The organism is Amycolatopsis sp. VC5-11 (genome assembly GCF_037034185.1).
GTDB classification, from domain to species: Bacteria; Actinomycetota; Actinomycetes; order Mycobacteriales; family Pseudonocardiaceae; genus Amycolatopsis; species Amycolatopsis nivea.
Map to the genome: position 1 here is coordinate 1 of NZ_JBAGKF010000008.1, position 57,290 is coordinate 57,290.

Sequence of the window (57,290 nt, forward strand, 5' to 3'; positions counted from 1 at the left end):
CACGTAGGTCGCGTGGTGCTTGCTGTGGTGCAGCTCGTTGATCTCGCCGGAGATGTGCGGCGCGAGGGCACCGTAGTCGTAATCGAGTTCGGGCAGCTCGTACCGGGCCATGGGGCCCTCCTTCTGTCTTCGACATCAAGTCTTGCCCCCTCGAACCTAGTAGCACACCCGCACCCCGGGCGAGCGGGGGCGGCCTCGGCGCCACGGGCTGGAACCTGGTTGAGTGAATGTTCAACTTCCAGTACGGGGTGCCTCCGCCGACCACTGAGCGTGACCGTTTCGTCCGCCCCGCCGCGGTTCCCCCGGTGCCAGGTACGGTTGCTCCCATGGCGACGTCCCGGCTCGGCAGCGTGCAGCGGGTGTTGCTGCTGTTCGCGCTGGCACTGGGCGTCGCCGTGATGCACCACGTGCCTTCTCCCGGTGCCGGGCATGCCATGACCAGCCAGATGTCCGTCGAGGCGCACTCGGCCTTGCCTGCCCCGGCCGCGGAGTCCGGCATGCCCGCCGGCGAACACTCGATGCTGCACCTCTGCCTGGCAGTCCTGTACGCGGCGGGCGCGCTCGTCCTGGGCCTGCTGGCCTTCCGCCGCTACCCCGCGGTGAAGGCCGTTTTCGACGGCACCCGCGGCTCCCCCGCCGCCGACCGCCCACCCGACAGACGGGGCCGGACTGTCCTGACTTCTCTCTGCGTGTTGCGAACCTGATCGGTATTTCCTTTCCGGTCTTTCCTCGCAATTTCCCTTTTGAGAGAAGGTTTTTTCGTGCGCAAAATCTTTTTCAGCGGTGCCGTGCTGACCGCGTCGCTCCTGCTCGGCGCCTGCAGCGGCCCGGACTCGCCCGCTCCGGCACCCAGCTCGCAGGCGGGCCACAACGCCGCTGACGTCACGTTCGCTCAGCAGATGATCCCGCACCACCAGCAGGCGCTGGAAATGGCGAAAATGGTGCCGTCGCGCAGCAGCGACCCGAAGGTCGTCGACCTGGCGGGCCGGATCGACCGGGCGCAGGGCCCGGAAATCCGGCAGATGCAGGGCTGGCTGAAGACCTGGGGCACCGCCGCGACGAGCCACTCGATGCCGGGCGGCCACGAGATGTCCGGCGACCACGCGATGACCGGCATGATGTCCGACGCCGACATGAAAAGCCTGGACGCCGCCAAGGGCCCGGCCTTCGACCGATCGTGGCTGGACATGATGATCAAGCACCATCAGGGGGCGGTCGAGATGGCGAAGACGGAGCTCGCGCAGGGCTCGGATGCCGGGGCGAAGGCTCTGGCGCAGCGGATTATCGATGCGCAACAGGCGGAGATCGCCGAGATGCAGGGATTGTTGAAGGGCTGAGGCCCGGGGCACCGGGGTCGTTGGGCGGCTCCGGTGCCTCTGCTTCGCGGCGTTCCTCTGTGGACGATCCGCGCACAGCAGGCGGAGGCCGTTGAGATACCAGGGATTAATGCGGCGGGCACCAGGGCGTTGCGGTGGCTCCGCCACCGACGCACGGCGGGCTGAGCCGTTGAGATACCAGGTCGATGCCGCACGGCACCAGGCAGAAGTCCGTGAAGGGCTCCTTGAGGGAATCTGATTCCTTCAAGGAGCCCTTCACGGACGTTCACGTCGCCGGGGTGAAGTCAGGCGGAGGCGCGGTCCAGTGCCGCCGCCCCGACGTTCAGCCGTGCGGCTTGCGGCGGAGGCAGTCACTGCGCAAGAACGGCGACGCCACTGTGCCCGGGAGCGGGCATCTGGTCGAGATTGAGCACGAGACCACCGCATCCCTGTTGCCAACCCACCGGATAACCCGACTGCCGCCGGGAAAAGCGCACGCAGCAACCCGGCGGGTCCATCCCGGAGTCGACCACGGCCTCGCCTGCGACGGGGTGCACGGTGGTGCCGTGCACCAGGAGCAGCGTGCGCCGACGGTGGCTGGGCCTGCCCACCGCGACAGGCCCAGCCGTCCGTCCTCCGGTCAGGGCCGGGAGCGGCGGCGGCGCGAGAGCAGCAGCAGTGCTCCGCCTCCGGCGAGCAGGGCGAGCGCTGCGATGCCCACTGGGATCAGTACCACGCCGGTCGACGCCAGCGGTGGCGTCGGCGGTGGTGGCTGGACCGGCGGGGTCGGTGGCGTGGGCGGGGTCGGTGGCGTGGGCGGGATCGGTGGCGTGGGCGGCGTCTTCGTGAGCGGCGTGGTCGTCTTGCATCGCTCGTCGGTCGAGGGGTCGGGGCAGTTGGTGCCTGGCGTGGTTGAGGAAATGACGTTGCGCAGGCTCTGCCCGTCACCGACGGGGGTCTTGACCTTCACGCTGTAGGTGACCGTCGCGATCGCACCCAGCGGCAGGTCTCCGGTCCAGGTCAGGCGGGGTGCGGCGTAGGTCGTCGAGCCGGTCGAGGCGGTCGCGTCGTTGTTGTACGTCGCGTTGGTGAGGACGCTGGTCAGGTCGTCGGTGAAGGTGGCGTCCTTCAGGTCGGTCTGGCCGGTGTTCCGCGCGGTGACGGTGTAGGTGACCTGATCTCCCGCCTTCGCCTCGGTGACGCTCGCCTTCTTCTCCAGGATCAGTCCCGCGACCGACGTCGTGGTCCCGCAGCGCGGGTCCTTCGACTCCGGCGGGCAGTTCGTGCCCGGGGTGTCCGACGTGACCACGTTCGCCAACCGATGATCGCCCTTGACCGGGTTGTTCACGGTGACGCTGTAGGTGACCGTCGCCGAACCGCCCACCGGGAGGTCGCCGGTCCACGTCAACCGTGGCACCGTGTAGGTCACCGAGCCGATCGAAGCCGCGGCATCATTGCCGTAGGTCGCATCGTCGAGGACCTTCGACAAATCGTCCGTGAAAGTCGCGCTGGGCAAGGGCGTCTGGCCGGTGTTCTTCACCGTGACCGTATAGGTGACTTTGTCCCCTGGCTTGACATCCTTCTTGTCCGCGACCTTCGTGATGTCCAAGCCCGCGACGGGAGTCGTGGTGCCGCAACGCGGATCGGCCGATCCAGGCGGGCAGTTCCCGCCGGGAGTGTCCGACGTGACCACGTTCGCCAGCTTGAAATCACCCTTGACGGGATTGTTCACGGTGACGCTGTAGGTGACCGTCGCCGAACCGCCCACCGGGAGGTCGCCGGTCCACGTCAGCCGCGGTGCTGCATAACTCACCGAGCCGATCGAAGCCGCGGCATCATTGCCGTAGGTCGCATCGTCGAGGACCTTCGACAAATCGTCCGTGAAAGTCGCGCCGGGCAAGGGCGTCTGGCCGGTGTTCTTCACCGTGACCGTATAAGTGACCTTGTCCCCTGGCTTCGCCTCCTTCTTGTCCACAACCTTCGAAATGTCCAACCCAGACACCGGCGTCGTCGTCCCGCAGCGCGGGTCCGTGGAGCCCGGCAGGCAATTCGACCCCGGCGTGTCGGATGTGACGACGTTCGTCAACCGGTGGTCGCCCTTGACTGGCTTCGCCACAGTCACGCTGTAGGTCACCGTCGCCGAAGCGCCCACCGGAAGATCGCCAGTCCACGTCAATCGAGGAGCAGCATAAGTGACCACACCGACAGAAGCGGCCGCGTCGCCGTCATAGGCAGCGTCGTCGAGGACCTTCGACAGGTCGTCCGTGAAGGTCGCGCCGGACAACGGAGTCTGGCCGGTGTTCGTGACAGTCACGGTGTAGGTGACCTTGTCCCCGGGGTTCGCCGACGGCTTGTCCGCGACCTTGCTGATCGCGATGCCGGACACCGGCGTCTCGGTGCCGCAGCGCGGGTCCGTCGACCCCGGCGGGCAGTTCCCGCCCGGAGTGTCCGACGTGACCACGTTCGCCAGCTTGAAATCACCCTTGACGAGGTTGTTCACGGTGACGCTGTAGGTGACCGTCGCCGAGGCACCGATCGGCAGGTCGCCGGTCCAGATCAAGCGCGGCGCGGCATAGGACACGGAACCGGCGGACGAAGCGGCGTCACCGTTGTAGGCGGCGTCGTCGAGGACCTTCGACAGGTCGTCGGTGAAAGTCGCGCCGGGCAGCGGAGTCTTGCCGGTGTTCGTCACGGTGACCGTGTACGTGACCTTGTCCCCGGGGTTCGCGGACTGCTTGTCGACCTTCTTCTCGATCGTCATCCCCGGCAGCGGCGTCAGGGTCGAGCACTTCGGGTCCGTCGAACCGGGCTCGCAGTTGCCGGGCACGGGCGTGCTGACCGTGTTGCGCAGCTGGTGGTCGCCGGTAACAGGATTCTTCACGGTGACGCTGTAGGTCACTGTCGCGGAGGCACCGACCGGCAGGTTGCCCGTCCACGTCAGCCGCGGCGCCGTGTAGGCGGTCGAGCCCACCGAGGAAGACGCGTCCTCGTTGTAGGAGGCGTCGTCCAGCACCTGCGACAAGTCGTCGGTGAAGCTCGCGTCCGGCATCGGGACCTGGCCGGTGTTGGTCACCTTCACGGTGTAGGTGACCTTGTCGCCCGGGTTCGCGGTCTGCTTGTCGACAGTCTTGGCGACCGTCAGCTCCTTGCCCGGCGTCGTCGTCGAGCACGACGGGTCGGTGGAACCCGGCGGGCAGTTGGTGCCGGGGGTCGAGGACGTGACGACGTTGTGCAGCTTCTTGTCCCCCGGATCCGGGTTCTTGACCGTAACGCTGTACTTCACCGTCGCGGAACCGCCGATGGGCAGGTCGCCGGTCCACGTCAGTTTCGGTGCGGTGTAAGAGACCTGCGCGGCCGGAGCGGCATCGTTGTTGTAGTCGGCGTCGTCCAGCACCTGGGAAAGGTCGTCGGTGAAAGTCGCGCCGGGCAACGGGGTTTGGCCGGTGTTGGTGACGGTGATTGTGTAGGTCACCTTGTCGCCGGGCACGACCTGGTCGCGGTCTGCGGACTTGGCGATCCGCATTCCCGACACCGGTGTCGTGGTGCCGCACCGGGGATCGGCGGAACCGGCGGCGCAGTTGCTGCCCGGAGTGGCGGAGGTGATCGTGTTGATCAGTTTATGGTCGCCAGTAACAGGATTCTTCACGGTAACGCTGTAGGTCACCGTCGCCGAACCGCCTACCGGGAGGTCGCCGGTCCACGTCAGCCGGGGCGCGGTGTAGGAGGTTTGCGCAGCTGGGGTGGCGTCGTTGTTGTAGACGGCGTCGTCCAGCACCTGCGACAGGTCATCAGTGAAAGTCGCGCCGGACAACGGGGTTTGGCCGGTGTTCCGGACGGTCACCGTGTACGTGACCTTATCGCCGGGGTTCGCGCTGGTCTTGTCGACGGTCTTGGCGAACTCGATCCCGGACACCGGCGTCGTGGTCGAACACGCCGGGTCGGCCGAACCCGCGACACAATTGTTGCCTGGCGTCGTGGAGGTGATCGTGTTGATCAGTTTGTGGTCGCCTGCAACAGGATTCTTCACGGTGACGCGATAGGTGATCGTCGCCGAAGCGCCGACCGCGAGGTCTCCTGTCCAGGTCAGCTTAGGCGCGGCGTAAGACACCGAACCCACCGAAGCCGAGGCATCGCCGTCGTAAGAGGCGTCATCGAGCACTTTGGACAGATCGTCGGTGAAAGTCGCGCCTGGCAACGGAGTCTGGCCAGTGTTCGCGACGACGACGGTGTAGGTCACCTGGTCGCCGGGATTCGCGGACTGCTTGTCGGCCTTCTTCTCGATCCGCATTCCGGACACCGGAGTCGTCGTCGAGCACGCCGGATCGGTCGAACCCGCGACGCAGTTGCTGCCCGGCGTCGTGGACGTGACGGCGTTGACCAGCTTGTGATCGCCGCTGTCGGGGTTGTTGACCTTCACCGAGTACGTCACCGTCGCGGTCCCGCCGACCGGCAGATCGCCAGTCCACGTCAGCAACGGTGCCGCATAACTCACCGAACCGGAAGAAGCCGACGCATCACCGGCATACGAAGCGTCATCCAGCACTTCGGACAGATCGTCGGTGAAAGTCGCGCCGGACAACGGAGTCTGGCCGGTGTTCGCGACCGTCACGGTATACTTCACGGTGTCACCGGGCTTGGCGCTGGCGGGATCGGCGGTCTTGCTGATCCGGATTCCGGAGACCGGCGTCGTGGTGCCGCACCGAGGATCAGTGGACCCGACCGCGCAGTTGCTGCCTGGCGTGGTCGACGTGACCGTGTTGACCAGCTTGTGGTCGCCGGTCACGGGATTCTTCACGGTGACGCTGTAGGTGATCGTCGCCGAACCGCCTACTGGGAGGTCGCCAGTCCAGGCCAGTTTCGGTGCGGTGTAAGAGGTTTGCGCGGCGGGAGCGGCGTCGTTGTTGTAGACGGCGTCGTCGAGCACCTTCGACAGGTTGTCGGTGAACGTCGCGCCGCGCGCGGCGACCTGGCCAGTGTTGCGCACGACCACGGTGTAAGTCACGGTGTCGCCGGGGTTCGCCGACGCCTTGTCTGCGGTCTTGGCGATCTCGATTTTCGTGCCGGGCACCACCGTCTCCGCACAAGAAGCGGTGGCGTCGTCCTTGCACTGCCGGTCCGGCGGGACGGTCGGCGGCGGGCCGTCGGTCACCTTCGCGCGGTTGATCAGCGTGGCGCCGATGGTCGCGTCGTCGATCCGGACGTGCACGGTCAGCGTGACCTGGCCGCCCGGAGGGATCGCCGCGGCGTGCCATTGCAACGGGCCGGTCCCGGTGACGGTGCCGCTCGTGGTGTCCGCGCTGACGAAGGTCGTGCCGGGCGGGAGCGTGTCGGTGACGGTGGTGGGCGGCACCGCGATGGGGCCGGTGTTGGCCAGCGTGACGGTGTAGGTCAGCTGGTCGCCGGGCAGCGCGGTCGCCTTGTCCACGACCTTCGCCAGCGTGTACTCCGGCGCCGCGACCACGTTGCGGACGGTGTTGCTCGTCCGCGTCTGTTCGCGGCCGGTCTGCTTGCCCTGGAAGGCCACCGACGCGGTGTTGTCGAGGCGGGTGCCGGGAGCGACGGTCGGCGAAACGGTGACGCGGAACCCGAGGTGCGTGCTCTGTCCTGGAGCGAGGTCCGGCAGCTGGCAGGTGACGACCTGGCCGGACGCCGTGCATCGCGGGTCCGAACCGGCCACATAGGACACTCCGGCGGGCAGCGTGTCGGTGACGACCACGCCGGTCGCGGTGTCCAGGTTCGTGGTGCTGCCGTCCGGGTTGCGGTTGGCGACGTCGAGCCCGTAGGAGATCTCGCCGCCCTGCCCGACCCAGCCCGGCGGGCGTTCCTGGAGGTTGCCCTCGGGGTCGTTGGACTTGACGATCTGCAGGTTGGGCTCGTTGGCCTCGGTCATGAGCCAGACGGTCTGCGGGTACAGCGCGTCGCCGGTGGTCCCGACCTTCAGCTGGGCCCGGTCCGAGCCGGCGGGCAGTTTGCCGGTGACGTCGACCGTGCGCGCGTCGTAGCCGAAGTTGTTGGCCGGATTCGGCGTGCGGTCGGTGACATTGCTGCCGGTGCCGTTCGCGGCGACGCGGTCGATCCGGCTGCTGAACGCGTTGTTCGTGCTGGTGCCGCCGGGCGCGGGCAGCGTCAGCCGCTGCAGCGACGCGGCGTCGCGGCCGAATTCGAGGTAGTCGCCGGAGATGTTGGCGTCGCCGTCGCCGACGACCACGCCCATGGTGGCCGACGGGGCGTGGTCGCCCGGGCTCCGGATGCCGTTCAGGTCGATGGTGGTGGAGGTGGGGCTGGCGCCGCCCCGGACCACGTCGAAGCCGTCCCAGATCTGCAGGTAGCGCAGCGGATCGGTGTCCAGTTCGTACGCCACGACCAGCGACCAGCCGCCCCAGCAGCCGAGGTTGCTCGCGGAGTTGGCCGAGTTGCCGCGGCAGGCTTGGAGGTCGGCGACGGTGTAGGAGCCGCCGCCTGCCTGTTTGACCAGCCCGGTGACGTCCTTGACGCCCGCGTGCGCGGTGATCTGCGGGGATCCGCTGCCGAGCGCGTCGAACCAGTCGTAGGTGTCGGCGGTCAGCCGCTGGTAGGTCGCGGAACCCGGGGCTTTGAACGCGACCTGGTTCGCGCGGGAGGCATCGCCGGAGTCGGCGTTCGAGGAGATCGGGTTGACCTGCCAGTACAGCCGGGCGGAGAGGACGGTGGCACCGGGCGGGACGGTCAGGTTCGCGCTCGAGGCGGTGTTGCCCGGGGCGGCCGGGTCGCTTTTGACCCAGTAGCCGTAGGTGGAGTTGTTCGCGGTCTCCCCGCAGGACGTGGGCACGGTGCCACAGCTGACGACCGAGTTCGACGCCATGGTGATCGCGCCGTGGGCGACCGTCGAGAACGCCGGGTCGGGGCCGATTTTGCGCGGCGTGCCCAGGCCTCTCGGCTCGACCGCCCTCGGCTGCGGCGCGGCGGGCGGCGCCGAGGTGGTCGGGGTGGTGCTGGTCGGCGCGGGGGCAGCCGGGCTGGACGGCGCCGGGCTCTCCTGCGCCGAAGCCGGAGCCGCGGACGGGCTCGCCGGGCTGGTGCTGGGCGGCAGGGTGGCGCCCATCGCGGGCGCGGCGCTCGCGAGGCTCAGGGCGAAGACCACGGCGAGAGCCGCGGCGGCGCGCTTCCCGCGGGAGCGCATGAATCCGGAACGACGGGCCATCACGAAAGCTCCCACGGCAAAGGACGGAATTGTCGAGCTGCTTACCCGCGTTCATCGACACCTGGCAGGAGAATTCGTACCGCGCTCTCCCCCGCGACGGGGAGGCAGTAGGCCCAGAATCACCACATAGGGGGAACCCGGGCAGGTCAGCAGGGGTGCGAACGTGAAAAAGCCCCGGCTAGCCTCCGATTCCGCGCGCTATCCGCGACGCCCTGAGGGGGTGTTGCCATTCCGGTCCGGATTCGCGCCGGAACCGCGACGCGAAAATGTGTCGGATCCGGCAGCCGCGCCGGGCAGCCTTCAGGGATTGTTCGCGCGGAAATCCGGCGGAATCGGCCCGGCGTTCGAGACCGTGCTCCTAGCGACCCGGTTCCGCCGCGGTTCGCAGCGGGGCCCCGACCTGGTGCAGGTGCGCCAGGACGTCCGCGTAGGTGCGGAACAGGCCGCCTTGGCTGTAGCTGATCCCCCGGGCGGCGCAGAAGTCCTGCACGAGCGGCTGCGCCCGGTGCAGGGTCGCCATCGGGATGCTCGGGAAGAGATGGTGCTCGATCTGGTAGTTCAGCCCGCCCAGCGCGTAGGTCGCCCAGCGGCCGCCGCGGACGTTGTGCGACGTCAGCACCTGGCGGCGGAGGAAATCCAGCCGGTGCCCGGGTTCCAGGTGCGGCATCGCCTTGTGGTTGGGCGCGAACGAGCATCCCATGTAGACACCCCACGCGGCGTGGTGCACGACGACGAAGACCGCGGCGATTCCCGGCGGCAGCAAGAGAAACACGGCCGCGAGGTACGCGGCGAGGTGGACGGCGAGCAGTGTCGCGTCGAGCCGAGGGGACCGGGTTCCGCCGTGGCGCACCGCCTTGATCCCGGACCAGTGCAGGTCGATGCCTTCCAGCAGCAGCAACGGAAAGAAGAGGAAAGCCTGGTATTTCGCCATCCAGCGCAGGAAACCCGCCTTCGCGCGGCCCTGCCGGCGGGTGAACGCCAGTGCGGGAATGTCGATGTCCGGATCGGAGTCCTCAACGTTCGGGTTCGCGTGGTGCCGGGTGTGCTTGGCGACCCACCAGCCGTAGCTCAGCCCGACCAGCGCGGCCAGTGCCGTTCCGGCGGCGTCGTTCGCGCGGCGGGTCCGGAAAATCTGCTTGTGCCCGGCGTCGTGGCCGAGGAACGAGAGCTGGGTGTAGGCGACGGCCAGCAGTGCCGCCGTGCCGAGCTGCCACCAGCTCGCCGCGCCGAGCGCGAGCAGCGTCCACGCCCCGCCGAACGCCAGCAACGCCGCTGCGGCGCGGACGAGATAGTGCACCGGGCGGCGGCGGAACAAACCCGCCTCTTTCACCAGCGCCGAAAGCTCCGCGAACTCGCTGCCGTGTCCCGGGCCGTCTGCCGGTCTGTCCATTTTCCGCTCCGCATCGGGTGGCGTGCCGGACAACCGCAGTGGTTCGACAGAAGTGGAGGCCCGCGACCGGGGTCCTGCCGTCGAGCCTACACCCGGAGAAATCCCTTATCCGGATGGCAAGACCATTCCAAGACTCGTAATTCCTTGCCCACCAAGGGATTCTGACGTGCCAGCGAGACTCCGCCGACTGCCGAATCCCCCGTTCCGGGCACGCGGCGGCGCGCACCGGGCCGCCGAGGGTGTACCGTCAGCAGTGTCCGAGAACATCTTGTGCGCCGACAGTCCGGGCCGATCACGGCCAGGGCGAACGCACGTCATGTCGTCGGGCCCACGGCACACCACCGTCACCCTCGCGGCCTGTCAGCCGCCGAGCTGCCCTCGCTTCGGTCGCACCCGCGGCATCGGCCAGTGGCGCCCTTCCCGGACGGCGGTGGTGCGACGTGGCCCATCCGCCCGGTTCCTCTTGGTCCGTCGCGGTCCGTCTTGCCCGGAAAGGTAAACCCATCACCGCACCAGTCAGCTCTCCGCTCTTCAGCCATCCCGTGGCCGAAAGCCCGCGCCCCGGCGCCCTCGTCCGCCCGCAGGAGGACCGGTACGGCGGCCTGTTCCGCCAACCCGCCGTCTCGCCGGACGACCGGACCGAACCGGCCCGCCCGCGGAACCGTCGCCGCTGACCCTCTCGCCGCAAAAATTAGGTTCACTCTAAATCTAGAGAGTGTGTAACATTTGCTCTCGGGTGGACCAGGCGAAGGGGCATCGACCATGAGCGACGGACCGTCGCCGGCGGAACTGGCCGGATACGTGCGGGTGGCGCGCGACCACCGCGAACACGAGCGGTACCACTCGGTGCTCAAGCTCGAGGAGTCGGCGGCGTGGCGGCGCGATTCCAACGCCTTGAAACTGCTGGCCGCCCGGTGGTCGGACAGTCCGGCGCCCGACCGGCTAGACCCCGCGCACGGCGCCGTCGGCTGCGTCGATCTCAACGACCCGGCCGTGGTCGCGACGACCGGAATCCTCTTCATGGAAGGCGAGTCCGAACCGGCGGAAATCACCTCCCTGCGGTCCCGCTTCGAGCAGGCCGCCGTGCGCTATCAGCGGCTTTCCGGCTGGCTGGGCGAGCACATGGCGGCGGAATGGCCGCGGCTGCGCGCCCTGCTGGTCCCCGATCTCGTCGAAGCCGCCCGCCCGCGGTTCCGGGCGCTGACTCGCACCACCGAAGCGGCCAACGCGTACAGCCTCGTCGCCCGGCTGCTCGACTCCGCCGTCCACGCGCTCAAGGCGCAGGACCTCACTCCCGAGGGCGTCCGCCGCGATCCCGCCGCTGCGGCGAAGATGGTGCTGACCGCGTCGTGGTTCCTCGATTCCGCAGCTTCCGCCCTCGCCGAAGCCGGTGCGCAGCTCGGGTTGTCCGATCCGGATTGGACGAGCTTCATCGCGCTCGCCGAGGCCTGACTTGGTGCGGTTCAGCTGGTGTTGCCGTCAAGCTTGCCGCTTGACCATCTCCGCGATCCACACCGGCGCGTACGGCGAGGTGCAGTTCGGCGGGGTCGGATAGTCCTTGAGCACTCCCAGCCGCTCCCCGATGCCGATCGCGCGGGCGCGCAGGCCGGGGTTCTCGATGCCGATCTGGGCGAGGCAGTGGTTCATCGCCCACTGCAACCGCGCCGGGGCGGTTTTCATCTCGGCTTCGATGACGTCGAGGAGTCGGCCGAGGTCGAGCCCGTCGGGCTTCTTGGCGACGCGGTCCACGGTGAGCGCCCAGCCCGCGCTTGCGACCACCGGGTCGGGATCTTCGAGCCAGGCGGTGCGGAGGTCCTCGGCGTGGCGGCTCTTCTTGACGATGTTCGCGAGAAGCCAGTCGTGGACCTTGGGGGTGCCCGCCTCGCGCAGCATCGCGTCGAGGTCGTCGCGGTCGAACTGCTTCGGGCGGGCGACGAGGAGCGCGAGGAGACGGGCGTTGGTGCCGCCGGTCTGCCAGAGTTCGCGAGCCAGGTCGGGTTGGGCTTTGAGTTCCTTCGCGAGGGCGCGGAGTTTGGTGAGGTTGACGCTGTGGTCGTCGCCGTGGTTCTCGTTGACGGCCCGGATTTTGGGGTCGTGCAGCTCCGCGAGCCGGTCGAGGACCCCGGCGAGGGTTGCTTCGGCCACGGGAACCTCCCTGCTCAGACGTGGACAGGGCCGAGGCTACGCGAAGTGGGACGGGGTAACGCTCACGGACCGGGGTACGTCTTTCTGGCATGACCCGGACCTGCCTCGCCGTCGCCGCCATCGCGCTGGCCTTGGTGCTAGCCGGGTGCACTGAGAACCCGCCTGCCCAGCACGCCGTCGCAGGCCCACCGCTGGCGAGCCAGTCCGCTCCCGAACCAGCCCCGTCCACGACAACAGTCCCGGTCCCGTCGCCACCGGCTGCCTCGACTTCGGCCAAGCCGACCGGCACGCCCAAGACCAGCACGTCACAAGCCAAACGACGCGATCCCTCGACCGGCCCGGGTTGCGGCCAGCGGGCGGTCAACGCGGGCAAGTTCAACCCGCGCTGCAAGGAATACCAGGGCTACCTCGACCCCGGCGGTCCCGGCCGTCCGAAGACGTCCGGGGAGATCCAGCGCGAATGGGCCTGCCAGCAGGGTCAGCTGCCCGCATCGGAATGCTGACCCGCGGACAGGAACTCCTCCGGAGCGGGGATCGGCACCCGCACCCAGTTGTTCACCCGGGTGAACGTCGCGCCGCCCATGCGGCCCACCGGGTGGTACACGTCCTGGTCCAGCCGGCCGTCCGGGCGCAGCAGCCGGTCGTCCACCGCGACTCCGACCACCTCGCCGAAGACCAGGTGCGAGCCCCGGAACTCCTCGATCTTCACCAGCGTGCATTCCAGGCTCGGGCCCGCCCCGGCGGGATGCGGCGCGGCGATCCGCACCCCGGGCGTCCACGACAGACCCACGTGTTCCGCCTCGTCCACCGAGGAGTCCACTGTGGACGCAGTGCGCGCGACCAATTCCTCCTGGCCGCTCAGCGCGATCGTGATCGCGAACTCGCGCTGAGCCTTGATATTGGCCAAAGTGTCTTTCGGCGCTTCCGAAATCGAGAACAGCACCGTCGGCGGGTCCATGGTCAGCGGTGCGAAGTAGCTGAACGGCGCGAGGTTCCGCACCCCCGCGCCGTCCACTGTGCTCACCCACGCGATCGGCCGCGGGACGACGGCGTTCTTCACCATCCACACGAAAGCGCCGCGGTCAGCGTCGGTGTTGCTGCTGTACACGAAACCTCACTCCGTCACTACCTGTCCCCCGAGCATGGTCAGTTCCGACCGTACGCTGAGCAACTCCGGACCGGCAGCGGTGACCGGATCGTGGGCGAACACCGCCAGGTCGGCGAGGGAACCGACACGGAGGGTTCCCTTGACGGACTCCGCGTGTTCCAGCCACGCCGGGCCGGTGGTCCACAGGCGCAGCGCTTCCTCCCTGGTCAGCGGGTTGGCCACCGTGGAGAAGGCGTTCGGGCCGGGCAGGCCGGTGAAGGTCGCGACGCCTCGGCGCCAGTCCGGCACGGTCACCGGGGCGTCCGAGCTGTCGGCGACCGCCACGCCGTGGTCCAGCAGGGCTCGCGCGGGGAAAGCGTCGGCCCACCGCTCCTCGCCCAGCACACGGACCATTGACGGGCCGCTGTAGGTCCGCATCAGCGAGCTGGTGATGACCCCGATTCCGGACCGCGCCAGGCGGCAGAGCACGGCGGTGGACAAGAAGGTGCCGTGGATCAAGGCGTGCCGCGCTTCCGGCCAGGGGTCGGCGGCCTGGGCCGCCTCGATCGCGTCGACTACTGCGTCCGCGGCCCGGTCCCCGGTCACGTGGACTTGCACGCGCACCCGCCGGACGTGGGCGGCCAGGATCAGTTCGTGCAGCTCACGTACGCGCGCGTCGTCGTCGGGGCCGAAGGTCACCAGGCTGCCGTGCCCGCCGGACGGGTACGCCGAGTGCATCCACGCGGTGCAGTGCGTCGGCACGCCGTCGGCGAACAGTTTGATGCCGCCGATCCGCAGCAGGTCGTCGCCGACCGAGAAATCCGTCTCGTCCAGCAGTTCCGCCAGCGAGGCGGCGGACGTCGTCGGCGAGGGCCAGTTCCAGTGCAGCAGCGCGGTGATCCGCATCCGCAGCCGGCCGGCGGCGTGCAGGTCCCGGTAGTCCTGCCACAGGTCCGGCGGGACGATCGGATCGGTCACGCTCGTCATCCCGAGGGCGTTCAACCGTTCCATGCTGCGCACGATCGAATCCAGCCGGACCGACCGGCTCGGCTTCGGCACCAGCGAGGCGACCAGTTCCTGCGCGCTTTCCACGAGCACCCCGGTCGGCTCGCCGGCGGAGTCCCGCACGATCTCCCCGGCTTCCGGGTCCGGTGTCGCCGCGGTGATCCCGGCCCGCGCGAGCGCCGCGCTGTTCGCCCACACCTCGTGGGACGACGCGTGATGCAGTACCGTCGGTTGCGAGCCAGTCACGCTGTCGAGCCAGGCTCGGGTCGGCACCGCGCGGCCGTCCGCGAATTCAGCGATCGTCGTCTCCCGCCAGCCGCGGCCGACGATCCACTCCCCCGACGGCGCACCCGCCAACGCACGGGCTACCGCGGAAAGATCCGAGGCGGCCGAAAGGTCCACACAGAACTCCGGACCGGCGGCGGCGTGGAACGCCAGGTGCAAATGCGCGTCGTTCAGTCCAGGAAGGACAGTCCGGCCCGCCAGTTCGACGACCCGCACGTCCGGTGCGGCCGCGGCGGAAACCGTCTTGTCGTCGCCGACCGCGGCGATCCGGCCGTCCGACACCAGCACCGCGGAAGCGGTCCCGACTTCCGGGTCGAACGTCCGGACCACTCCGCCGCGCAGCAGTACATCCTCGGTCATACCGCCGCCAATTCCGGGACTTCGGCGCTCGGCACCACGGCCTGATGCTCTGGATGCCAGGCCGCGATCACCTCGTCCCCGGGCCGATGCTCGTGCGCGACCCCGGCCGACAGCACCGCGCACCCGCGCGCCCCGTCGGAATACCGCAGCCAGATCCGCGTGTGGTCGCCGACGTACACGATGTCGGTCACCTGCGCGCTCGCCCGCTGGTGTCCACTCGGGACTGGATCCGCGGAAGTGTGCAGGGTCAAGCGTTCCGGCCGCACGATCGTGACCTCCCCTGGCGTCAGCGACAACGCATTGGACTCCCCGACGAACTGCGCGACGAACAACGTTTCCGGCCGCTCGTACAATTCCTCCGGCGTGCCGACCTGTTCGATCCGGCCGTCGTTGAACACCGCGATCCGGTCCGACAACGTCAGCGCCTCCTGTTGATCGTGTGTCACGAAGAGGAACGTCATGCCCAATTCCCGGTGCATGCGCGCGATTTCCCGCTGCAACTGATCACGGAGCTTCTTGTCCAGCGCACCCAAAGGCTCGTCCATCAGCAACGCGCGCGGTTCGTATACCACGGCCCGCGCCAGAGCGACGCGCTGCTGCTGGCCGCCGGAAAGCTGGCGCGGCAACCGATCCCGCACCGCCGACAATCCGACCAGTTCCAGCACGTCGTCCACCCGCCGTGCGATCTCCGGCTTCGGCACCTTGCGCTGGGTCAGTCCAAACGCGACATTGCGCGCCACCGACATGTGCGGGAACAGCGCGTACTGCTGGAAAACCACGCCGAGGTTCCGCCGGTGCGGTTTGAGCCGCGAGATCTCCTGACCGTCCACAGTGATCGATCCGGACGTGAGCGGGGTGAATCCGGCGATCATCGACAGCATGGTCGTCTTGCCCGAACCGGACGGGCCGAGGAAGGTCATGAACTCGCCGTCGGCGATGTGCAGCGAAACGTCGTCCACGGCAGGCCGGTCGACGCCGGGGTACGCCTTCGTCACGTGTGCGGTCGCGATTCCGTCAGTCATGATTGCTCTTTTCGGCGCAGAACGGCGGGGACGAACAGCAGGATGGTGGTGAACACGACGATCAGGCTCGACGCGGCGGCGATCGTCGGGTCGATTTCCAGCACGATCGATTCGTACATTTTCACCGGCAGCGTCTTGATCGCGGGCGTCTGCAGGAACAGCGCGACCACGACCTCGTCGAACGACGTGGCGAAGGCGAACACGAAACCGGACAGCACGCCGGGCGCGATGATCGGGAGCACGACCTTGCGCACCGTCGTCCAGCGCGGCGCGCCGAGGCTCGCCGCGGCCTTCTCCATGATCGGGTCGTATCCGGCGAGGCTGGTCTGCACCGAGGTGAGCACGAACGGCAGCCCCAGCACCGCGTGCGCCAGCACGAAACCGAGCATCGTGCCGTTCAGCTGCCAGCGCAGGAAGACGCCGTAAATCGCGACCGCCACGACGATGCCGGGCAGGATCATCGGAGCCATCAGCAGCTGCCGGACGATGCCCCTCCCCCGCCGCATCCGGTCGAGCGCCAGCGCGGCCGCCACGCCGAGCACGGTCGCCAGCGCCGCGGCGAGCACCCCGACCTGGACCGAATTCGCCAGTGCGGCCAGCCATTGCTTGCTGGTGAAGAACTCCGCGTACCAGTGCCACGACCAGTCCTTCGGCGGGAACTCGAACGTCGAGCCCGCGCCGAAGCTCATCGGGATCACCACGAGCGTCGGTGCGACGAGAACGAACGCGACGAGCGCGACCCACACGCGCAGGCCCCAGCCGAGGCTCCGCTGCCGCACCGCGGCGGCCCTGCTGATGGACGGATTGTCAGCCACGGTCGGCACCTCCAGCCGCACTGGTGCCCAGCGGCGCGGCCACGCGGCTGAGCACGGCGAGCACCACGAGCGTGACGACCAGGAGGATCGTCCCGAGCGCGCCGGCGCCCGCGAAGTCCAGCAGGTCGTTGACCTGGGTGCCGATCACCTGCGCGACCAGCGCCTGCTGCGGCGTGCCGAGCAGCGCCGGGGTGATGTAGAAGCCCAGCGACATGATGAACACCACCGACACCCCCGCCAGCACGCCCGGCATCGACAGCGGCACGTACACCCGCAGGAACGCGACCGGACGCCGCGCGCCGAGGCTGCCCGCCGCGTGCAGCAGGCTGCGGTCGATGCTCAGCATCGAACTTTGCAGCGGCAGCACCATGAACGGCAGCATCACCTGCACCATCGCGACCGTCACGCCAGCCACCGAACCCAGCAGCACAACCCCGTCGATGCCGATCGCCGACAGCACCCGGTCGATGACGCCGCCGCGCTGTTCGAGCACGTACCAGGCGAAGTTGCGCGCCATCAGGCTGGTCCAGAACGGCATCAGCACCAGCAGCGTCAGCACCGACCGGGCGCGACGGCCGACGAGCGTCATCGCATACGCGTAGGGATAGGCGATGACGAGCGTCGCCACGGTGATGATCAGCGCGGTCCGCAAAGTCCGCAGCAGCACGCGGATCTGCACCTCGTCGCCGAGCACCGCCAGGTAATTGCCGACCCCGAACGACGGTTCGGTGAAGCTCCGCCACAGGATCACGGCGAGCGGGTAGAAGAAGAACACCAGCACCACCGCCGCGGCGGGGAGCAGCAGCCACGAGGTCCGCCGTTTTTCGCGCCCGGCCCGCGGCACGGCCGGGACGCGGGTCGCCACGGCGGTCATCCGGTCGTCCAATCCGACCACGCCTTCACCAGCTCGGGCCGGTTCGCCGCCCAATAGCGCACGTTGCTGAGCACTCGCAAGTCCTCCTTGCCCTCGCCCCAGATGTCGAGCTGGCGGCCGATCTCCGAACGGGCGGCGGGGGCGGCCGTGTTGGCCGGTCCCACGCCCGCCCGCGCGGCGAAGTCCGCCGCTTGCGCCGGTTGCGAGGCGAAGCGGATGAGCTTCTTCGCCTCCTCGGCGCGTGCCGTCCCCTTCGGCACCACCAGGACATCCCAGGTCACCGGAACTGGGATGTCAGGCACCACTTTCCAGTTCGTCGCACCGGCCTTGAGCAGCGAGAACGCCCGCGCGCTGACGATCAGCGCCATGTCCGCCTGCCCGCCGGCCATGCGCTGCTGCTGGTCGCCGTACGTGCTGCTGATGGCCAACTGCGGCCGGATCCGGTCGTACATCCGCAGCGCGCGGCGCATGTCCAGCGGGTACAGCTTGTCCCGCGGCACGCCGTCGGCCAGCAGCGCCGCCTCGATCGTGCCGACGCTCGGGTCGCCGCCGTAGATGATGCGGCGTCCGGGGAACTGCTTCGGGTCGAAGAAATCCGCGAGTTTCGTCGGCGGATGCTTGCCGTAGACCTTCGAGTCGTACATCAGCATCATGCCGAAGAACGCGTCCGGCACCCCGCAGTCGGTGAGCGAGCCGTCCGGGAACCCGGACGCCTGCGCGCCCATGTCGACGGGTTCGAGCAGGCTCCCGCACACGGCGGCGGCAGCGGACGCGTCGGTGTCGACGACGTCCCAGGTCACCTTCCCCGCCTCGACCATAGCCTTGAGCTTGGCGTTGCTCGACGGGCCGTCGAGGGTGACCGTCGTCCCGGTCTGCTTCTCGTACGGGTCGAGCCACGCGGCGCGCTGGCCCGCCTGGTACGCGCCTTGGCCGTAGGAAACGAACACGAGCGAGTTCGGCCCGCCCTCGGAAATCGCGCAGCCGGCGGTGGTGAGCAGAAGCGCGGCGGACAACAGCGTCGGTATCCGGCGTCTCATGGCTCCTCCGTTCAGCTCGCGGCGGCGGCGACGTGCTTGCACAGCACGTCGGCCAAAGTGTCGATCTGGTCCTCGGTGATCACCAGCGGCGGGGACAGCACGATGCTGGTCCCGGACGCGCGGACCACCACACCGTCCGCGCGGCAGCCCGCCTGCACCGGCGCGGTGGGCCGGTCCGCGAACTCGATGCCGAGCATCAGGCCGACCCCGCGGACCTCGCGCACGTGCGGCAGTTCGGCGAGCGGGTCGAGCCGCTCGCGCAGCCGGGCCCCGAGGACGGTGGCGCGTTCGAGCAGGTTCTCCTTTTCGATCAGGTCGAGGTTCGCCAGCGCGACCGCGGAGCCGACTGGGTGGCCGTTGTAGGTGAAGCCGTGCAGGAACGCCGCGCCTTCGGCGAGCTCCAGCACCCTCCGTCCAATGAGGACCGCACCCATCGGAATGTACCCGCTGGTGAGTCCCTTCGCGGTGACGATCATGTCCGGCTCGATGCCGAAGTGCTCGCTGCCGAACCAGTGCCCGGTGCGGCCGAACGCAGTCACGATCTCGTCCACGATCAGCAGAATTCCGTGCCGCCGCAATACTTCCTGCACGCGCGGCCAGTAGCCCTCGGGCGGCGGCACCATCCCGCCGACGCCGAGCACCGGTTCCCCGATGAACGCGGCGATCCGATGTGGACCGATCTCTTCGATCCGCTTCTCTAGCTCGGCCACGAGGATGTCTGTCGCGTGGGGACCGTGCTCGATGCCGTGCGGTTTGCCGAGCCATTCGACGTCCGGCAGCAGCGGACCGTACCCGGCGCGCAGGCCTTCAATGCCGGTCGCGGCCAGCGAGGCCCCGCCCATGCCGTGGTAACCGCCGTGCCGCGCCAGCACCACCGTGCGCTCGGGCGAACCCGCGTGATGGAAGGCGAGCCGGGCGAGTTTGATCGCAGTTTCGTTGCCCTCCGAACCGCCGTTGGTGAGGTAAACGCGTTCCAGACCCGCCGGGGCGAGCGACAGGAGGCGTTCGCCGAGGCGGATCGACGGGGCGTTGGAGTAGTCGCCGAAGGACGAGTAGAACTCCAGCTTGCGGATCTGCTCGGCGGCGACGTCGGCGAGTTCGGCGCGGCCGTGGCCGACCGGGCACTGCCACAGGCCGCAGGTGCCGTCGATGTACTGGTTGCCTTCGGTGTCCCAGAGCAGCGCGCCTTCGCCGCGGTCGAGGACGAGCGGTTCGGCGGGGTCGCCGATGACGGTGTGCGGGTGGATGAGCGTGCGCTGGTCGGCAGCGGCGAGTTCAGCGGTGGTCAATGCGGATTCCTTTCGGGGAGCGGTTCAGAACCGCAGAGCGACTGCTTTGGTCTCGGTGTAGGCATCGATGCCTTCGGCCCCGCCTTCGCGTTCCTGGCCGGAGTTCTTCTGGCCGCCGAAGGGAAGTTCCGGACGCACCGGCGCCGGGTCGTTGACGCCGAACACGCCGAAATCGAGCCGGTCGAGCGTGCGCCAGATGCGGCGCAGATCGGTGCCGAACACGTAGGCGGCGAGGCCGTAATCGGTGGAGTTGGCGAGTTCGACGGCCTCGTCGTCGGTGCGGAAGGCCGACACCGCGAGCACCGGGCCGAACGTTTCCTCGCGGCTGATGAGCATGTCCGGGGTGACGCCGTCCAGCACGGTGGGCTCGAAGAAATGGCCCGGCAGCGCGGGATCCGTCCACCGGCTGCCGCCGACGAGCACGCGCGCGCCCTTGCCGACCGCGTCCGCAACCTGGTTCTCCACCTTCGCCAGCCCGGCCTCGTCGATCAGCGGACCGACGTTGGTGCCTTCGGCGTCGCCCCGGCCGACCTTCAGCGCGGCGGTTTTCTTTTCGATCAAGGAAAGCAGGTCGTCGCGGACGCTTTCGTGGACGTACAGCCGGTTCACCGCGGTGCAGCTCTGCCCGGCGTTGAAGAACTTCCCGGTGACGACGCCCGCCGCGGCCGCTTCGAGGTCGGCGTCCTCGAACACGATCGCCGGCGAGTGCCCGCCCATTTCGAGCGACGTGCGGCGGAGGATGTCGCCGGTCTGGCGCAGCAGGCCCAGTCCGACCTCGGTGGAACCGGTGAAGCTGACCTTGCGCAGCCGCCGGTCGGCCAGCAATTCTCCGACGAGTTCCGCGGGCCGCGTGGTGGTCAGCGACTGCAGCACCCCGGCGGGCAAACCGGTTTCCTGCACGATTTCCAGCAACGCGGTGGCGATCAGCGGGGTCTGCTCGGCCGGCTTCGCGAGCACCGGACAGCCCGCCGCGAGCGCGAGCCCGACCTTGCGGATCAGCATGCTGGCCGGGAAGTTCCACGGCGTGATCGCGAGCACCGGGCCGACCGGCGAGCGCAGCACGAGACCGGGACCGGCCGCGTTCGCCGGCGTGACCCGCCCGTACGCGCGGCGGCCCTCCTCCGCGGCCCACTCCAGCATCCGGGCGGCCCCGGCCAGTTCGCCGTTCGCCTCGGCGAGCGGTTTCCCGTTCTCGCGGCTCAGCAACGCGGCCAGTTCTCCTTGCCGGGCACGGATTCCGGCGGCCGCGGCGCGCAGATGGCCGCTGCGGGTCTCCGGATCGGTGTCCGCCCAGCCGCGGGCGGCGCGCGCGGCCGCGGCCAGTGCGTCCCGCGCCTGCTCGGGCCCCGCGTCGGCGGCCTGGCCGAGGACGGCGAGGCTCGCGGGGTCGACGACGTCGAACGTCGCCGGGGCGGAATGCCAGCGGCCGTCGATCAGCAAGGTCGCGGCGGCGGTGTCGGGCATCGGGTACGCCTTTCGGTTCGGCGGCTTCGGGGATGCGCCGAGTCTGACCCCTAGGTGTTGATTAAGTCAACACCTGAGCGAGGACGAAATTCCGGATAGGACGGTGAGAAGTTCTTGCGGCGCAACGGTATCCGGCAACACTTCGACCCCGGCGGCGTCGGGCGCGGCCGGGGCAAGGGGTCCGGGTTCGGTTAACGCGCGGCCGCGAGCAGGCCGCGCAGGGCTTCGAGCGCCGGGCCCGGATCGACGTCCGGATCCGCCGCCTGGTGCAGGAACATTCCGTCGAGGGCGTAGAACACGAGCTGGGCCAGCCCGCCGTCGGCCGACAGTTCCTTGCCGACCGCGGCGAGATAGCCGTCGTAGAGCCGCCGCACGACCGGCCGCAGTTCGGGCCGCCGCGCCGCTTCCACGACCAGCTGGTACTGGAACACTTGCAGGTCCGCGCTGTCCCGGAACCGCTGGCGCACCTCGGGACCGTCCGCGTAGACGCCGGTGCGGGCGCCGATCAGGCCGTTCTCCGCGCTTTCCTCCAGCACCAGGTCCAAAGAGGACTGGAGGAGGTCGTCGATCGAGGAGAAGTGGTGCTGGACCGCGCCGGTGGTGCAGCCCGCCGCCCGCGCGACCGCACGGTAGGTGAGGCCGCGCAGCCCGTCGGAAGCGACCACGCCGACCGCCGCCCGGCGCAGGGCGAGCTTCGTCCCGGTCGGGTCGTCCGCGGTTCCGGACCGGCTCATCCGCACCTCCTCGGCTTCGTCCGGGCGAGCGTACATTACATCTGTAATGTGAACCAGAGCGAAGGGTGCCCCGAAGACAACTAGCGAGCTGCAACGGCTTCCGGTCAGGCCTTCACGGCCGCCAACGCGGCGAGCACCCGCTCCCGGGTCGGCACGTCAAGGCGGCAGGCGTCCCCCGCCACCGGCCCGGGCGTGCCCATCACGTCGACCCCGTCGACCAGGATCGTCGGCGAACGGTAGCTGCCGACGCGTTCGACGACCGCCGCGTCGAGGCCGCTCTCGGCGAGGCACTCGGCCACCAGCGACCGGGCCGCTTCGGCGTTCGGGCAGTCCGGGGCGGTCAGCAGTTCCACCCGCGTCCCGCGGATCTCCGGCCCCGGTGCGCACATGAGCCCAGCCTAGGCGGAAATCCGTCCTTGACAATCCGCTTCCGGAAAAAGCTAGGGTGGCCCAGGACGTCGAAAGCCACGGCCCGGTAGGTAGTCCGGGCGGCGCGCCGCGCTCGTACCCGCACCTTTCCGGTGCGTCCAGCACGTCCCCTCGTTCCGTACTCAGAAGGGGAATTCGCTGTGCCCGGAAAACTTCGTGTCCTGATCATCGGCGGCGGCATCGGCGGGCTCGCGCTCGCGCAGGGATTGCACCGCGCTGGGATTGCCGTCGCAGTCCGCGAACGTGACATCTCAGCGGCCGGCCGGTTGCAGGGGTATCGCCTGCGGCTCGACCCGCGCGGCCTCGACGCGCTGGACCGGCTGCTTCCTGCTCATCTCAGCCGGGCGATCTGGGATGCCAGTTCGACACCGTCGCGTACCAGTTACCTCACCGGGACGCCGCCGGAGGAACCGGTCGAACGCAATGTCTCGATCAACCGGCGCACATTGCGCGAGATCCTTCTGCACGGGCTGGACGACGTCGTCGAGTTCGGCCGCGAATGCACCGGGTACCGCCTGGACGACACCGTCACCGCGACGTTCGCCGACGGATCCACCGCTTCAGCGGACGTCTTGGTCGCCGCCGACGGCGTGAATTCGGTTATCCGACGCCAATACCTGCCGCGCGCCCGCGTCATGGACACCGGTGTGCGCATCATGTACGGCCGCTTCCCGCTCACCCGCGAGACCGCTGAATTGATCCCCGACGAGTGGTTCGGGATCTATCGCGGGCTCTTCGGCCCGGACCACCAGCACATCGGCATCGCCCCGGTCCACTCCCGGCGCCCGCCGTCTCTGCCAGGGCTCACCGACACCAGCGACTACGTGATGTGCCTGTTCGCCGCGCGCACCGAACTGCTGCCGTGCTCCGACGACGAACTCCGCGCCGCGACCGGGCGCGAGTTGCGGGACATGACGGTTTCGTTGGCCCGCAAGTGGAATCCGAAAGCCAGCGAGCTGCTGGCTCTCGCCGATCCCGAGACGCTGTTCCCGATCTTCATGCGCACCAGCGTGCCGATCGAGCCGTGGCCGACCACGCCGGTGACCCTGCTCGGCGACGCGATCCACGCGATGAGCCCGGCGGTCGGCGTCGGCGCGAACACCGCCCTGCGCGACGCCGAGCTACTCGCCAGGAAGCTCACCGAGGCCGACCTCCTCCCCGCGCTGCGGGAGTACGAGACCGAGATGATCAGCTACGGCTTCGACGCGGTCCGGACGTCCGCGAAGTTCGGTGCGCTGCGGATGGGCCAGCCCCCGCTCACGCGGGCTTGAGCAGCGGCACGTCCCGGCACACTTCATGGAACCCGACGCCGTAATACAACTCCCGCGCCGACGGATGTCCAGGCGCGCCAAGACAAGCAACCGTCGCGTGGGCAGCTCCGGCTGCCCGCGCGCGGTCCATCCCGTGCAGCAGCATCGCTCGGCCCAGCCCCCGACGCCGGTAATCCGGATGGGTGCCGACCGGCTCAAATTCGACGGTCTTGTTCGCCTCGTCCAGCCACATGATCGCCGACGCCGCCATCGTCCCGTCCGGCGCTTCGACCAGGACATGCAGGTCACCGCGATACGCCGGGGTCGCGCGGACGCCCTCGTAGCCTTCCAGCGTGTACGCGGTCACGCCCCACGCGTCCACATGCGCCCGCACAGCCGCCTCCGGACCGGCCTCGGCGGCGATGCGGAAGCGGAATCCGTCCGGCAGCACCGGCGTTTCGAGCACCTCGAGGTCGCGTTCGTTCAGCTGCGTCCAGGACCCGGTGTCGCCGAGGCCGTCCGGATCGCGCCCGTAGCCGTGCGCCGCCCAGCGTTCCAGGCCGAACTTGTCGGCCGCGCCGGGAAGCACGGTGCGTTCGAGGCCGTCCGAGGTGGCGTCGAACCAGTCGATCACGTCGTCGACCAGCCCGGCGTGGTCGGGATGGACCTGATATGCCAGGTAAGCACCGGTGACGTCTTTGACCGAGCCGTCGTTGAGCCGCACGCTCCGGGGCAGTTGCGCCCAGCCCCACGCGACGAGGTCGTCGCCGGCGAACCACAGGCGGCGGACCCAGCTCGCGCCTTGTGCGGCGTGCCCTTTGCCCCAGTTCCAGGCCAGCTCGCCGTAGGAGGCGTCGCTGTTGACGAGTTCCGGGCGCACGGCAGTGATCCGCTGCGCGAGCTCCTGCATGAGCAGCACGTCCGCGGCGGTCAGCAGATCGGTCATGGCCGGACTCTGTCAGGCGGACGGCCGGACGTCGACCGGTTTTCCGCCGCAGCGGCGGATCACCGCGTCGGCGAGCAGGTCCGTCGGGTCCAGCACCCCGGTCGCGTTTCCCGCCACCAGCGGGAGTTCGGTGCACGCCAGCACCGACAACGGCACGTCGACCTCCGCCAGCGCCCGGTCGAAATGTGCCGCTCCAGCGGCGAGGTCGCCGCGTTTCACCGCCGCCACCGCTGCGTCGACTTCCCGCTGCCCCGCCTCGGACGGCACCACCCACTCGACCTCGGGCACTCGCCGTTGGTACAACCCGGCGGCGATCGTCCCGCGAGTGCCGAGCAGGCCGACCGGACCCGTCCGTCCGGCGAGGAAGTCCGCCGTTTCCGCGACCATGTCCACGAACGGCACCCCGCTGTCCGCGGCCAGCCGGGGCAGGAAGAAATGCGCGGTGTGGCAGGGCACGGCGAGCACGGACGCGCCGAGATCGCGCAGTTTTTCCGCCCCGGCAAGCAAAGCCGGATACGGGTCGGTGCTCCCGTCGAGCACCGCGGCGACCCGGTCCGGCACCGTCGGGTCGGCCCAGATCGCCACTCGAAGGTGGTCCTGGTCGCGCTCCGCGACCGTGCGCGCGATGAGCTTCGCGTAGAACTCCGCGGTCGCCGCGGGACCCATGCCGCCGAGGACGCCCGCGATCACTGGAACGCGGACCGGTAGCCGAACAGCCCGGCGACGCCGCCGGTGTGCACGAAGACGACGCGGTCGGTCGCGGCGAACCGGCCTTCCGCGATCCCGCCGAGCAGGCCGGCGAAGCCCTTCCCGGAGTACACCGGGTCCAGCAGGATCCCTTCGGTCTCGGCGAGCAGCCGCACCGCGTCGACCATGGACGGGGTCGGCAGGCCGTAGCCCTCGCCGACCCAGCGGTCGTCCACCAGCACATCGTCACGGGAAACCTCGGTCCCGATCAGCTCCGCCGTCCGGACGGCCAGCCCGTGCACCGCGTCGATCTGCCGGGCTTCCGGCTGCCGCACGCTGACGCCGAGCACCCGCGCCGGGCTGTGCACCGCGCTCAATCCGGCGACGAGCCCGGCCTGCGTGCCGGTGCTGCCGGTCGCGTGCACTACCCAGTCGACGGGGACCGGCGCGGCGTCCAGCTCCAGCGCGCACTGGACGTATCCGAGGGCGCCGATCGGATTCGACCCGCCGCCCGGGATCACGTACGGCCGCCGTCCCTCCGCGCGCAGTTTCGCTGCCACGTCTTCCATCGCCGCTGACATATCAGTTCCGGCCGGTACCCGGTCCACGATGTCGGCGCCGAGCAATTCGTCGAGGAACACATTGCCGGAGTTCTCGTACTCCTCGTCGCGCACCTGCCGCTGTTCCAGCAGCAGTTTGCAGGCCAGTCCGGCGCGCGCGGCGGCCGCAGCGGTCTGCCGGGCGTGGTTCGACTGCGTCGCGCCCTGGGTGATCAGCGTGTCGGCACCCTGCGCGAGCGCGTCGCCGACGAGAAATTCCAGCTTGCGCGTTTTGTTGCCACCGGTCGCCAAACCCGTGCAGTCGTCGCGTTTGATCCAGAGGTCCGGTACGTCCCGGTGGCGTTCGCGCAATCGCGCGGTGAGCCGGTCCAGCGGTTCGAGCGGGGTCGGGAAATGTCCGAGCGGGAAGCGGGCGAAGCGCGTCGTCTGTACCACGGACGCCATCGTGCTTCCCTCGCCCGGCCCCTGTCCACCGCGTCCATTGCGAGTTACGGATGCAGTTCGGCCCGGATCACCCGCGCCGCCCGTGCCAGCCGCTCCCCGATCGCGTCGATGTCCGCCGGACCGGTCAGGTACACCACCGCGAGCGCGGCCGGATGCTGCCCGGGCACCGCGAGCGGCACCGCGATCGACGACAGCCCGGAGATCACCTCGTCATGACTGGTCTCGTACGGCGCTGTCCCCCCGCGCAGCTGCTGCAGGATCGCGCGACCCGGCGCGCCGTCGGTGATCGGATGCCGGCTGCCCGGGCGCTGCGCCACCGCTGCGGTCGCCTGCCGCGGTTCGACGCTGGCCAGCGTGACCACGGAATCCTCGCCGTCGAGCGTCGCGAGGAACGCCGTCATGCCGAGTTCGTTCGCGAGCACGGTCAGCTCGGGCAGCGCGGTCGACTGAAGATCGCGGGAAACGTTGCGCGCCAACGCCGCCAGCCGCGCCCCCAGCTCCAGTTCGCCGTTCGCGCCGCGCACGACCAGTCCGTGGTCCTCGAGCGTGCGCACGATGCGGTAGGTGATCGACCGGTGCAGCCCGAGCCGCGAGGCCAGCTCGCCGATCGACAGCGGCGCGTCGGCCTCGGCGAGCACTTCGAGCGCGGTGAGCCCGCGCGACAACGTCTGCGACCCGGCCGCTTGCTTGGCTTCCGTCACGACTCGGTCCTTCCCCGCGGGGTCTTGTGCACCGGCGCGGCCCACCCTAGCATCGTTGTACTCAATAATTGAACAGCGAGTTCTATTATCGAACACGGTCCCCTCTGGTGCTCACAGTGAGGTGAGGAAATCCATGCAGTTCCACCACCACGGCTACGTTTCCGGCGAACCGCGCGTCCTGCCCGCCGCCGGAACCGGAATCGACCGGCCCGCGGAACTGCCGGACGAGGTCGACGTGCTGATCGTGGGCACCGGCCCCGCGGGCATGATCACCGCCGCGCAACTGTCCCGGTTCCCGCACGTCACCACGCGCATCGTCGAACGCCGCGGCGGACGGCTCGAGGTCGGGCAAGCGGACGGGATCCAGGCGCGCAGCGTCGAGACGTTCCAGGCCTTCGGTTTCGCGAATCGGATCGTCGAGGAGGCGTACCGGATCACCACGATGTCGTTCTGGAAGCCCGATCCCGCCGATCCGAAGCGCATCGTCCGCTCGTCGCGCGTGCCCGACGACCCCACCGGGATCAGCGAATTCCCGCATCTCATCGTCAACCAGGCCCGGGTGCAGGACTATTTCGCCGAGTACATGGCCCATTCGCCGAGCCGGATGACGCCCGATTTCGGCCTGGAATTCCAGTCGCTCACCATTACCGAGGGCGACGAATACCCGGTTACCGTCACGCTGCGGCACACCGCCGGCCCGCGCACCGGCGAGGATCGCGTGGTCCGGGCCAAATACGTGGTCGGCTGCGACGGCGCCCGCAGCGCGGTGCGCGAATCGATCGGCCGGCAACTCGTCGGCGACCAAGCGCTGCACGCGTGGGGCGTGATGGACGTCCTCGCCGTCACCGATTTCCCGGACATCCGCACGAAATGCGCCATCCAGTCCCACGACGGCGGCAATATCCTGCTGATCCCGCGCGAGGGCGGCACATTGTTCCGGATGTATGTCGATCTGGGCGAGGTGTCCGAGGACGACCACGGCGCCGTGCGGAAGACGACGATCGACCAGATCATCGCGCGCGCCAACGCGATCATGAGTCCGTACACTGTGGACGTCAAGAACGTGGCCTGGCACAGCGTGTACGAGGTCGGCCATCGCCTCACCGACAAATTCGACGACGTTCCCGTCGGCGACACCCGGCTCCCGCGCGTCTTCATCACCGGCGACGCCTGCCACACGCACAGCGCGAAAGCCGGGCAGGGCATGAACGTCTCGATGCAGGACGGGTTCAACATCGGCTGGAAACTGGGCCACGTACTCGACGGCCGCGGTCCCGCTTCGCTGCTGGCCACCTATTCCGCGGAACGCCAGCTGATCGCGAAAAACCTCATCGACTTCGACAAGGAATGGTCGACCCTCATGGCGGCCCGGCCCGAGGACCTGGCCGATCCGGCGGAGCTGGAAGAGTTCTACGTGAAGACCTTCGAGTTCCCGTCCGGTTTCATGACGTGTTACCAGCCTTCGGTGCTCGTCGCCGCACCGGAACACCAAGAATTGGCAACCGGGTTCCCGATCGGCAAACGGTTCAAGTCGGCACCCGTCACGCGAGTCTGCGACGCGAACACGGTCCACTTAGGACATCACGCCCAGGCCGACGGCCGGTGGCGCGTCTACGTCTTCGGACCCGCCGCTCCGGTGGCGGATTTCGCCGACTGGCTGGGAAATTCCCCGGACTCCCCGATCGTGGCCCACACGCCGAAGAACCTGGACGTCGACGCCTGGTTCGACGTGAAGGTGATCTACCCGCGGCCGTACGAGGACGTCGATCTCGGCGAGGTCCCGGAGATCTTCCTGCCCCGCACCGGTCCGTCCTCGCTGATCGACTACGAGAAGGTCTATGCGTCCGAAGACATCTTCGCCGACCGCGGCATCTCGCCCGGCGGTGCGGTAGTGGTGGTCCGGCCGGACCAGTACGTCGCGAACGTCCTTCCCCTCACCGCTACCGCCGAGCTGGCCGCGTTCTTCGCGCCGATCTTCAGCGCCGAGTAGCCGGGGAAGGCTCGGCGGGACAGAAGCGGTCCCGCGCCGGGAAGTTCCCGCCGACCAGGTACGCCGTCGTCGTGTCGTTGAGGCAGTTGTTCGCGCCCGCCCCGTAAGCGACGTGTCCGCCCTGGTCGGCGGTGACCATCCGGGCCCGGGCGCCGAACGCCCAGCGCGTGCGCAACGCCCCGGGCAACGGCGTCGCCGGGTCGCGCAGGTTCTGCACCATCAGCACGTCGGCCGGTCCTTGGCCGGTGATCCGCACCTTCTGCTCCACCGGCGCGGGCCAGTACGCGCACGCCCGGATGTTGGCGGCGTATGCGCCGTACATCGGATACCGCGCCCGATCGATCTCGACGTTGCGCTGATAGGTCCGCACGGACGTCGGCCATTGCGAATCCCCGCAGATCACCCCGAGGTACCCGACGGGGAAGCTGCCGCGATCGCCGGTCGCCTTCACGGCGGCTCCGGGGAGCGGCTGATGCGTGTCGAGCAGATGCCAATACGTGGCCAGCTCGGGGAAACTGGCGTCGTTCCGGAGTTCCCCGGACGTGAAGCCGCGGAACGCCGTCCCGTCGAACCCGGACTCCGGCTTGCGGTCCAGCCGGTCGGCCAGCTCGTAGTACTTCTTCGTCACCGCCGCCGGAGTGGTGCCCAGGTGATAGTCCTGGTCGTGCTTCGCGGCGAACTTCGCGAAGTCGGGGAACCGCTGCTGGAAACCCATGCCTTGCGCGCGCAACGCCGCGACGTCGTATCCCTCCGGCGGCAAGCTGCTGTCCAGCACGATCCGGTCGCTGCGGTCCGGGAACAGCGTCGTGTACACCGCGCCGAGGTAGGTGCCGTACGACTCGCCGTAATAGGAAATCTTCGCCTCCCCCAAGGCTTCCCGGATCCGGTCCATGTCCCGCGCCGTGTTGGCGGTGGTGATGAACGGCAACAGATCGGCAGTTTCCGAACTCGTGCACTGCTTGGCGATCCGCTTCGCCAACTCGGCCGACTTCACCACGTCCGCCGGGTTGTGCGGATAGGGCGGGTTGGCCGCGAGCGTCTTGTCCGCGTCGTTCAGGCCGCAGGTCAACCCCGCGCTGGAGCCGATCCCGCGCGGATCGAAGCCGACGATGTCATAGCTGTCTCGCACCGCCTGCGGAAACGGCAGCAGCGCAGGAACGCGCGACCCGGCGAGACCCGGCCCGCCCGGGTTGACCAGCAGCACCCCGCGCCGCTTCTCCGGCTTCGCTGCGGGCAGCCGGGACACCGCGAGGTCGATCGTCCGCCCGTCCGGATGCCGGTAGTCCAGCGGAACGGTCACGGTCGAGCACTGCAGGCCGGGTTGTCCTGGGCAGGCGCTCCACCGCGGCCCGGCCGAAGCGGGGGCAGCCGAAACCACCCCCGCCAGCACCGCGACGGCAAGCGCGATCGGCATGGTCTTTCGCATTCAGCTCTCCTCTTCGCATCGGAATCGCTGATTCACCACACCAGCCGGCGCCGGGCCGTACCCCTGCCATTTGTCACCCCCGCAGCACGGCGGCGAGCCCCTCCCGCAGATCCCGGACGAAGTACTCCGGCACTTCCAGCGACGGGAAATGCCCGCCGCGTTCCGGCACGCGCCACCGGACGATCTGCCGGAACCGCTCCCGCGCCCAAGGACGCGGGGTCTTCTCCGTGTCGCGGGGGTACATGGTGATCGCCGCCGGAACGTCCACGCGAAGCTCGGGGTCCAGCGAATTGTGGCTCTCGTAGTAGATCCGGGCCGCCGACGCGCCGGACCGCGTCAGCCAATACAACGTGACGTCGTCCAGAACGCGGTCCCGGGAAATCGTCTCGAACGGACTGTCCTCGGTGTCCGACCATTCCGCGAATTTGTCCACGAGCCAGGCGAGCAGCCCGACCGGCGAGTCGACGAGCGAGTACCCGATGGTCTGCGGCCCGGTCGCCTGCAGTTTCGCGTACGCCCCGCGACGCCGCCAGAACTGGCGGGTTTCCTCGGTCCACCGGCGCTCGTCCGCGGTCAGGCCGTCCGTCGGCAGTCCGGGCGGGGCTTCCGCGAACAGCGTGTGGACGCCCAGAACCCGTTCCGGGAACCGGCCGGCGAGAATCGTGGTGATATTGCCGCCCCAGTCGCCGCCGTGGGCCAGGAACTCGCAATATCCGAGCCGGTCCATCAATTCCACCCACGCGGCCGCGATCTTTTCCGTGCCCCACCCGGTCGTGGCCGGTTTGTCGCTGTACCCGTAGCCGGGCAAGGACGGGATCACGACGTGAAACGCCGGCGCGCTGGCGTCTTCGGGATCCGCCAGGTCGTCCACGATGTCGACGAACTCCGCGACGCTGCCCGGCCAGCCGTGCGTCAAGATCAGCGGGACGGCGTCCGCGCGCGGGGACCGGCGGTGCAGGAAGTGGATCCCGAGACCGTCGATGACCGTCCGGAACTGGCCGATCCGGTCGAGGCGCTCCTCGAACGCGCGCCAGTCGTACTCGGTGCGCCAGTAGTGCACGAGATCGACCAGGTCGGCGAGCGGGACGCCCTGGTCCCAGCGGCGGGGACCGCACACCGTCTCGGCCTCCGGAAGCCTCGCCGCGGCCAGCCGCGCCCGGAGATCGTCGAGGTCAGCGTCGGTCGCCCGGGCTTCGAATGTTGCTACTTCGCTGGTCAGAGCGGTCATGGGTCCTCCTCGGGTCGTTAGAACCGGCTTAGACGGTTCTAGCAGTCGCCCGCGTCCGAGCGCAACCGGCTAAGCTGGTTCCATGCCTGCCGCGTTCCCTGACTTCCGCCTCGGCACCGTGCTCGCGACCAGCTTCACGGCGACCCTGACCGAGCGCCGCGGCGAGTCCGTCGAGCGCATTCCCGTCCCGCAGCGGCTCGCCGATTGGCTGGCAGTGAGCGGCCTCGCCGTGGAGTCCTGCACCGACGAGCAACTCGAGCTCGCCCGGGAACTGCGGGAGTCGATTCACGCCGCCGCGACTGCTGCCGCGCTCCAGGAGCCGCTCCCCGCCGACGCGGTCGAAATCATCAATGCCCGCAGCGCGCAGGGCCAGGCGTCGGCGGTCCTGACCCCGGACGGCAAACGGCGCTGGCAGCTCAACCCGGCGACCGCCGTGGAGGACGCCCTCGGAGTGATCGCTGCCGACGCGATCAGCATCATTTCTGGCGAACGGGACGGCAAACTCGCCTTGTGCGCCTCGCCGACCTGCCAGGCCGCGTTCTTCGACACCAGCCAGAGCCGCACCCGCAGATGGTGCGACATGAACACGTGCGGGAATCGGCAGAAGAAGGCGCGCTTCAACGCGAATCGCGCGGCGGCGAAGTGAGCAGCTTGTGCGGCCGGTCCCCGTTGAACATCCGAGCTAGGGCTCACAATGTAGGCGTGACCAGCGAAAAGCTGGCTCCCTTTTCTTGCCGGACGACCACTGTCGGGGAACTGTAAGCCGCCCGTCGCCGCAGCGAATTCCCCACGGTTCCGCGCTCGCCCGCGTCACCTGTCCACGTCCTCGGTCCCGCCGATGGCGGACGCCCCGGAATTGTCGGTCCCCGGATTTACCATGGCGGGCACATCCGAGGAGGTGTGCACATGCGGGACGCCGTGCTGGAGGCTGCGAGGTTCCTGACTGCCGGTCGCACCCGGCAGCTCACGCTCGAGGACGTGGCCGACCACGTCCGCTACAGCCCGTTCCACCTGGCGCGCGCGTTCGAGCGGGAGATCGGCCTGCCGCCGGGGAAATTCCTTGCCGCGCAACGGTTCCAGCTCGCCAAGGAGTTGCTGCTGGACACCGGTGAAAAAGTGGTCGACATCTGCCACGAGGTCGGGTTCTCCGCGCCGGGCACGTTCACCACGCGGTTCACCGCGGCGGTCGGGGTGAGCCCGCACCGGTTCCGGCAGCTGCCCGGCCTCCTCGCCGAGCACCCGCCGGAACCGGTGCGGGTCGCGGGCCCGGATTGCGCGGGCGGAGCCGTCACCGGCCGCGCGCTGCTGAGTCCGGCGGCGGTCGCCACGCTCGACGGAGCCCCGGCGGTCTATGTCGGGCTGTTCGCCGCGTCGTCCGCGCGCGGTGTGCCCGTCAGCGGCTCGCTCCTCGGGCCGGATCTGGAGTTCACGCTCGTCGACGTGCCCGCTGGCACCTACCGGCTGCTGGCGTGCGCGCTGCCGTCAGCCGCCGATCCGCGCGCGCAGCTCGCGCCGAGCGTGCAGGCGGTCGGCTCGGCTGCCCGGCCGGTGCGGATCCGGGCCGGGCCGGTGCCGCTGCGCCAGGACGTCCGGCTCGACGTCGCGCCCGCGTGGTCGCCTCCGGTGCTGGTCGCGCTGCCCCCGCTGGCGTCGGAGGGAGCGCAAGAATGGAGAGGCGGCGCGCGGCTGGCGAGATTAGGTTGAACCAGGTCACAGGGCCGTTGTCAGGGAGAAAGCATGCCTGGAGTTCGAGTATTGGTCGGCACCCGCAAGGGCGCGTTCATCCTCACCTCGGACGAGGGCCGCACGCGCTGGGAGGTCGACGGGCCGCACTTCGGCGGCTGGGAGGTCTACCACGTCGCCGGCTCGCCCGCGGATCCCGACCGGCTGTACGCGTCGCAGTCCACGTCGTGGTTCGGTCAGCTGATCCAGCGTTCCGACGACGGCGGGAAGACCTGGAACCAGGTCGACCACGACTTCGCCTACGAGGGCGGGGCGGGCGACCACCTCTGGTACGACGGAACGCCGAAACCGTGGGAGTTCACGCGGATCTGGCACCTGGAACCGTCGCTGACCGACCCGGACACGGTGTACGCGGGAGCGCAGGACGCGGCGCTGTACCGCAGCACCGACGGCGGGAAGAGCTGGCGCGAGCTCACCGGGCTGCGCAAGCACACGTCCGGCCCGGGCTGGCAGCCGGGCGCGGGCGGGCTGTGCCTGCACACGATCATCCTCGACCCGCAGAACTCGAAGCGGATGTTCGCCGCGATCTCCGCCGCGGGCGCGTTCCGCAGCGACGACAGCGGCGAAACCTGGCAGCCGATCAACCGCGGCCTGCACTCCGACGGCATCCCGGACCCGGACGCCGAGGTCGGGCACTGCGTGCACCGGATCGCCCTGCACCCGTCCCGGCCGGACGTGCTGTTCATGCAGAAGCACTGGGACGTCATGCGCTCGGACGACGCGGGCGAACACTGGCGGGAGATCAGCGGCAACCTGCCGAGCGACTTCGGCTTCCCGATCGCCGTGCACCCGCACGAACCGGAAACGGTGTACGTGGTCCCGATCCACAGCGATTCCGAGCACTACCCGCCGGAGGGCAAGCTGCGCGTGTACCGCAGCCGCACCGGCGGCAACGAATGGGAACCGCTCACCGCGGGCCTGCCACAGGAGAACTGCTACGTGAACATCCTGCGCGACGCGATGGCCGTCGACACCTGCGACGAGGCAGGCATCTACTTCGGCACCACCGGCGGACAGGTCTACGCGTCGAACAACGCGGGCGACAGCTGGACCCCGATCGTGCGCGACCTGCCCGCGGTGTGCTCGGTCGAGGTGCAAACCCTGCGATGACCACCGTCGTGCGCGTCAAGCTGCCCACGCACCTGCGCCGCCTGGCGAAGGTCGAAGGCGAAATCCAGCTGCCGGTAGAAGACCCGCCGACGCGAGACGCCCTGCTGGACGCACTGGAACGCGCGTACCCGCAACTGCGCGGCACGGTCCGCGACACGACCACCGGCAAACGCCGGGCGTTCGTCCGGTTCTTCGCGTGCGAGGAAGACCTGTCGAACACCGCCCCGGACACCGCCCTGCCCGCCCCGGTCCTCTCCGGAGCCGAACCGTTCCTCATCATCGGAGCCATGGCAGGCGGCTGACCACGAACCACCGGCCGAGGGGAAGGACCCCAGGCCTCGGTGCGTCCCGGGGGCGCACCGAGGCCAGGGGCTCACGCGTGCTGTGCCGGATTTCCCGATGCCGGAGCGGTCTTCGCGGGCCGGGGCCGCCGGGCAGGGCAGACACGCTCCCTGGCCGGAGCCCCTCACTTCAAGACCGAGCGCAGTCACACCAAACAGCTCAAGACCCAGCGCAGTCAACCAAGCAGCGACTCGAGGGAACCGCTCCCCGATGCCGATCGCCGCCGACGCCCGAGCTGACGAACGCCGCGCGGCGCGCCGGAGCCCGGCCAGCGAAACCGTCACGGCACCTGACCCCGGCAGCCGTCCGCGGCGGAGCCAGATCAGCTCCGCACCGGCTTCACCGGGTCGTGCCCCAGCGACATCAACCCCTGCCGCCACCCCGCGTCCCCCGCTACGGGTTCCAGGTCGTCGCGGCGCGAGGCGTGCACCCGGTCCACCACGTCGCGCATCACCTCGACGTCGTTGTCGTTCACGTCCGACTTGCGTTTGCCCAGGATCGACAGCACCTTCCGGCCGGTCGCGGGGCCCGCGCGGTCCGGCAGGGGTTCGGTTTCCGGGCCCGCCTCCCGGGTGCGCAGCCAGTCGGCCAGCTCTCGCGAGGTCATGTTCACCACCCGGTGGAATTCCGTCCACAGTTCTTCGTCCACGTGCGTGGCCATTTCGATCACCTCCCGGCGTCGCGAGTCTGGTTACCCGGACGGCGCGCAGGCAAACCCGGCAGCGTCGAGTCCACATAGGACCGTGCGCGGGCGGCGATGCGTGCCAGTGCGGCATGTCCTGGCTCCGGCGTGCCCGACCGGACGCCTTCCGCGATCGCCCGGTGGTCCTCCCACGACCGGGTGAGATCGCCGTGTTCGGCGAGTTCTTCGCGGAGCCGGTCGGCCATCAGGCGGCGCAGCGGGACGCGGATCGCGAGCATGCTGCGCAGCAGGATCCGGTTGTGCGCGGCCTCCGCCAGCGCGACGTGGAACTCGGCATCCGCTTCCAGGAAACGGTCACGGTCGGTCAGCGCCGCCGCCATCCGGTCCACCAGATCCGTCAAGACCGCCAGCTCGGCGGCGGTCCGGCGGCGGGCGGCCAGGGCGATGATCGTCGCTTCGATCGACTCCCGGGCTTCGACCAGCTCGCGGTACTCGGCTGCGTCCGAAGCACCCAGCTGCCACGGCACGAAACTGCTGCTCTCGGGTTCCAGCACGAACGTGCCGACCCCCTGGCGCGTCTCGACCCAGCCGCGCGCCTGCAGCGTCCGGACTGCTTCCCGGACGGTCAGCATCGACACCCCGGCGGAGGCCGCGAAGTGACGCAGCGATGGCAGGACGGTCCCGGGAGGCCATTCGCCGCCGAGGATTTTGCGGGTCATCTCCTCGACCAGCGAGTCCACCACGCTCACCCGCCGCACCCGGGCCAGTTCCGGCGGCGGTCCCCTCCGTCCCGAGGTCATCGGGCCAGCCTACGGATTGACGACACTGTTTCAAACACCTAAATTCAGCACTGGGATGCCCACCGAAACTGACCTGCTCGCCGACCTCCGCGCGCACGTGCGCGGCGAGGTCCACGCCGACGTCCGCCGCCGCGCCGAGTACTCCACCGACGCGTCCAATTACCGCGTCGTCCCGCAGATCGTCGTGCTGCCGAGGGACACCGGCGACGTCCTCGCGACTCTCGAAATAGCCCGCCGCCACGGCGTTCCGCTGACCAGTCGCGGCGGGGGCACGTCGGTCGCGGGCAACGCGATCGGGCCGGGCGTGGTGATCGACTTTTCGCGGCATCTCAACCGCATTGTCGACTTGGATCCCCGGGCGCGGACCGCGGTCGTCCAGCCTGGCGTGATCCTCGCCGACCTCCAGCGCGCCGCCGCGCCGCACGGACTGCGCTTCGGACCCGACCCGTCCACGCACGCCCGCGCGACGCTCGGCGGCATGATCGGCAACAACGCCTGCGGCCCGCACGCGATCGCGTACGGCCGGACCGCGGACAACGTTCGCGAACTCAGCGTGGTCGACGGCACCGGACGCCGGTTCATCGCAGGTCCGTCGAACGCGGTGCCAGGCCTCACCGAGCTGATCGACACCCGGCTCAGCCTGCTGCGCACCGAATTCGGCCGGTTCAGCCGTCAGGTGTCCGGCTACTCGCTCGAGCACCTCCTTCCGGAGAACGGCCGGTCGCTCGCCCGCGCGCTGGTCGGCACCGAAGGCACCCTGGCGGTCACGCTGGAAGCGACCGTCGACCTGGTCGACATCTCCCCCGCGCGGCTACTGGTCGTGCTCGGCTACCCGGACATGGCGACCGCCGGCGACGTCGTGCCCGGGCTGCTCCCGCACCGGCCGCTGGCTGTCGAAGGGCTCGACGCGCGGCTGGTCGACCTGGTGCGCAACCACCGCGGCGCCGTGCCCGCGCTCCCGGACGGCGCCGGCTGGCTGATGATCGAGGTCGGCGGCGAGACGGAAGCCGAGGCCCGACACAACGCCGAGCGTCTGGTCAAAGACTCCCAGGCGCTCGACCACGTCGTGCTGGCGCAAGGTGCCGACGCCGCCGCGATGTGGCGGATCCGCGAGGACGGAGCCGGGCTCGCTGGCCGGACCCCGACCGGCGAGCAGGCGTGGCCCGGATGGGAGGACGCCGCGGTCCCGCCCGAACGGCTCGGCGCGTACCTGCGGGATTTCGACGCTCTCCTGGACGAATTCGGCTTCGAAGGACTCCCCTACGGCCACTTCGGCGACGGCTGCGTGCACGTCCGGCTCGGCCTGCCGCTCGAACGCGACCCGTCGGTGTTCCGCGCGTTCATGACCGCCGCCGCGAAACTGGTCGTCGGCTACGGCGGCTCGTTCTCCGGCGAACACGGCGACGGCCGGGCGCGCGGCGAACTGCTGCCGCAGATGTACTCGACCGAAACGATCGAACTGTTCGGCGCGGTCAAGAATCTCTTCGATCCCGGCGATCTGCTCAACCCGGGCGTCGTCGTCCGGCCCCATCCGCTCGACGCCGATCTCCGCCGCCCGCAAGCACATCCGCTCCCGGTCGTCGCGGGCGGATTCTCCTTCGCGCACGACGGCGGCGACTTCACCCGCGCCGTGCACCGGTGCGTCGGAGTCGGGAAATGCCGTGCGGACAACCGGACGGCCGGCGGTTTCATGTGTCCGTCTTATCTCGCCACTCGCGACGAAAAGGACAGCACGCGCGGTCGTGCCCGGGTCTTGCAGGAGGTCGCGAACGGTTCGCTGGTCTCCGGATGGTCGGACGACGCGGTGCACGAATCGCTCGACCTTTGCCTGTCGTGCAAGGCATGCAGCAGCGACTGCCCGGCCGGAGTAGACCTGGCGCAGTACAAATCCGAAGCCCTGCACCGGAAATACCGGAACCGGCTCCGGCCAATCTCGCATTACACCCTGGGCCGGTTGCCGGACTGGATCCGCCTGCTGCACCGAATCCCCGTGCTCGGCCCGCTCGTCGTGAACGCCCTGATGTCGATCCGGCCCGTCGAGAAGGTCCTGTTAGCACTGTCCGGAGTGGACACGCGACGTCGCGCACCGCGGTTCGCCCGTCGTTCGTTCACCCGATCCCGGCGCAGGATCCGCGAGCAGGGGCCGGAAGTGGTGCTGTGGGCGGATTCCTTCTCGGACGGCATGGACACCGAGGTCGCCGAATCCGTCGCGGCGGTGCTCGCCGATGCCGGATACCGTGTGCTCGTCCCGCCGCGGCGTCCGTGTTGCGGGCTGACCTGGATCACCACCGGCCAACTCGACACTGCCCGTCGGAAGCTCCGCGACCTCGTGCACACGCTGCGCCCGTACGCGCAGGCCGGGCTGCCGATCGTCGGCATCGAACCGTCATGCACCGCCGTCCTGCGGTCCGATCTGCTCGACTTGTTCCCCGACGATCCGGACGCCGCAACGGTTTCCGGCGCGGTCACGACGCTCGCCGAACTTCTCGCCAAGACAGAAGGCTGGCAAGCGCCTGATCTGTCCGGCGTCACAGTGGTCGCGCAGCCGCATTGCCACCACCACTCAGTGATGGGCTTCGAGGCCGACCGAGCCCTGCTCACGGCGACCGGCGCGGAACTGCGCACTCTCGCCGGATGCTGCGGTCTGGCCGGGAACTTCGGCATGGAACGCGGCCACTACGACGTTTCCGTTGCCGTCGCGGAGAATGCGCTGCTTCCGGCGCTTCGCGAAAACCCGGACGCCGTGTTCCTCGCCGACGGTTTCTCCTGCCGCACCCAAGCCGATCAGCTGGCCGGCGTGCGTGGTGTCCACTTGGCACAGCTGCTCAAGCGACGCTGACACCCGGGGTCAGCTGTCCCAGAATCCTTGGCGTTCCAGCAAAGCGACCGCGCGCTCGCCGCCGTCCGAGAAGTGCTTCTCCACAATGGACCGTGCCCGCGATGCCGAGCGAGCGCTGAGCGCGTTGAGGATCTTCCGGTGGTCTTCGTGCGCCTTGCCGGGCCAGTCCTCGTGCGCCTCGTAGAACCCATGCGACACCGTTTTCGCCAGGATGCCCAGGATCGAGACCAGCCGGCGGGAATCGGCGGCGTAGTTGATCCTGCGGTGGAACTCGAAGTTCAGCCGTTCCTGTTCGGCCCGGTCCACTCCGGACTCCATCCGGTCCGCGAGATCGTGCAAGGCCTGCAAGCTTTCCGGCGACAGGTTCTTCGCCGCCCGCTCGGCGGCCAGACCGGACACGAGGCCGAACACGCGGTAATGGTCGCGGATGTCGTCGCGCGTCATCCGCGCCACGAACGCGCCTCGCCGGGCGATGTGCTCCACCACGCCCTCGTGGTCGAGCGTGATCAGCGCTTCCCGGATCGGCAGCTTGCTGATGCCGAGCTCGTCCGCCAGCGCCTCCTGGTCGATCTTCTCCCCGGCGCGCAGCTGCCCGGAGAAGACGCGTCGCCGGATCTCGTGCGCGGCCAGCGCTTTCAGGTTCGCCGGGCCGCCGCGGCGCTGTCCCGCGCCCGTGGTGTCGGGCATCGCCTCAGCCTCCCCCTCCGGCGAACGTCTTCCGGATAAAGTATTACATAAGCCCTTCTGCTCGACGCCTCCTCGTCCCTGCTGTTCGAGCGGGTTGCCCGCGGCATTCCTGATAACGTGTTCAGCCGACGGCCCCGCCCGAGACAGGATCCGAGGAACCCATGTCCGAACCGGAAGCCTGGGAACCGTACGACCGCACCACCGAAGAAGTCGTCGAACCCGGTCCGGTCGCCGCGTTGGCCGCGCTGTTCGACAACGGACTCCCCGCGCCGCGCGAAGGCGACGAGCTGCCGCCGCTGTGGCATTGGGTCGCGCTCCCGCGCTGGCCGGTGTCGTCGCGGATCGGCCTCGACGGTCATCCTGTGCGCGACGATTTCCTGCCGCCGGTGGACCTGCCGCGGCGCATGTTCGCCGGCGGCGAGGTCGTCGTCCACCGGACGCCGAAGGTCGGCGAGACAGTGCGCCGACGCTCCATTGTGGACTCTGTCACCGAAAAATCCGGCCGATCCGGGAAATTGGTGATCGTCCAGGTGCGCACGGAACTGTCCGGAATGGACGGAACGCCGTACGTCGAGGAGCGCCAGGACATGCTCCACCGCGAAGTCGGGCCGTCCTCTTCGCCCTCGGTGCCGGAAACCGCCGCCGCATTGGAACCGGCGGGGTCGCCGTTTCGCCGGACCGACGGGCAAACCTGGGAATTCGTCACCGATCCGACGCTGCTGATGCGGTTTTCCGCGGCCACCGCGAACGCACACCGCATCCACTACGACTGGCCGTACGCGACCCGGGTCGAGGGCTATCCCGGCCTGGTCGTGCACGGGCCGCTGATGTCGCTCGCGCTGGCCGAGGTGCTGCGCCTCGACTCCCCTGCCTCGCGGGTCCGCCGGATCAGCCACCGCAACCAGGCGCCGCTGTTCTGCGGCCAGCCCGCGCAACTGCGGGTCAGCCCCAGCACCCGTTCGGTCGCGCTCGACCTGCTCGGCCCGTCCGGCCCGAGCACCAGCCTCGCCGTCGAACTGGACGAGGAAGGCGCCTGATCTGGCGGCGGCGTCCGCACCGATGGCATGGTGGCGCAGGTGTTCCGGACGACGGAGGGAAGCTGAATGAGCCGCTATGCGCAGTTCGAGAACCTGCGGGTCGACGGGCCGGACGAGGACGGCGTCATCGAACTCGTCCTGGACGCGCCGCACCTCAACGCGGTCAGCGATGCCGCGCACGGCGAACTCGCCGACATCTGGCGCGAGTTCGACCGCGATCCGGCGGTGAAGGCCGTCCTGCTGCGCGGCGAGGGCAAGGGGTTCTCCGCGGGCGGATCATTCGACCTGGTCGAGAAGCTGGCGAACGACTTCGAGGCCCGGTCGCGCACCATGCGCGAAGCGCGGGACCTAGTCTACAACGTCATCGACTGCTCCAAGCCGACCGTCTCCGCGATCCACGGCCCGGCCGTCGGCGCGGGCCTGGTCGCCGGGTTGCTGTCGGACATCTCGGTGGTCGCCGCCAACGCCAAGATCATCGACGGCCACACGCGGCTCGGCGTCGCGGCGGGCGACCACGCGGCGGTGTGCTGGCCGCTGCTGTGCGGGATGGCGAAGGCCAAGTACTACCTGATGACCTGCCGTCCGATGACCGGTGCCGAGGCGGAGCGGATCGGGCTCGTGTCGCTCTGTGTCGAAGAAGAGGACGGGCTGCTCCCGACCGCGCGGGAGATCGCGCATGAGCTGGCCAACGGCGCGCCGAACGCGATCCGCTGGACCAAGCAGAGCCTCAACCTCTGGTACCGGCAGCTCGCGGGCGCGATCTTCGACTCCTCGCTGGCACTGGAGTTCTACGGTTTCGCCGGTCCCGAGGTCCGCGAAGGCCTCGCCTCGCACCGCGAACGCCGCAAGCCGGACTTCACCCGGGTGCACGAGTCCTAAGTAGACGGTCGAACGCGGAAACTTCGGCCCGCACCGAACGGTCCCCGCGGCACGATTGCCCGGTGACCGCAACGACCTCCACCCGCAGGCAACGGCTGGCGCTGATCGCGCTGTGCCTCCCGTTTTTCATCGTCCAGCTCGACGCGACCGTGGTGAACGTCGCCGTCGAAGCGATCCGGCGCGATCTCGGCGGCGGGCTGGGCGGTGAACAATGGGTGATCGCCAGCTACACCATCGCGCTGGCCGCGGGCATGCTCACCGCGGGTTCGCTCGGCGACCGTTACGGTGCGCGACGGGTCTGCGTGGCGGGGACCGTCGTGTTCGGCGTCGGGTCCGCCCTGTGTTCGCTGGCCCCGACCCTGCCGGTGCTGATCGTCGCGCGGACGCTGCAGGGCGTCGGCGCGGCCGCGTTGCTGCCGTGTTCGCTCGCGCTGATCGTGCGGCAGTTCCCGGAACCGCGGGCCCGGGCGCACGCGCTCGGCCTGTGGGGCGGCATCGCGGCCATCGGGCTCGCGACCGGCCCGGTGGCGGGCGGCGTGCTGATCGCGCTGGCCGACTGGCGGGCGATTTTCTGGGTCAACGTGCCGTTCGCCGCCCTCGCCATCGTGCTGACCTGCAAGTATGTCGTCGAATCGCCGCCGAGGGAGCGCCGCCTCGATCCGTACGGACTCGTCCTCGGCACCGTCGCCCTGTCCGCGCTCGCCGGCGGGCTGATCCAGGTCGGCCGCTCCAGCTGGGCACTCCCGCTGATCGCCGCCGGGGTGCTGACCGGCATCGCGTTCGTCCTGGCCGAGCGGCGCCGTCGCGATCCGATGCTGCCGCTGGCGATCTTCGCGTCCCGCCCGTTCTCCGCGGCGAGCACCGCCGGGCTGCTCTTCAATTTCTGCCTGTACGGCGCCCTGCTGTGCCTGTCGCTGTATCTGCAGGGGCCGCTGTACCAGTCCGCGTTCGCGACCGGCATGCTGACGCTCCCGCTCACCGTCGCGATCGGCATCGGAGCCACCGCGAGCGGACGGCTCACCGCCCGCTTCGGCCCCCGCGTCCCGATGCTGACCGGGTTCAGCCTCGCCGGACTCGGCGCGATCCTGCTGGCCGCGGCCGATTCCCTGCCGCTGGTGCTGATCGGCGGCGTGGTGCTGTGCTGCTGCTCGATCGCGATGCCCGCGATGACGTCGGTCGCGATGTCGACGCCGCCCGAGGAGCACACCGGGCTGGCGAGCGGGGTGTTGAACACGGCGCGGCAGACCGGTGGCGCGCTGGGCACCGCGGTGCTGGGCACCCTGCTCACGGCGGGCTCGACGATGTCACTGAGCGTCCCGCTGACGGTGGCCGCCCTCGGTTATGCGGCGGCGGTCGGGTGCACTTTGCTGGCGACCCGCCGACGGGAGCTGTCGATGGCCGCTCACTGACCGTCGGGTTCGTCGTGCTGACCTGGCCCGCGCTTTTGCTGATGTCGCTGGGAAATCCGGTGCTCGCCGTCGTCGGCATGGTGGTGCTGGGCCTGCTGATCGCGGCTTACGACGGAGCCGCGGGCGCGGGTATGGCCGAGCTGTTCCCGCCGCGCATTCGCTCCGGCGCGATCGCGATTCCGTACAACATCGCGGTTTCGCTGTTCGGCGGCACCGCGCCGTACATCGCGACTTGGCTCGTCGCCGCCACCGGGTACAAGCTTTCCCCGGCCTTTTACATCATGCTCGCCGCCGTCATCACCCTCGTCACCGTGCTGCGCGGGATCCGCGAAACCGCCGGACCCCGCGCACGCTGAAGCTCACGGCACGAGCAACGTCGCCCGGTGCACCAGCCACTCCAGCGGACCCCGCCGTCGCCAATGCCGCCACGCCACGGAGGCGGCCAGCATCACCGCGACCACCGTCGCCAGGAACACGAAAGAATACGGCTTCGGCACCAGCTTCAACACCGCGAAATGCGCCGCGTACCAGGTGAAAGCCATCCCGCCGGCCGCGGCGAGCGGCCACAGGGCGCGGCGGCCCAGCGGGCGGTCCAAGGCGATCAGCAGGCCGCCGAGCAGCACCATCGCGACGCCGATCATGAGCACGATGCCGAGCGGGCTGGTGGCGTAGAGCGAACCGTCGGTCGGCATCGCCAGGAGCACCTGCCACGGCATTCCGGGCGGCGGGGTCGTCGCGATCGCGTCGGCTCCGCCCAGCGGATAGGTCGCGATCCACGAACCCAGGATCGACGCGGTGGCGAGCACGAAACCGGTGTACAGCAAGCGGATCCGGACCTGATGCGCGCGCAGGTCGAGGCGGCCGATCGCCATTCCCGCCAACGCCAGCGGCAGGCCGTACGCGACCTGGAAACCGCCGCCGAACAGCACCATTCCCTTGAAGAACTCGCCCCACTGCTCGGGGTGGGCGAAGATCGCTAGGCCGCTCGCGGTCTCGGAGCGCAGCCAATCGGAATGGGAATTGAACACCCAGAACGCGTATAGCGTCACTGCCGGAACGGCGATTCCGGAAAGAACGAACAACGTCCGCGCGCGCAGCCGGGTCAGCGGCAGCAGGAGGAGCAGGAGCACGGCGTAGTACTCGATCACCGACATGCCGTACTCGTCGATCGCCAGGCTGAGCACGAACAGCACCACCGCGCGGATCGCGAGCCTGCCGCGGGCGCGCCACCGTTCGTTCCCGGCGTACGGGGCCGCGCCGCCGGTCATCAACGCCGCGGACAACCCGAACAGCAGCACGAACAGGCTCATCGCCCGCGACGACGTCTGCATGTTCAGCCACGTCAGGAACCCGGGAGCCTGGTCGGGCGGGCCGCCGTGCAGCCAGCCGCTGGCGAAGAAATGCTCGATGAACACCCCGACGATCGCCAGCGCGCGCACCGCGTCCACGCCCAGCAACCGTCCCTTCGGCACCCGGGTCTCCGCCGGGTCCCGCACCGTTTCCGTCCTCATCGGACTCCTCTCTCGTGCCAGTACCCGGCCAAGGTAGGAACGGCGGATCACCGGCCGCCGGGAATCGCGTTGCGGTGGCCCGGAGGAAACCCATCGGTCTGGTAACAGCGCTTCCCGAGCGGCGCGCGGACGGCAAAATGGCTACTGTGCAAGGCATGCGGAGGACAGCGGTCGCGGCGGTTGCGGTGCTGTCGCTCACCGCTTGCTCCGGTGTGGACGGTGTGCGCGTCGCCGGCCCCGCTCCGCCGGCAGCGGCCGCCCCGGCGCCGGCGAACAACCCGCACGGCCCGAGCGTGGACGCGGTCGCCCTGCTGCGCGCGGACCCCACGGTCAGCGCGAGGACGAAGGCAGCGCTGCGACCGTGTCCGCACGGTCCCATCGCCGGGTCGTATCCGGTCAGCACCGCCTATCACGAGCTGACCGGCGAGGTCGACGTCGTGGTGAACGTGTATCCGTGCGGCGCGGTCGGCGCTCCCGGCACCGGCAGCAGCGGCGCGACCGGCGTGCCGGTCAGCGCGTACCTCGGCGGCTATGTCTACACCGTCAACGGGAAACAGCTGTTCAAGCTGGAGAACTCCGGCGCGATGCTGACCGTGCTCGACGGACAGCTGGCGACGATGTCGGCGACCGGGCCGAACAACGGGGTCGCCCGCTACCGCTGGACCGGCAACCGTTTCTCGCCGGAGTGAGAGGGGACATGACGCAGGTACTGCTCGTCGAGGACGACGACGTGATCCGGGAGGCGACGCAGCTCGCCCTCGAACGCGCCGGATTCAGGGTGTCGACGGCCGCGGACGGGCTCGCCGGGCTCGAACAGTTCCGCGCGCAGCCGCCGGACGTGGCGTTGCTCGACGTGATGCTGCCCGGGCTCAACGGCGTCAGCCTGTGCCGCCGGATCCGCGAGGAAAGCCGGGTGCCGGTGCTGATGGTCTCCGCCCGCGACGATTCGGTCGACGTCGTGCTCGGGCTCGAAGCCGGTGCCGACGACTACGTCACCAAACCGTTCGACACCTCGGTGCTGATCGCGCGGATCCAGGCGGTGCTGCGGCGAAGCGGCTGGTCCGGGCCCGAGGAGGACGCGTTCGTCCGCTTCGGCGACCTCGAAATCGACCGCGCCGGGCTGGACGTCCGCCGATCCGGGCAGCCGGTGGACCTGACCCCGACCGAACTGCGGCTGCTGCTGCGTTTCGCCGAATCGCCCGGCACCGTGCTCAGCCGGGACACGCTGCTGGCGAGCGTGTGGGATTACGCGTGGGGCGGCGACACGCGCGTGGTCGACGTCCACGTGCAGCGGCTGCGCGTGAAAATCGGCCAAGAGCGGCTGCAAACCGTGCGGGGCTTCGGATACAAGCTCCGCTCCGAGCCGTGAAACTCTTCCCGGCCACGCTTCGGTGGCGGCTGACCGCGGCGGTGACCCTCGTGTCGGCCGCCGTCGCTCTGACGTTGAGTTTGTTGGTGCACCAGCAATTCGCGCGCACGCAAGCCGACCAGGCGCGGCACGCGCAGGACGAATGGATCCAACTGCTGCTGCGCAATCCCGGTGTCGACGGGCAGCTCGACGATCCGGCGCTGCCCGCTCCCCTGCGCGACGCGGTGCGCGGCGGCAACCGAGCGACCTATTTGGACGGACCGGTTCTGTGGGCAGCCGCCGAAACCGGCGGGCACGTCGTCTCGGTGCGGGTCAGCTACGCGGCGCAAACGCAGGCACTGGCCACTTTGGACCGGGAACTGCTGGCGGGTTCGGCTGTGGTGACCGTCGCCGGGGCGTTGCTAGGCGTCGTGCTCGGCGCCGGGATGGCGCGTCGGCTGCGGCGGGCCGCCGACGCCGCCCGGGACGTCGCGAACGGGGCTCCGGCCCGGGTGCGCGACGCGATCGGCCCGCGCCCGCGCGACGAAGCGGCCGACCTCGCGCAGGCGGTGGACGCGATGGCGGATGCGTTGCAGGCAAGGCTGGCCGCGGAGCAACGGGTCACCGCAGACATCGCGCACGAGCTGCGGACTCCGGTGACCGGCTTGGTGACCGCGGCCGAACTGCTGCCGTCCGGGCGTCCGGCGGAGCTGGTGCGCGACCGGGTCGCCGCGCTGCGGTCGCTGGTGGAGGACGTGCTCGAGGTGGCTCGCTTGGACACCGCCGCCGAGCGGGCGGAGCTGGCGGAACTCGATCTGGCGGAGTTCGTCCGGCGGCGGGTGCCGGACGCGGTGGCGCCGACCGCGGTCCGGGTGCGGACGGATCCCCGGCGGCTGGAGCGAATCCTGGCGAACCTGCTGTCGAACGCGGCCAAGCACGGGGCCCCGCCGGTGACAGTCGAGGTGACGGGCCGGTGCGTGGCGGTCAGCGATCGCGGGCCCGGGTATCCGGAGGTGCTGCTTCGCGAGGGACCCGCGCGGTTCCGGACCGGGGCGGACTCGCGGGGCGGCGGGCACGGGCTGGGGTTGACGATCGCGGTCGCGCAGGCGCGGGTGCTGGGGGCGGACCTGGAATTCGGGAACCTGCCGGGCGGCGGGGCTCGGGCGGTGTTGCGGCTGCCGGAGTCGACCGGATCGAGCGGTGATTGACGGAGCTCTCCTGCGGCGGGCGACCCGGGGAACCTTCGTGGCGGCTGGGCCCGGCGGGGTTCGCGGCGGCCAGGCCCGCTGAACGTTCGCGGCGGGCAGGCCCGGCAGGGTTCGCGGCAGCCGGGACCGGCGAGCGTTCTCGGCAGCCAGGCCCGGCAGGGTTCGCGGCAGCCGGGACCGGCGAGCGTTCGCGGCGGGCAGGCCCGGCAGGGTTCGCGGCGGCCAGGCCCGGCGAACGTCCGTGAGGGCCACCCTCCGGGAATCTGATTCCGTGAGGGTTCCCCTCACGGACGGCGGCGGGGAGCGGAAGTTGTCCGGGCGGCTCTCACGAACACCGGCGGAAGCGAAAGCCGTCAGGGTGGCCCTCACGAACACCGGAGGGAATGGAAGCCGTGAAGGGGCCCCTCACGAACACCGGAGGGACCGGAAGCCGTGAAGGGGCCCCTCACGAACATCGGCGGGAGCAAAAGCCGTGAGGGTGGCCGTCACGGACCTCCGGCGGGGAGCGGAAGCTGTCCGGTTGTCGGCCTTCTCAAACCCCCTCCGGGATGACAAGCTGCTCACCAGCCGGTCGTCTCCGCACCGGTTCGCATGATGACAACGTTGTCAGCCCTGGAGGTAGCGCGTCCATGTGGTCGCAGAAGAGACGGGTGACCGCGGTCGCGGCGGCGGGCTTCGTGGTCGCCGGGCTCCTGTCCGGCACGGCCGCCACAGCCAGCGCGGCGACGGCGGATCCGGTGTCGCTCGTCAATCCGTTCGTCGGCACGCAGAACTTCGGCAACACCTTCCCCGGAGCCAGCGCGCCCTTCGGCATGGTCCAGGTCAGCCCCGACACCGGCGGCCAAGGCGGGTACGACTACCAGCAGAACTCGATCTACGGCTTCAGCCAAACCCACCTCTCCGGCGTCGGCTGCGGCGTGATGGGCGAGCTGCCGGTCATGCCGACCACGGGCGCCGTCGATTCCGTGGACAAGAACGCCTACAAATCCGAGTACAGCCACGACGACGAGAAGGCCGAACCCGGCTACTACCGCGTCGGGCTGAAGAAGTACGGCGTCAACGCCGAGCTCACCGCCACCCCGCGCACCGGCTGGCAGCGCTACACCTTCCCGTCGACCGGCCAGGCGAACGTGCTGTTCAACACCGGCCAGGCGAACCAGTCGGTGAAGGATTCCGAGATCCACGTCGTCGGCGACCGGACCCTCGAGGGTCGCGTGCGCGCGGGCGGCTTCTGCGCCGGGCACGACGAGCACACCGTCTACTTCACCGCCACTTTCGACCGTCCTTTCGCCTCCTACGGGACCTGGCGCGGCACCACCCGCACCGCGGGCAGCCGCGACGCCGCGGGCACCGGCGGCAATGGCGCGTGGGTCAGCTTCGACGCCACCGCTGACCACGATGTCGTCCTGAAGGTGGGGCTCTCCTACACCGGTCTCGCCGGCGCGCGGGGCAACCTCGCGAAGGAAACCAGCGACAGCTACGACTTCGACGCCACCCGCGCCGCATTGCGCAAGCAGTGGGCGGACCGGCTCGGCGCGATCAAGATCAGCGGCGGCAGCGCCGAACGGCAGACCGCTTTCTACACCTCGCTGTATCACGCGCAACTGCACCCGAACCTCGCTGGCGACATCAGCGGCGACTACGCCGGTTTCGACGGCAAGGTCCACCGCGCCAACGGCTACACGCCGTACCAGAACTTCTCCCTCTGGGACACCTACCGGCCGCAGAACCAGCTGCTCGAAATGCTGGAACCGCAGGTGGCGCGCGACGTCGCGCTGTCCGTGCTGGCGATCGGCCGCGACGGCGGCTGGCTGCCGAGATGGGCGCTGGCGGGCAGCGAAACCAACATCATGACCGGCGACCCGGTGACTCCGTTCCTTGTCGAAGCCTGGTCGAAGGGCTTGCTGGCCGGGCACGAGGACGAGGCGTACGCGCTGCTCAAGAAGAACGCGACCAGCACGCCACCCGCCGATTCGCCGTACAACGGGCGTTCCGGGGTCAATTTCTACAACGACCGCGGCTACATCCCGAGTGGCCTCACGCTCGGCAAGGACTGCGCGGCCAAGGGCGGCGACAACGACTGCGAGCATCCGACGTCGGCGACCATGGAGTACTCCGCCGCCGACGCCGCGCTCGCGTTGATGGCCAAGGGTCTGGGCCACCAGGCTGACGCGCGCATGTTCGCCGACCGCGGCCAGTGGTACCGCAACGTCTGGAACGCCGCGGACAAGCAGTTCCGGCCGCGCACCACGGACGGCACCTGGCTCACGCCGTACAACCCGGTCGACGCCGACCACCAGTTCCACGAAGGCGGCGCCTACCAGTACCAATGGCTCGTCCCGCAGGATCCGGCCGGGCTCGCCGACCTGATGGGCGGCAAGCAGGCGACCGAAAAGCGGCTCGACTCCTTCTTCGCCTACGACAACCTGCTCAAGGACCCGGCGGGGACCGCGCGCAAGGACTGGATCGCCAGCCCGTACGACTACTACGCCAAGGCCACCTACAACCCCAACAACGAACCCGACCTGCTTTCCCCGTACATGTACAACTGGGTCGGCGCGCCGGCGAAGACCGCGACCGTCGTCCGCGCGGCGATGACGCTGTTCACCACCGGACCGGACGGCATGACCGGCAACGACGACCTCGGCACGATGTCCGCCTGGTACGTCTTCTCCTCGCTCGGCCTCTACCCGACGATGAGCGGCGCGAACTTCCTCGCGGTGTCCAGTCCGCAGTTCGAATCGGCGACTGTCCGGATCGGACAGTACGAGGGCAGGCAGGGCGGCACGCTCACCGTCACCGCGCCGGGCGCGAGCGACGCGAACCGTTACGTGCAAAGCGTTTCGCTCAACGGGCGGGACGTCCGGAATACCTGGCTCGACTGGTCCGCGGTCGCGCACGGCGGCAACCTCGCCTATCAGGTCGGCTCGACGCCGTCCCGCTGGGGCACGCAGCCGGGCACGGAACCGCCGTCGGTCAACAAATCCGCCGGGGATCTGCGTCGGCACGTGGACGCGACGCTGCGGCCGAGTTCGGTAGTGCTGCCTCAGCAATCTTCAGCGCAGACTGTCCACTTGAGCCTGGACGTGCTCGGCCAGAACCCCGGAGCACAGCCGGTCTTCGTGACCTCATCGGCGCCGTCCGGCTGGCGAGTGCAGACCGACCAGTTGCAGCTGCTGTGGTCTTTCCGGCTGCCGACGCAGAAGACCGCGCCGGTCACGGTGACCGTTCCGGCGAACACGCCAGTCGGCACGTATTCGGTGCAGCTCAAGGCATCCGGACCGGGCGCGAATACCGTCACCCGCACCGCGAGCATCGAGGTCCGGGAACCGACGGTGTGCGCGTCGACGTCCGGGACCCAGTGCGCGGTCGATCTCGGCCACGACCGCAATCACGACGGAACCGCGACCGTCGCGGCGTCCACCGAGGGCAACTTCGACGGCAGCGGTTGGAGTTACGACGGCGACCTGATGCCGCGAGCCGGAACCTTCGTCCACAATGGAGTCACCTACGCGGCGGCCGATTCCACGGGCACCGCGGCGAACTTCGTGGAAGCACGCGGGCAATCGCTGCTGCTGCCCGCCGGAAAGCACCAGGCGGTGCAGCTGATCGGCTCGTCGCACAACGGCCCGGTGTCCACTTCGCTGACCGTGCACTACAGCGACGGAACCAGCGCGGATCTCCCGGTGACCTTCGGCGACTGGGCCGGTTCGACGCCGTCCGGCACGACCGTCGTGCTCGACATGCCGCACCGGATCAAGGCGGGCAGCGGGGTCGACGGCCCGCCGGTGCGGTTGTTCGGCATCGCCTCCACAGTGGACAGCGCCAAGACTGTCCAGTCGGTGAGCCTGCCGAACGACCCGCGCGTCCAGCTCTACGCCATCACCCTGGCCTGAGCCCGGCCGGGTTCGCCGGATCCCTCCCCTTAGTCCGGCGAACCCGGCCATCCCCCCGTTCCCCCAGAAGTCTCAGGCAGCCGCGGGCACTGCCGCGACCCGGCCCATCGCCTCCGCGTAGCACGCCTCGAACGAATCCAAAGTGGACTCCAGCGCGTGCCCGGCGATCATCTTGCCGCTCGCCGCCCCCATCCGCGCCAGCGTCGCCGGGTCGGCGACCACCGCGTGCAGCCGCTCGGCCAGCTCCCCCACGTTGCCCGGTTCGAACAGCCAGCCGTTGTAGCCCGGACGGCACAGGTGCGGCAGCGCCATCGCGTCCGCGACCACCACCGGCTTCCCCGCCGCCATCGCCTCCATCGTCGCCAGGCTCTGCAGTTCGGCGACGCCCGGCATGCAGAAGAGATCCGCGGCCGCGTAGGCGTCCAGCAAGTCCTCTTCGGACACAAAACCGCGGAACCGCACCCGGTCGGCGATCCCGAGTTCGCCAGCCAGCTTTTCCCAGTCCGCGCGGCAAGAACCGTCGCCGATGATCTCCGCATGCAGGCGAGGCACGAGCGCGACCGCGCGCAACAGCTCGTCGACGCGCTTCTCCTCGTCGAGCCGTCCGACGAACAACACCGTCGGGTCGTCGGACGTTCGCGAAACCGTGCGCAACCGGTAGCGGTCGATGTCGATGCCGCACGACACCGGGATCGCCCGCTCCGGGAAACCGTTGTCGTGCAACAGTTCCACCGCACGCGGCGTCGGCGCGGTAACCACGCGGGCCGTCGAGAACACGCGCGTCAAGTCGCGCCACGCCCACCGCGAGGCCGCGCCGCGCAGCCACGTCGGCACTCGCACGTGCCCGAACAGGTTTTCCGGCATGAAGTGGTTCGTCGCCACCCCGGGAATGCCCATCGCGGCGGCGTGCTTCAGCACGTACCTTCCGACCACGAAATGCGCCTGGACGTGCACGAGGTCGGGCTGCAACTCCTCCAGCAGCGCAGCCACGTCCTTGCTCACCTCCCAGGGCAGGCCGATCCGGAAGGTGCGGTGGAACGGGGTGCGGTGCGACCGGACCCGGTGCACCACGACGTCGCCGTCCCTTTCGGTGCGCGCCGGGCCCTCCGGGTCGACGCTGATCACGTGGACCTCGTGGCCGCGGCCGGCGAGACCGGTGGACAGCCGGTACGCGAACTGCGCCGCGCCGTTGACGTCCGGAGGATAGGTCTCGGCGGCGACCACGATGCGCAAAGGCAGGTCGTCGTTCACTGGGTGCTCCGATCTGGTGGAATGGACAGAAGAAGAACTGCCGCGGCTCAGAACGGCGACGCCGCCGACCGCCAGCACCGCCGCGGTGAGCGCGACCGCGGTCGCCGCGGTGTCGAGGTGGGTGGCTTCGCCGAGCACCCCGGCGCCGAGACCCACTGCGACCAGCGGATCCACGACGGTCAGGCACGCGACGGCGAGGTGCGGCGGACCGCATCGGTAGGACAACTGCACGAGCCAGCCGCCGACCAGCAACGCCGTCACCATCGCGGCGACGGACACCGCGGTGCCGAATTCGACGGTCCCCTCGCGGATTTCGAGGGAAACCGCGCGCATCAGCACCGAAACGAAGCCGTAGGCGGCGCCGCCGGCCGCGCCGAAACACAGTCCGCGGACCGACGGACGCGAGACGATCGCGCCGATCAGCGTCAGCAGCGCCACGCCCCCCAGCACCAGCAACGCCGCCCGCGTTTGCGCGTCGGCGCCGACCTCGGTGCTCGTGGTGCTGCCCGCGGCGACGGTCACGAACGTCCCGACGCCGAGCATGGTGACCGCGACCGCGGGCAAATCCCGCCGCCGCCGGTCGAGAATCGCGGTGATCGCGACGGCGATGACCCCGACCGGCTGCACGACGGTCAGCGGAGCCATCCCCAGTGCGACCGCGTGCACGCCCGCGCCCGAACCGAGCAGGGCCAGCCCGCCGAGCCAGCGCGGCGCGCGGATCAGCTCCCCGATCCGCGGGCGGCCGGGCAGTCCGGTGACCACGCCGTGCTGCAGAAGTGCGCCAGTGGAAAAGAAAACCGCGCCGAGCACGGCGAGCGCGATGGCGAGGATCGTCATGAGTCCACCTCGGTCCGGGCCGTCGCGGCGACCGCGAAAAGCTGTGCGTAGAGCAGGGCGTACAGCACGCGCTCGAACAACCCCAGAAATTCAGGTACGGACTGCTCCAGCAACGGCGCGTGGGCCAGCAGAAAGGCGAGCGAAGCGGCACCGGCGGCCAGCGAAAGCCAGCGCACCGCTGTCGCTTCCGGCCGGCGGCGTGCCAGCAACCATCCCGCCAGCGGCAGGCACACGAACATCGCCGCGCCGGCATACCGGTGCACCGCACCGGAAAACGACGTCTCCACGCCGGTCGGATCGGTCGGGAAGAACGTCGCGACGACCAATCCGGCCGCCCACAACGCGATCAGCACCGATTCCGGGCTGCGTTTCGGCAACCCCTGCTTGAGCAACGCGTGCCGGACCAGCAACGACGCACCGGCCAGCCCGAGCGAGGCCGCGGCCAGCAGCACCGCACCCCCGGGCGGAAAGACGTAATCGCTGATGACGTCGCGGACCGGGTCGATCGTGCCCGCCGCCACCAGGTGCAACAGGAGAATCGGCACCAGCGAGAAAGCCAACGCGCCGGCAGCGATCGCGGGCGCCGCCGCCTTGGCCTTCCGCGTTATGAGGGTCACATCGATCAGCATGCTGGCGGCCGTGACTGCCCGGCATCGGGGAACACCCTGAGATGCACCCCGGGAATCCGCGGCGCACCCCGGGGCTTTTTGCCCCTTGATCGGACCGGAACGCGCGCCTCCGGTTCGCCGTCGGCCCAGTCGGACAAATCGCCCCAAGGCGCGCTGAATAGGTCGTTATACAGCTGCCCCGCGCGTCGCGATCTTACTGTCCTTTGTGGACTTCCCGGGTCCCTCACCCGGGTGGATGTCAGTTTCCGCGGGCGAGGCCGCGAGCCGCCGCCCCTTCCCTGCTGACGGGGCGAAACCGGGCGGTGGCTTGGCGCGTTCGCCGGGTGCGTCCCGGTTGCCGCGGTCTTGGCCCCGTGTTCAGATCCCGGCGAACCCAGCCGAAGGAGCGCAATTCTCATGCAGAGGGCACTCGTCAAGGCGGTCGTCGGGGCCGCAGCCGTCGTCGCGCTGGTCAGCGCGTGCGGGTCGGGCGGATCGAACGACTCGTCCGGATCCGGAGCGTCCGGGCAGAACACCGCCCAGTCCAGCGGAGCCGCACAGCCCAGCGGAGCCAACCAGTCCGGCGACGCCGGGCAGAACGGCGCGTCCGGCCAGAACGGAGCCCCCGGGCAGAACGCCGGCGGCCCGGCCGCGCAGGCGGTCACCGCCGCGATCCAGCAGGCCTCGCAGGCCTCGCCGATCAAGTTCGAGCCGGAGAAGGCGGAATTGACCGCCAAGGCCAAGGAAGGCCTCACCGCGATCGCGAAAGCCATGCAGGGCAACGATGTCAAGCTGAAGGTCGAGACCCACGCCGGCTACCCGGACGCGGACAAGGCCAAGAAGCTGTCCGAGGAGCGCGCGCAGGCGATCTCGACCGCGCTCGAGGGCGACGGCGTGGCCAAGGACCGCATCCAGGCCGAGCCGAGCGGAAGCGAGAAGGCACAGGGCGACCAGGCGTTGGACACGCAGCTCAGCGTCGCTTCGTGACTCCTGCCCCGTCCCCCCGCCGGCATTACCTGGTCGGGCCGAGCGGCTATCCGAACTTCGGCGACGAACTGATCGCCGCGGCTTGGATCCGCCGCTTGGCCCGCACCGAGCCGGACGCGGAAGTCTGGCTCGACACCCATTCGCCGGGTCCCGCACAGCATTTGTTCGGCGACCTGCATCCGCGTTTGCGCTGCACGGACACCTTGTGGCGGCTGTGCGGCGAAGCGCCGTCGGACGATCCGTGGGAAGTCGCGTCCTGGGTGCGGTCCGCGGTACACGACCCCGGTCGCGCGCCGCGCTGGGACGCGGGGATCGAACTGCTCGGCAAGCTCGACGTCGTGCATCTGATCGGCGGCGGTTACGTCAACGCGCTGTGGCCCCGGCACCTGGGACTGGTCGCCGGGGCCGCCGCGGCCGCGCAGCGTTCCGGAGCCCGTTCGGCGATGACCGGACAGGGTTTCGTCCCCTTCCCGCCGGGCGCGGCCGTATTGTTGCGCGCGCTTGCCGAGCGTTTCGACGTCGTGGACGTCCGCGACGATCCGTCCGCCGAACTCCTGCACGGCGTCGCGGGTGTCGAGCGGTCCTGCGACGACGCTTTCCTTGCGCCGCAACCGCCGACGACGCCCACGACGCGCGAGTTCGTCCTGTGCATGCAGTCGGACATCGGCACCGAGCGACCGTCCTCGCTCGCCGCCCAGGTGCTCGGCCTGGTGCGCGAGTGGCGGCTGCCGCCGGGCGAACTCGCTGTGGTGGAAGGGATTCCTCGCGTCGACCGCGAGGTTTTCGCGTTGCTGGAACACGAACTGCCCGGTGCGGAATTCCACCCGTTCCGCGACGTGTGGCATCGCGGTCTCCCGCTCGCGCCCGGACAGACCTGGATCTCCAGCCGCTTCCATCTGCATCTGGTCGCCGCCGCTGCGGGCGCGACCGGCGTGGCAGTCGACGTTTCGCCGGAGTACTACACCACGAAACACCAGAGCCTCATCGAACTCGGTTCTGGATGGACACTCGTCCCAGCCGGTGCCGAGAAACCACCGGAACGCCCTTCCGGCAACGGTTTCCCGGCACACGTGCTGCACCACTGCGCGAACCTCAAACGCTCGGTCGCCGAAGCCGTCTACGGTCCGGAACTGCCCAAGACCCGCACCCGGTGGCCGCGGCTCAGTTGAGTTTGCTGCGGCTCTGATCGGCGAGCGCGCCGAGGCCGATGCACAACGCACCCGCGATGAACAGCAGCGAAACACCCCAGGTCGCGTGCGTCGCGGAGGCTTCCACGATCGCCAACGCGGCCAGCGGGGCCAGCCCGCCGGACACCGCTCCCCCGACCTCGCGGCCGGTGCCCAGCCCGGTCGAGCGGACCTCGGCCGGGAACTGCTTGGCCAGGAACGCTCCTTGCGCCGACAGCATCGCCGGAACCACGATGCCGGTCGCCAGCACGAGGCCGAGCCAGATGAACCAGCTGCTTCCGGTGTCGAGCAGCCAGAAGAACGGGAACGCCAGCAATCCCGTCGCGACCCCGCCGGCGACCACGACCTTCTTCGCGCCGATCCGGTCGCTGATCCACCCGGCGATCGGCACCGTCACGATCGCCGTCGCGCTCGCGATGCTGATCCCCAGCGCGCCGATATTCGCCGGCACGCCACGGAAATTCGTCAGGTAGGCGAGCGAGAACGTCTTGAACACGTAGCTGACGCCGTTGTAGCCGATGGTGATCACCATGACCACCGCGAGCGCGCGCCAGTCACTGCGGAACAGCTTCACCAACGGCCGGTTCGCCCAGCCGCGCGGCCGGTTTTTCTTGCTGCGCACCAGGTTCTCGAACTCCGGGGTTTCCGGAACCCGGCGGCGCACCCACAGTCCGACGCCGACGAGCAGGAAGCTGGCCAGGAACGGGATCCGCCAGCCGAACCCGTGCAGGAACTCCTTGTCCAAAGTGGTCAGTCCGGCGACGGCGAGCGAGGAGACGAGCAACCCGACGTTCACGCCCAGCGCGGGCCACGAACCTTGCCGCCCGCGTTTGCGCGGATCAGCGTGCTCGTAGGCGACTGCGATCGCGCCGCCGAATTCCGCCCCGGCGCCGAGTCCTTGCAGCAGCCGCAGCACCACGAGCAGAACCGGCGCGAGAAGCCCGGCGCTCGCGTAACTCGGCAATAATCCAATGCCTGCCGAGGAAACGCCCATCAGCACGAAGGTCCACGACAGCACTTTCTTGCGCCCGATCCGGTCGCCGAGCGCACCGAACACGATGCCGCCGATCGGGCGGGCCAGGAAGCCGACCGCGAAGGTCGCGACCGAGGCCATCGTCGCGGCGGCGTCGTTGCCGGGCGGGAAGAAGACGTGGCCGAACACCAGCGCGGCCATCGACGCGTAGAGATAGAAATCGAACCACTCGAGCGCGGAGCCGACGACCACCGCGACCCCGACTCCGCGCGGGGCTTTCCGGGTCGTTCCGACGCTGTCGTCCACAACACTGGGCATGGTCCTGCTCTCC

General features: G+C 69.6%; 48 protein-coding genes and 1 pseudogene. 21 read left to right on the plus strand and 28 right to left on the minus strand.

Annotation, left to right across the window (positions count from 1 at the left end):
- A pseudogene (locus tag WA670_RS23695) lies at window positions 1-111 on the minus strand (superoxide dismutase); the annotation flags it as partial.
- 215 nt (window positions 112-326) lie between these two features.
- Here WA670_RS23695 and WA670_RS23700 point away from each other — a divergent pair.
- Together WA670_RS23700 and WA670_RS23705 are read left to right on the plus strand one after the other, a co-directional pair.
- Entirely contained in the window at window positions 327-704 is a 378-nt protein-coding gene (locus tag WA670_RS23700; RefSeq protein WP_336158878.1) for a hypothetical protein, read from the plus strand.
- Window positions 705-761: 57 nt separating this feature from the next.
- A complete protein-coding gene (locus tag WA670_RS23705) occupies window positions 762-1,337 on the plus strand; it encodes a DUF305 domain-containing protein (protein WP_336158879.1) in 576 nt (191 codons plus the stop codon).
- A gap of 350 nt (window positions 1,338-1,687) precedes the next feature.
- On the opposite strand, the gene WA670_RS23710 is transcribed toward WA670_RS23705, so the two are convergent.
- The 3 genes from WA670_RS23710 to WA670_RS23720 all read right to left on the minus strand — a co-directional run bounded on the left by WA670_RS23710 (window position 1,688) and on the right by WA670_RS23720 (window position 9,886).
- On the minus strand, window positions 1,688-1,888 hold the full coding sequence (locus WA670_RS23710) for a hypothetical protein (RefSeq protein WP_336158881.1): 201 nt from the start codon (window positions 1,886-1,888) through the stop codon (window positions 1,688-1,690).
- Between the two features lie 68 nt (window positions 1,889-1,956).
- Window positions 1,957-8,496, minus strand: a complete 6,540-nt coding sequence (locus tag WA670_RS23715) for a COG1361 S-layer family protein (protein WP_336158882.1) — start codon at window positions 8,494-8,496, stop codon at window positions 1,957-1,959.
- 358 nt (window positions 8,497-8,854) lie between these two features.
- A complete protein-coding gene (locus WA670_RS23720; RefSeq protein ID WP_336158883.1) occupies window positions 8,855-9,886 on the minus strand; it encodes a fatty acid desaturase family protein in 1,032 nt (343 codons plus the stop codon).
- 762 nt (window positions 9,887-10,648) lie between these two features.
- Between WA670_RS23720 and WA670_RS23725 the strand changes: the two genes are divergently transcribed.
- Window positions 10,649-11,338, plus strand: coding sequence for a hypothetical protein (locus tag WA670_RS23725; protein WP_336158884.1), 690 nt, complete (start codon window positions 10,649-10,651; stop codon window positions 11,336-11,338).
- A gap of 27 nt (window positions 11,339-11,365) precedes the next feature.
- Here the strand turns inward: WA670_RS23725 and WA670_RS23730 are convergent, their stop codons facing one another.
- The gene (locus WA670_RS23730; RefSeq protein WP_336158885.1) at window positions 11,366-12,031 is read right to left on the minus strand and encodes a DNA alkylation repair protein; all 666 of its coding nucleotides are present in this window, start codon (window positions 12,029-12,031) and stop codon (window positions 11,366-11,368) included.
- 89 nt (window positions 12,032-12,120) lie between these two features.
- Here WA670_RS23730 and WA670_RS23735 point away from each other — a divergent pair, with 89 nt between their 5' ends.
- A complete protein-coding gene (locus tag WA670_RS23735) occupies window positions 12,121-12,534 on the plus strand; it encodes a hypothetical protein (RefSeq protein WP_336158886.1) in 414 nt (137 codons plus the stop codon).
- On the opposite strand, the gene WA670_RS23740 is transcribed toward WA670_RS23735, so the two are convergent.
- The 10 genes from WA670_RS23740 to WA670_RS23785 all read right to left on the minus strand — a co-directional run bounded on the left by WA670_RS23740 (window position 12,510) and on the right by WA670_RS23785 (window position 22,392).
- Window positions 12,510-13,139 carry a flavin reductase family protein gene (locus tag WA670_RS23740; RefSeq protein ID WP_336158887.1) on the minus strand — a complete coding sequence of 210 codons (630 nt, stop codon included), beginning with the start codon at window positions 13,137-13,139 and terminating at the stop codon, window positions 12,510-12,512. The two genes, WA670_RS23735 and WA670_RS23740, sit on opposite strands and share 25 nt — an antisense overlap.
- 6 nt (window positions 13,140-13,145) lie before the next feature.
- On the minus strand, window positions 13,146-14,768 hold the full coding sequence (locus tag WA670_RS23745) for an amidohydrolase (RefSeq protein WP_336158888.1): 1,623 nt from the start codon (window positions 14,766-14,768) through the stop codon (window positions 13,146-13,148).
- On the minus strand, window positions 14,765-15,790 hold the full coding sequence (locus WA670_RS23750) for an ABC transporter ATP-binding protein (protein ID WP_336158889.1): 1,026 nt from the start codon (window positions 15,788-15,790) through the stop codon (window positions 14,765-14,767). Before WA670_RS23750 ends, WA670_RS23745 begins: the two co-directional genes overlap by 4 nt.
- The gene (locus WA670_RS23755; protein ID WP_134666662.1) at window positions 15,787-16,605 is read right to left on the minus strand and encodes an ABC transporter permease; all 819 of its coding nucleotides are present in this window, start codon (window positions 16,603-16,605) and stop codon (window positions 15,787-15,789) included. Before WA670_RS23755 ends, WA670_RS23750 begins: the two co-directional genes overlap by 4 nt.
- On the minus strand, window positions 16,598-17,479 hold the full coding sequence (locus tag WA670_RS23760) for an ABC transporter permease (protein ID WP_240015637.1): 882 nt from the start codon (window positions 17,477-17,479) through the stop codon (window positions 16,598-16,600). Before WA670_RS23760 ends, WA670_RS23755 begins: the two co-directional genes overlap by 8 nt.
- Complete coding sequence (locus WA670_RS23765) at window positions 17,476-18,516, minus strand: extracellular solute-binding protein (RefSeq protein WP_336158890.1); 1,041 nt, start codon at window positions 18,514-18,516, stop codon at window positions 17,476-17,478. Before WA670_RS23765 ends, WA670_RS23760 begins: the two co-directional genes overlap by 4 nt.
- A gap of 11 nt (window positions 18,517-18,527) precedes the next feature.
- Window positions 18,528-19,805: an aminotransferase family protein gene (locus tag WA670_RS23770; protein WP_336158891.1), complete on the minus strand. Its 1,278-nt coding sequence runs from the start codon at window positions 19,803-19,805 to the stop codon at window positions 18,528-18,530.
- Between the two features lie 24 nt (window positions 19,806-19,829).
- The gene (locus WA670_RS23775) at window positions 19,830-21,269 is read right to left on the minus strand and encodes an aldehyde dehydrogenase family protein (RefSeq protein ID WP_336158892.1); all 1,440 of its coding nucleotides are present in this window, start codon (window positions 21,267-21,269) and stop codon (window positions 19,830-19,832) included.
- A 191-nt stretch (window positions 21,270-21,460) separates the two neighbouring features.
- Window positions 21,461-22,003, minus strand: coding sequence for a TetR/AcrR family transcriptional regulator (locus WA670_RS23780; protein WP_051729766.1), 543 nt, complete (start codon window positions 22,001-22,003; stop codon window positions 21,461-21,463).
- Window positions 22,004-22,107: 104 nt separating this feature from the next.
- A complete protein-coding gene (locus tag WA670_RS23785) occupies window positions 22,108-22,392 on the minus strand; it encodes an alkylmercury lyase (protein WP_336158893.1) in 285 nt (94 codons plus the stop codon).
- Window positions 22,393-22,572: 180 nt separating this feature from the next.
- Here WA670_RS23785 and WA670_RS23790 point away from each other — a divergent pair, with 180 nt between their 5' ends.
- Window positions 22,573-23,703 (plus strand): FAD-dependent oxidoreductase, encoded by a 1,131-nt coding sequence (locus WA670_RS23790; RefSeq protein ID WP_336158894.1) that lies wholly within the window; start codon window positions 22,573-22,575, stop codon window positions 23,701-23,703.
- On the opposite strand, the gene WA670_RS23795 is transcribed toward WA670_RS23790, so the two are convergent.
- Genes WA670_RS23795 through WA670_RS23810 form a run of 4 tightly spaced genes read right to left on the minus strand, consistent with a single transcriptional unit; the run spans window position 23,690 to window position 27,020 of the window.
- On the minus strand, window positions 23,690-24,628 hold the full coding sequence (locus WA670_RS23795; protein ID WP_336158896.1) for a GNAT family N-acetyltransferase: 939 nt from the start codon (window positions 24,626-24,628) through the stop codon (window positions 23,690-23,692). The two genes, WA670_RS23790 and WA670_RS23795, sit on opposite strands and share 14 nt — an antisense overlap.
- A gap of 12 nt (window positions 24,629-24,640) precedes the next feature.
- Window positions 24,641-25,318, minus strand: a complete 678-nt coding sequence (locus WA670_RS23800) for an aspartate/glutamate racemase family protein (protein WP_336158897.1) — start codon at window positions 25,316-25,318, stop codon at window positions 24,641-24,643.
- Window positions 25,315-26,319 (minus strand): D-cysteine desulfhydrase, encoded by a 1,005-nt coding sequence (locus WA670_RS23805; protein ID WP_336158898.1) that lies wholly within the window; start codon window positions 26,317-26,319, stop codon window positions 25,315-25,317. Before WA670_RS23805 ends, WA670_RS23800 begins: the two co-directional genes overlap by 4 nt.
- Before the next feature lie 44 nt (window positions 26,320-26,363).
- Complete coding sequence (locus WA670_RS23810) at window positions 26,364-27,020, minus strand: IclR family transcriptional regulator (RefSeq protein ID WP_336158900.1); 657 nt, start codon at window positions 27,018-27,020, stop codon at window positions 26,364-26,366.
- A 133-nt stretch (window positions 27,021-27,153) separates the two neighbouring features.
- On the opposite strand from WA670_RS23810, the gene WA670_RS23815 reads away from it, so the two are divergent.
- Entirely contained in the window at window positions 27,154-29,010 is a 1,857-nt protein-coding gene (locus WA670_RS23815) for an FAD-binding monooxygenase (protein WP_336158901.1), read from the plus strand.
- Here the strand turns inward: WA670_RS23815 and WA670_RS23820 are convergent.
- Together WA670_RS23820 and WA670_RS23825 are read right to left on the minus strand one after the other, a co-directional pair.
- Window positions 28,997-30,436, minus strand: coding sequence for an alpha/beta hydrolase (locus tag WA670_RS23820; RefSeq protein WP_336158902.1), 1,440 nt, complete (start codon window positions 30,434-30,436; stop codon window positions 28,997-28,999). The genes WA670_RS23815 and WA670_RS23820 overlap by 14 nt on opposite strands.
- A gap of 73 nt (window positions 30,437-30,509) precedes the next feature.
- Window positions 30,510-31,664 carry an epoxide hydrolase family protein gene (locus tag WA670_RS23825; protein ID WP_336158903.1) on the minus strand — a complete coding sequence of 385 codons (1,155 nt, stop codon included), beginning with the start codon at window positions 31,662-31,664 and terminating at the stop codon, window positions 30,510-30,512.
- A gap of 82 nt (window positions 31,665-31,746) precedes the next feature.
- Here WA670_RS23825 and WA670_RS23830 point away from each other — a divergent pair, with 82 nt between their 5' ends.
- From WA670_RS23830 to WA670_RS23845, 4 genes are all read left to right on the plus strand, one after another.
- Entirely contained in the window at window positions 31,747-32,310 is a 564-nt protein-coding gene (locus WA670_RS23830; protein ID WP_336158904.1) for a CGNR zinc finger domain-containing protein, read from the plus strand.
- Between the two features lie 260 nt (window positions 32,311-32,570).
- Window positions 32,571-33,368 carry a helix-turn-helix transcriptional regulator gene (locus WA670_RS23835; RefSeq protein ID WP_336158907.1) on the plus strand — a complete coding sequence of 266 codons (798 nt, stop codon included), beginning with the start codon at window positions 32,571-32,573 and terminating at the stop codon, window positions 33,366-33,368.
- Between the two features lie 33 nt (window positions 33,369-33,401).
- Complete coding sequence (locus tag WA670_RS23840; protein WP_336158908.1) at window positions 33,402-34,517, plus strand: WD40/YVTN/BNR-like repeat-containing protein; 1,116 nt, start codon at window positions 33,402-33,404, stop codon at window positions 34,515-34,517.
- A complete protein-coding gene (locus WA670_RS23845; RefSeq protein ID WP_037819729.1) occupies window positions 34,514-34,819 on the plus strand; it encodes a MoaD/ThiS family protein in 306 nt (101 codons plus the stop codon). Before WA670_RS23840 ends, WA670_RS23845 begins: the two co-directional genes overlap by 4 nt.
- Before the next feature lie 362 nt (window positions 34,820-35,181).
- Here the strand turns inward: WA670_RS23845 and WA670_RS23850 are convergent, their stop codons facing one another.
- Both WA670_RS23850 and WA670_RS23855 read right to left on the minus strand, forming a co-directional pair.
- Window positions 35,182-35,520, minus strand: coding sequence for a DUF3140 domain-containing protein (locus WA670_RS23850; RefSeq protein ID WP_037819851.1), 339 nt, complete (start codon window positions 35,518-35,520; stop codon window positions 35,182-35,184).
- A gap of 5 nt (window positions 35,521-35,525) precedes the next feature.
- Window positions 35,526-36,302: a FadR/GntR family transcriptional regulator gene (locus WA670_RS23855; RefSeq protein ID WP_336158910.1), complete on the minus strand. Its 777-nt coding sequence runs from the start codon at window positions 36,300-36,302 to the stop codon at window positions 35,526-35,528.
- A gap of 55 nt (window positions 36,303-36,357) precedes the next feature.
- Between WA670_RS23855 and WA670_RS23860 the strand changes: the two genes are divergently transcribed.
- Complete coding sequence (locus WA670_RS23860; RefSeq protein ID WP_336158911.1) at window positions 36,358-39,141, plus strand: FAD-binding and (Fe-S)-binding domain-containing protein; 2,784 nt, start codon at window positions 36,358-36,360, stop codon at window positions 39,139-39,141.
- A gap of 9 nt (window positions 39,142-39,150) precedes the next feature.
- On the opposite strand, the gene WA670_RS23865 is transcribed toward WA670_RS23860, so the two are convergent.
- Complete coding sequence (locus WA670_RS23865; RefSeq protein ID WP_037819734.1) at window positions 39,151-39,828, minus strand: GntR family transcriptional regulator; 678 nt, start codon at window positions 39,826-39,828, stop codon at window positions 39,151-39,153.
- A 161-nt stretch (window positions 39,829-39,989) separates the two neighbouring features.
- Here WA670_RS23865 and WA670_RS23870 point away from each other — a divergent pair, with 161 nt between their 5' ends.
- From WA670_RS23870 to WA670_RS23885, 4 genes are all read left to right on the plus strand, one after another.
- Complete coding sequence (locus WA670_RS23870) at window positions 39,990-40,865, plus strand: FAS1-like dehydratase domain-containing protein (RefSeq protein WP_134666633.1); 876 nt, start codon at window positions 39,990-39,992, stop codon at window positions 40,863-40,865.
- Between the two features lie 66 nt (window positions 40,866-40,931).
- On the plus strand, window positions 40,932-41,744 hold the full coding sequence (locus tag WA670_RS23875) for an enoyl-CoA hydratase/isomerase family protein (protein WP_134666631.1): 813 nt from the start codon (window positions 40,932-40,934) through the stop codon (window positions 41,742-41,744).
- A 62-nt stretch (window positions 41,745-41,806) separates the two neighbouring features.
- On the plus strand, window positions 41,807-43,153 hold the full coding sequence (locus WA670_RS23880; protein WP_336158912.1) for an MFS transporter: 1,347 nt from the start codon (window positions 41,807-41,809) through the stop codon (window positions 43,151-43,153).
- A 14-nt stretch (window positions 43,154-43,167) separates the two neighbouring features.
- The gene (locus WA670_RS23885) at window positions 43,168-43,509 is read left to right on the plus strand and encodes a hypothetical protein (protein WP_238607094.1); all 342 of its coding nucleotides are present in this window, start codon (window positions 43,168-43,170) and stop codon (window positions 43,507-43,509) included.
- A 3-nt stretch (window positions 43,510-43,512) separates the two neighbouring features.
- Here WA670_RS23885 and WA670_RS23890 read toward each other — a convergent pair whose 3' ends face one another.
- Window positions 43,513-44,664 carry a DUF418 domain-containing protein gene (locus WA670_RS23890; RefSeq protein ID WP_336158913.1) on the minus strand — a complete coding sequence of 384 codons (1,152 nt, stop codon included), beginning with the start codon at window positions 44,662-44,664 and terminating at the stop codon, window positions 43,513-43,515.
- 155 nt (window positions 44,665-44,819) lie between these two features.
- Here WA670_RS23890 and WA670_RS23895 point away from each other — a divergent pair, with 155 nt between their 5' ends.
- From WA670_RS23895 to WA670_RS23910, 4 genes are all read left to right on the plus strand, one after another.
- Window positions 44,820-45,353, plus strand: coding sequence for a hypothetical protein (locus WA670_RS23895; protein ID WP_275291776.1), 534 nt, complete (start codon window positions 44,820-44,822; stop codon window positions 45,351-45,353).
- A gap of 8 nt (window positions 45,354-45,361) precedes the next feature.
- On the plus strand, window positions 45,362-46,033 hold the full coding sequence (gene cseB, locus WA670_RS23900) for a two-component system response regulator CseB (protein WP_275291777.1): 672 nt from the start codon (window positions 45,362-45,364) through the stop codon (window positions 46,031-46,033).
- Window positions 46,030-47,220, plus strand: coding sequence for an ATP-binding protein (locus WA670_RS23905; RefSeq protein ID WP_336158914.1), 1,191 nt, complete (start codon window positions 46,030-46,032; stop codon window positions 47,218-47,220). The genes cseB and WA670_RS23905 overlap by 4 nt, the downstream gene beginning before the upstream one ends.
- 629 nt (window positions 47,221-47,849) lie before the next feature.
- Window positions 47,850-51,116, plus strand: coding sequence for a GH92 family glycosyl hydrolase (locus WA670_RS23910; protein WP_336158915.1), 3,267 nt, complete (start codon window positions 47,850-47,852; stop codon window positions 51,114-51,116).
- A 72-nt stretch (window positions 51,117-51,188) separates the two neighbouring features.
- Here the strand turns inward: WA670_RS23910 and WA670_RS23915 are convergent, their stop codons facing one another.
- Window positions 51,189-53,204, minus strand: coding sequence for a glycosyltransferase (locus WA670_RS23915; RefSeq protein ID WP_336158917.1), 2,016 nt, complete (start codon window positions 53,202-53,204; stop codon window positions 51,189-51,191).
- Window positions 53,201-53,821 (minus strand): DUF998 domain-containing protein, encoded by a 621-nt coding sequence (locus WA670_RS23920; RefSeq protein WP_336158918.1) that lies wholly within the window; start codon window positions 53,819-53,821, stop codon window positions 53,201-53,203. The genes WA670_RS23915 and WA670_RS23920 overlap by 4 nt, the downstream gene beginning before the upstream one ends.
- A gap of 408 nt (window positions 53,822-54,229) precedes the next feature.
- On the opposite strand from WA670_RS23920, the gene WA670_RS23925 reads away from it, so the two are divergent.
- Together WA670_RS23925 and WA670_RS23930 are read left to right on the plus strand one after the other, a co-directional pair.
- Complete coding sequence (locus tag WA670_RS23925) at window positions 54,230-54,799, plus strand: OmpA family protein (RefSeq protein WP_336158919.1); 570 nt, start codon at window positions 54,230-54,232, stop codon at window positions 54,797-54,799.
- Entirely contained in the window at window positions 54,796-55,968 is a 1,173-nt protein-coding gene (locus WA670_RS23930; RefSeq protein WP_238607103.1) for a polysaccharide pyruvyl transferase family protein, read from the plus strand. The genes WA670_RS23925 and WA670_RS23930 overlap by 4 nt, the downstream gene beginning before the upstream one ends.
- Here WA670_RS23930 and WA670_RS23935 read toward each other — a convergent pair.
- Window positions 55,961-57,277 carry an MFS transporter gene (locus tag WA670_RS23935; protein WP_238607104.1) on the minus strand — a complete coding sequence of 439 codons (1,317 nt, stop codon included), beginning with the start codon at window positions 57,275-57,277 and terminating at the stop codon, window positions 55,961-55,963. The two genes, WA670_RS23930 and WA670_RS23935, sit on opposite strands and share 8 nt — an antisense overlap.
- Between the last annotated feature and the right edge of the window lie 13 nt (window positions 57,278-57,290).

Bases quoted from the DNA above. Each gene is read 5' to 3' on its own strand.
- WA670_RS23815 (WP_336158901.1), top strand. From the start codon at position 27,154: ATGCAGTTCCACCACCACGGCTACGTTTCCGGCGAACCGCGCGTCCTG.
- WA670_RS23775 (WP_336158892.1), bottom strand. From the start codon at position 21,269: ATGCCCGACACCGCCGCCGCGACCTTGCTGATCGACGGCCGCTGGCAT.
- WA670_RS23785 (WP_336158893.1), bottom strand. From the start codon at position 22,392: ATGTGCGCACCGGGGCCGGAGATCCGCGGGACGCGGGTGGAACTGCTG.
- WA670_RS23700 (WP_336158878.1), top strand. From the start codon at position 327: ATGGCGACGTCCCGGCTCGGCAGCGTGCAGCGGGTGTTGCTGCTGTTC.
- WA670_RS23805 (WP_336158898.1), bottom strand. From the start codon at position 26,319: ATGGCGTCCGTGGTACAGACGACGCGCTTCGCCCGCTTCCCGCTCGGA.
- WA670_RS23735 (WP_336158886.1), top strand. From the start codon at position 12,121: ATGACCCGGACCTGCCTCGCCGTCGCCGCCATCGCGCTGGCCTTGGTG.
- WA670_RS23925 (WP_336158919.1), top strand. From the start codon at position 54,230: ATGCAGAGGGCACTCGTCAAGGCGGTCGTCGGGGCCGCAGCCGTCGTC.
- WA670_RS23840 (WP_336158908.1), top strand. From the start codon at position 33,402: ATGCCTGGAGTTCGAGTATTGGTCGGCACCCGCAAGGGCGCGTTCATC.
- WA670_RS23820 (WP_336158902.1), bottom strand. From the start codon at position 30,436: ATGCGAAAGACCATGCCGATCGCGCTTGCCGTCGCGGTGCTGGCGGGG.
- WA670_RS23910 (WP_336158915.1), top strand. From the start codon at position 47,850: ATGTGGTCGCAGAAGAGACGGGTGACCGCGGTCGCGGCGGCGGGCTTC.
- WA670_RS23895 (WP_275291776.1), top strand. From the start codon at position 44,820: ATGCGGAGGACAGCGGTCGCGGCGGTTGCGGTGCTGTCGCTCACCGCT.
- WA670_RS23725 (WP_336158884.1), top strand. From the start codon at position 10,649: ATGAGCGACGGACCGTCGCCGGCGGAACTGGCCGGATACGTGCGGGTG.
- WA670_RS23890 (WP_336158913.1), bottom strand. From the start codon at position 44,664: ATGAGGACGGAAACGGTGCGGGACCCGGCGGAGACCCGGGTGCCGAAG.
- WA670_RS23845 (WP_037819729.1), top strand. From the start codon at position 34,514: ATGACCACCGTCGTGCGCGTCAAGCTGCCCACGCACCTGCGCCGCCTG.
- WA670_RS23915 (WP_336158917.1), bottom strand. From the start codon at position 53,204: ATGACGATCCTCGCCATCGCGCTCGCCGTGCTCGGCGCGGTTTTCTTT.
- WA670_RS23760 (WP_240015637.1), bottom strand. From the start codon at position 17,479: ATGACCGCCGTGGCGACCCGCGTCCCGGCCGTGCCGCGGGCCGGGCGC.
- WA670_RS23855 (WP_336158910.1), bottom strand. From the start codon at position 36,302: ATGACCTCGGGACGGAGGGGACCGCCGCCGGAACTGGCCCGGGTGCGG.
- WA670_RS23765 (WP_336158890.1), bottom strand. From the start codon at position 18,516: ATGAGACGCCGGATACCGACGCTGTTGTCCGCCGCGCTTCTGCTCACC.
- WA670_RS23830 (WP_336158904.1), top strand. From the start codon at position 31,747: ATGCCTGCCGCGTTCCCTGACTTCCGCCTCGGCACCGTGCTCGCGACC.
- WA670_RS23745 (WP_336158888.1), bottom strand. From the start codon at position 14,768: ATGACCGAGGATGTACTGCTGCGCGGCGGAGTGGTCCGGACGTTCGAC.
- WA670_RS23875 (WP_134666631.1), top strand. From the start codon at position 40,932: ATGAGCCGCTATGCGCAGTTCGAGAACCTGCGGGTCGACGGGCCGGAC.
- WA670_RS23870 (WP_134666633.1), top strand. From the start codon at position 39,990: ATGTCCGAACCGGAAGCCTGGGAACCGTACGACCGCACCACCGAAGAA.
- WA670_RS23780 (WP_051729766.1), bottom strand. From the start codon at position 22,003: ATGAGCCGGTCCGGAACCGCGGACGACCCGACCGGGACGAAGCTCGCC.
- WA670_RS23795 (WP_336158896.1), bottom strand. From the start codon at position 24,628: ATGACCGATCTGCTGACCGCCGCGGACGTGCTGCTCATGCAGGAGCTC.
- WA670_RS23715 (WP_336158882.1), bottom strand. From the start codon at position 8,496: ATGGCCCGTCGTTCCGGATTCATGCGCTCCCGCGGGAAGCGCGCCGCC.
- WA670_RS23860 (WP_336158911.1), top strand. From the start codon at position 36,358: ATGCCCACCGAAACTGACCTGCTCGCCGACCTCCGCGCGCACGTGCGC.
- WA670_RS23835 (WP_336158907.1), top strand. From the start codon at position 32,571: ATGCGGGACGCCGTGCTGGAGGCTGCGAGGTTCCTGACTGCCGGTCGC.
- WA670_RS23865 (WP_037819734.1), bottom strand. From the start codon at position 39,828: ATGCCCGACACCACGGGCGCGGGACAGCGCCGCGGCGGCCCGGCGAAC.
- WA670_RS23825 (WP_336158903.1), bottom strand. From the start codon at position 31,664: ATGACCGCTCTGACCAGCGAAGTAGCAACATTCGAAGCCCGGGCGACC.
- WA670_RS23750 (WP_336158889.1), bottom strand. From the start codon at position 15,790: ATGACTGACGGAATCGCGACCGCACACGTGACGAAGGCGTACCCCGGC.
- cseB (WP_275291777.1), top strand. From the start codon at position 45,362: ATGACGCAGGTACTGCTCGTCGAGGACGACGACGTGATCCGGGAGGCG.
- WA670_RS23850 (WP_037819851.1), bottom strand. From the start codon at position 35,520: ATGGCCACGCACGTGGACGAAGAACTGTGGACGGAATTCCACCGGGTG.
- WA670_RS23720 (WP_336158883.1), bottom strand. From the start codon at position 9,886: ATGGACAGACCGGCAGACGGCCCGGGACACGGCAGCGAGTTCGCGGAG.
- WA670_RS23935 (WP_238607104.1), bottom strand. From the start codon at position 57,277: ATGCCCAGTGTTGTGGACGACAGCGTCGGAACGACCCGGAAAGCCCCG.